50 protein-coding genes and 1 pseudogene (1 of these 51 cut by a window edge) are annotated in these 56,468 nt (G+C 73.1%); 26 read left to right on the forward strand and 25 right to left on the reverse strand.

Annotation, left to right across the window (positions count from 1 at the left end):
* Positions 1 to 125: 125 nt before the first annotated feature.
* Together ACIOGZ_RS16350 and disA are read left to right on the forward strand one after the other, a co-directional pair.
* Positions 126 to 1,274: pseudogene (locus ACIOGZ_RS16350) on the forward strand (DNA repair protein RadA); the annotation flags it as partial.
* Positions 1,275 to 1,475: 201 nt separating this feature from the next.
* Complete coding sequence (gene disA / locus ACIOGZ_RS16355) at positions 1,476 to 2,534, forward strand: DNA integrity scanning diadenylate cyclase DisA (RefSeq protein ID WP_063351299.1); 1,059 nt, start codon at positions 1,476 to 1,478, stop codon at positions 2,532 to 2,534.
* A gap of 219 nt (positions 2,535 to 2,753) precedes the next feature.
* Here disA and ACIOGZ_RS16360 read toward each other — a convergent pair whose 3' ends face one another.
* A complete protein-coding gene (locus ACIOGZ_RS16360; protein WP_363589023.1) occupies positions 2,754 to 3,626 on the reverse strand; it encodes a hypothetical protein in 873 nt (290 codons plus the stop codon).
* A 194-nt stretch (positions 3,627 to 3,820) separates the two neighbouring features.
* Here ACIOGZ_RS16360 and ACIOGZ_RS16365 point away from each other — a divergent pair, with 194 nt between their 5' ends.
* Positions 3,821 to 4,768 carry an A/G-specific adenine glycosylase gene (locus ACIOGZ_RS16365; RefSeq protein WP_400809970.1) on the forward strand — a complete coding sequence of 316 codons (948 nt, stop codon included), beginning with the start codon at positions 3,821 to 3,823 and terminating at the stop codon, positions 4,766 to 4,768.
* Between the two features lie 71 nt (positions 4,769 to 4,839).
* Here the strand turns inward: ACIOGZ_RS16365 and ACIOGZ_RS16370 are convergent, their stop codons facing one another.
* Positions 4,840 to 6,441: an MDR family MFS transporter gene (locus tag ACIOGZ_RS16370; protein WP_363589021.1), complete on the reverse strand. Its 1,602-nt coding sequence runs from the start codon at positions 6,439 to 6,441 to the stop codon at positions 4,840 to 4,842.
* A 219-nt stretch (positions 6,442 to 6,660) separates the two neighbouring features.
* Between ACIOGZ_RS16370 and ACIOGZ_RS16375 the strand changes: the two genes are divergently transcribed.
* A complete protein-coding gene (locus tag ACIOGZ_RS16375) occupies positions 6,661 to 7,296 on the forward strand; it encodes a helix-turn-helix domain-containing protein (protein WP_363589019.1) in 636 nt (211 codons plus the stop codon).
* A gap of 36 nt (positions 7,297 to 7,332) precedes the next feature.
* On the opposite strand, the gene ACIOGZ_RS16380 is transcribed toward ACIOGZ_RS16375, so the two are convergent.
* Positions 7,333 to 8,253, reverse strand: coding sequence for a M23 family metallopeptidase (locus ACIOGZ_RS16380; RefSeq protein WP_363589017.1), 921 nt, complete (start codon positions 8,251 to 8,253; stop codon positions 7,333 to 7,335).
* A gap of 373 nt (positions 8,254 to 8,626) precedes the next feature.
* Here ACIOGZ_RS16380 and ACIOGZ_RS16385 point away from each other — a divergent pair, with 373 nt between their 5' ends.
* On the forward strand, positions 8,627 to 9,820 hold the full coding sequence (locus ACIOGZ_RS16385) for a beta-eliminating lyase-related protein (protein ID WP_363632233.1): 1,194 nt from the start codon (positions 8,627 to 8,629) through the stop codon (positions 9,818 to 9,820).
* 99 nt (positions 9,821 to 9,919) lie between these two features.
* On the opposite strand, the gene ACIOGZ_RS16390 is transcribed toward ACIOGZ_RS16385, so the two are convergent.
* The 15 genes from ACIOGZ_RS16390 to ACIOGZ_RS16460 form a co-directional block, all read right to left on the reverse strand.
* The gene (locus ACIOGZ_RS16390) at positions 9,920 to 12,277 is read right to left on the reverse strand and encodes an immune inhibitor A domain-containing protein (RefSeq protein ID WP_400809974.1); all 2,358 of its coding nucleotides are present in this window, start codon (positions 12,275 to 12,277) and stop codon (positions 9,920 to 9,922) included.
* Positions 12,278 to 12,618: 341 nt separating this feature from the next.
* The gene (locus ACIOGZ_RS16395; protein ID WP_350878400.1) at positions 12,619 to 15,138 is read right to left on the reverse strand and encodes an ATP-dependent Clp protease ATP-binding subunit; all 2,520 of its coding nucleotides are present in this window, start codon (positions 15,136 to 15,138) and stop codon (positions 12,619 to 12,621) included.
* 650 nt (positions 15,139 to 15,788) lie between these two features.
* Positions 15,789 to 16,139, reverse strand: coding sequence for an Lsr2 family protein (locus tag ACIOGZ_RS16400; RefSeq protein WP_350878401.1), 351 nt, complete (start codon positions 16,137 to 16,139; stop codon positions 15,789 to 15,791).
* Between the two features lie 91 nt (positions 16,140 to 16,230).
* The gene (locus tag ACIOGZ_RS16405; protein WP_350878402.1) at positions 16,231 to 16,767 is read right to left on the reverse strand and encodes an amino-acid N-acetyltransferase; all 537 of its coding nucleotides are present in this window, start codon (positions 16,765 to 16,767) and stop codon (positions 16,231 to 16,233) included.
* Between the two features lie 10 nt (positions 16,768 to 16,777).
* Positions 16,778 to 17,215 carry a BlaI/MecI/CopY family transcriptional regulator gene (locus ACIOGZ_RS16410; protein ID WP_363589010.1) on the reverse strand — a complete coding sequence of 146 codons (438 nt, stop codon included), beginning with the start codon at positions 17,213 to 17,215 and terminating at the stop codon, positions 16,778 to 16,780.
* A 262-nt stretch (positions 17,216 to 17,477) separates the two neighbouring features.
* Positions 17,478 to 19,034: a bifunctional lysylphosphatidylglycerol synthetase/lysine--tRNA ligase LysX gene (gene lysX / locus ACIOGZ_RS16415; RefSeq protein ID WP_079135798.1), complete on the reverse strand. Its 1,557-nt coding sequence runs from the start codon at positions 19,032 to 19,034 to the stop codon at positions 17,478 to 17,480.
* Positions 19,035 to 19,128: 94 nt separating this feature from the next.
* Positions 19,129 to 19,869, reverse strand: a complete 741-nt coding sequence (locus ACIOGZ_RS16420; protein WP_363589008.1) for a hypothetical protein — start codon at positions 19,867 to 19,869, stop codon at positions 19,129 to 19,131.
* A gap of 156 nt (positions 19,870 to 20,025) precedes the next feature.
* A complete protein-coding gene (locus ACIOGZ_RS16425; RefSeq protein WP_363589006.1) occupies positions 20,026 to 20,811 on the reverse strand; it encodes a type III pantothenate kinase in 786 nt (261 codons plus the stop codon).
* A 30-nt stretch (positions 20,812 to 20,841) separates the two neighbouring features.
* Positions 20,842 to 21,813 (reverse strand): carboxylating nicotinate-nucleotide diphosphorylase, encoded by a 972-nt coding sequence (nadC, locus tag ACIOGZ_RS16430; RefSeq protein WP_063348830.1) that lies wholly within the window; start codon positions 21,811 to 21,813, stop codon positions 20,842 to 20,844.
* A 4-nt stretch (positions 21,814 to 21,817) separates the two neighbouring features.
* A complete protein-coding gene (locus tag ACIOGZ_RS16435) occupies positions 21,818 to 23,491 on the reverse strand; it encodes an L-aspartate oxidase (RefSeq protein ID WP_363617793.1) in 1,674 nt (557 codons plus the stop codon).
* A gap of 16 nt (positions 23,492 to 23,507) precedes the next feature.
* Positions 23,508 to 23,957: an aspartate 1-decarboxylase gene (gene panD, locus ACIOGZ_RS16440; RefSeq protein WP_363587738.1), complete on the reverse strand. Its 450-nt coding sequence runs from the start codon at positions 23,955 to 23,957 to the stop codon at positions 23,508 to 23,510.
* A gap of 78 nt (positions 23,958 to 24,035) precedes the next feature.
* Entirely contained in the window at positions 24,036 to 24,941 is a 906-nt protein-coding gene (gene panC, locus ACIOGZ_RS16445) for a pantoate--beta-alanine ligase (protein ID WP_363587740.1), read from the reverse strand.
* A complete protein-coding gene (locus ACIOGZ_RS16450) occupies positions 24,941 to 25,870 on the reverse strand; it encodes a DUF2520 domain-containing protein (RefSeq protein ID WP_363587795.1) in 930 nt (309 codons plus the stop codon). Before ACIOGZ_RS16450 ends, panC begins: the two co-directional genes overlap by 1 nt.
* 211 nt (positions 25,871 to 26,081) lie before the next feature.
* Complete coding sequence (locus tag ACIOGZ_RS16455; RefSeq protein WP_350878413.1) at positions 26,082 to 26,771, reverse strand: response regulator transcription factor; 690 nt, start codon at positions 26,769 to 26,771, stop codon at positions 26,082 to 26,084.
* Between the two features lie 37 nt (positions 26,772 to 26,808).
* Complete coding sequence (locus tag ACIOGZ_RS16460) at positions 26,809 to 28,035, reverse strand: sensor histidine kinase (RefSeq protein ID WP_363587743.1); 1,227 nt, start codon at positions 28,033 to 28,035, stop codon at positions 26,809 to 26,811.
* A gap of 128 nt (positions 28,036 to 28,163) precedes the next feature.
* On the opposite strand from ACIOGZ_RS16460, the gene ACIOGZ_RS16465 reads away from it, so the two are divergent.
* Positions 28,164 to 29,180, forward strand: a complete 1,017-nt coding sequence (locus ACIOGZ_RS16465; protein WP_363587745.1) for an SAM-dependent methyltransferase — start codon at positions 28,164 to 28,166, stop codon at positions 29,178 to 29,180.
* The gene (locus tag ACIOGZ_RS16470; RefSeq protein ID WP_363587747.1) at positions 29,177 to 30,346 is read left to right on the forward strand and encodes an NADH-quinone oxidoreductase subunit D; all 1,170 of its coding nucleotides are present in this window, start codon (positions 29,177 to 29,179) and stop codon (positions 30,344 to 30,346) included. Before ACIOGZ_RS16465 ends, ACIOGZ_RS16470 begins: the two co-directional genes overlap by 4 nt.
* A 50-nt stretch (positions 30,347 to 30,396) precedes the next feature.
* Here ACIOGZ_RS16470 and ACIOGZ_RS16475 read toward each other — a convergent pair whose 3' ends face one another.
* On the reverse strand, positions 30,397 to 31,233 hold the full coding sequence (locus tag ACIOGZ_RS16475) for a hypothetical protein (protein WP_363632237.1): 837 nt from the start codon (positions 31,231 to 31,233) through the stop codon (positions 30,397 to 30,399).
* Between the two features lie 267 nt (positions 31,234 to 31,500).
* On the opposite strand from ACIOGZ_RS16475, the gene ACIOGZ_RS16480 reads away from it, so the two are divergent.
* From ACIOGZ_RS16480 to ACIOGZ_RS16505, 6 genes are all read left to right on the forward strand, one after another.
* Entirely contained in the window at positions 31,501 to 32,352 is an 852-nt protein-coding gene (locus ACIOGZ_RS16480) for a glycerophosphodiester phosphodiesterase (protein ID WP_363587749.1), read from the forward strand.
* A 96-nt stretch (positions 32,353 to 32,448) separates the two neighbouring features.
* On the forward strand, positions 32,449 to 33,411 hold the full coding sequence (locus ACIOGZ_RS16485; protein ID WP_363587751.1) for a Ppx/GppA phosphatase family protein: 963 nt from the start codon (positions 32,449 to 32,451) through the stop codon (positions 33,409 to 33,411).
* A gap of 608 nt (positions 33,412 to 34,019) precedes the next feature.
* Complete coding sequence (locus tag ACIOGZ_RS16490; RefSeq protein WP_363587799.1) at positions 34,020 to 34,847, forward strand: sugar phosphate isomerase/epimerase; 828 nt, start codon at positions 34,020 to 34,022, stop codon at positions 34,845 to 34,847.
* Positions 34,848 to 34,893: 46 nt separating this feature from the next.
* Complete coding sequence (locus ACIOGZ_RS16495) at positions 34,894 to 35,661, forward strand: class I SAM-dependent methyltransferase (protein WP_400809982.1); 768 nt, start codon at positions 34,894 to 34,896, stop codon at positions 35,659 to 35,661.
* Between the two features lie 211 nt (positions 35,662 to 35,872).
* Positions 35,873 to 37,717, forward strand: a complete 1,845-nt coding sequence (ilvD, locus tag ACIOGZ_RS16500) for a dihydroxy-acid dehydratase (protein ID WP_363587755.1) — start codon at positions 35,873 to 35,875, stop codon at positions 37,715 to 37,717.
* A gap of 71 nt (positions 37,718 to 37,788) precedes the next feature.
* A complete protein-coding gene (locus ACIOGZ_RS16505; protein ID WP_363587757.1) occupies positions 37,789 to 38,319 on the forward strand; it encodes a hypothetical protein in 531 nt (176 codons plus the stop codon).
* Between the two features lie 3 nt (positions 38,320 to 38,322).
* Here ACIOGZ_RS16505 and ACIOGZ_RS16510 read toward each other — a convergent pair whose 3' ends face one another.
* Positions 38,323 to 39,687: a hypothetical protein gene (locus tag ACIOGZ_RS16510; protein ID WP_363587759.1), complete on the reverse strand. Its 1,365-nt coding sequence runs from the start codon at positions 39,685 to 39,687 to the stop codon at positions 38,323 to 38,325.
* 132 nt (positions 39,688 to 39,819) lie between these two features.
* Positions 39,820 to 40,269, reverse strand: coding sequence for a hypothetical protein (locus ACIOGZ_RS16515; RefSeq protein WP_159398487.1), 450 nt, complete (start codon positions 40,267 to 40,269; stop codon positions 39,820 to 39,822).
* Between the two features lie 165 nt (positions 40,270 to 40,434).
* On the opposite strand from ACIOGZ_RS16515, the gene proC reads away from it, so the two are divergent.
* From proC to ACIOGZ_RS16530, 3 genes are all read left to right on the forward strand, one after another.
* Positions 40,435 to 41,262 (forward strand): pyrroline-5-carboxylate reductase, encoded by an 828-nt coding sequence (gene proC / locus ACIOGZ_RS16520; protein WP_063348845.1) that lies wholly within the window; start codon positions 40,435 to 40,437, stop codon positions 41,260 to 41,262.
* A 22-nt stretch (positions 41,263 to 41,284) separates the two neighbouring features.
* Complete coding sequence (locus tag ACIOGZ_RS16525; RefSeq protein ID WP_363587761.1) at positions 41,285 to 41,935, forward strand: HAD family hydrolase; 651 nt, start codon at positions 41,285 to 41,287, stop codon at positions 41,933 to 41,935.
* Positions 41,936 to 42,116: 181 nt separating this feature from the next.
* On the forward strand, positions 42,117 to 43,313 hold the full coding sequence (locus ACIOGZ_RS16530; RefSeq protein ID WP_363587763.1) for an MFS transporter: 1,197 nt from the start codon (positions 42,117 to 42,119) through the stop codon (positions 43,311 to 43,313).
* Positions 43,314 to 43,353: 40 nt separating this feature from the next.
* Here the strand turns inward: ACIOGZ_RS16530 and ACIOGZ_RS16535 are convergent, their stop codons facing one another.
* Positions 43,354 to 43,869 carry a hypothetical protein gene (locus ACIOGZ_RS16535; RefSeq protein ID WP_363587765.1) on the reverse strand — a complete coding sequence of 172 codons (516 nt, stop codon included), beginning with the start codon at positions 43,867 to 43,869 and terminating at the stop codon, positions 43,354 to 43,356.
* A gap of 120 nt (positions 43,870 to 43,989) precedes the next feature.
* Between ACIOGZ_RS16535 and ACIOGZ_RS16540 the strand changes: the two genes are divergently transcribed.
* The 5 genes from ACIOGZ_RS16540 (at position 43,990) to ACIOGZ_RS16560 (ending at position 48,184) form a co-directional block, all read left to right on the forward strand.
* The gene (locus tag ACIOGZ_RS16540) at positions 43,990 to 45,186 is read left to right on the forward strand and encodes an acetoin utilization protein AcuC (RefSeq protein WP_363587767.1); all 1,197 of its coding nucleotides are present in this window, start codon (positions 43,990 to 43,992) and stop codon (positions 45,184 to 45,186) included.
* A 226-nt stretch (positions 45,187 to 45,412) separates the two neighbouring features.
* A complete protein-coding gene (locus tag ACIOGZ_RS16545; protein WP_063351305.1) occupies positions 45,413 to 45,622 on the forward strand; it encodes a helix-turn-helix domain-containing protein in 210 nt (69 codons plus the stop codon).
* Between the two features lie 189 nt (positions 45,623 to 45,811).
* On the forward strand, positions 45,812 to 45,910 hold the full coding sequence (locus tag ACIOGZ_RS16550) for a 30S ribosomal protein bS22 (RefSeq protein WP_003948845.1): 99 nt from the start codon (positions 45,812 to 45,814) through the stop codon (positions 45,908 to 45,910).
* Between the two features lie 146 nt (positions 45,911 to 46,056).
* Complete coding sequence (locus tag ACIOGZ_RS16555) at positions 46,057 to 47,169, forward strand: NAD-dependent epimerase/dehydratase family protein (protein ID WP_363587801.1); 1,113 nt, start codon at positions 46,057 to 46,059, stop codon at positions 47,167 to 47,169.
* A 7-nt stretch (positions 47,170 to 47,176) separates the two neighbouring features.
* A complete protein-coding gene (locus ACIOGZ_RS16560; RefSeq protein ID WP_363587769.1) occupies positions 47,177 to 48,184 on the forward strand; it encodes a lysophospholipid acyltransferase family protein in 1,008 nt (335 codons plus the stop codon).
* 103 nt (positions 48,185 to 48,287) lie between these two features.
* Here the strand turns inward: ACIOGZ_RS16560 and ACIOGZ_RS16565 are convergent, their stop codons facing one another.
* From ACIOGZ_RS16565 to ACIOGZ_RS16575, 3 genes are all read right to left on the reverse strand, one after another.
* Complete coding sequence (locus ACIOGZ_RS16565) at positions 48,288 to 49,610, reverse strand: DUF5667 domain-containing protein (RefSeq protein ID WP_363632227.1); 1,323 nt, start codon at positions 49,608 to 49,610, stop codon at positions 48,288 to 48,290.
* A 270-nt stretch (positions 49,611 to 49,880) separates the two neighbouring features.
* Positions 49,881 to 50,702 carry an ECF subfamily RNA polymerase sigma factor, BldN family gene (locus ACIOGZ_RS16570; RefSeq protein WP_363587803.1) on the reverse strand — a complete coding sequence of 274 codons (822 nt, stop codon included), beginning with the start codon at positions 50,700 to 50,702 and terminating at the stop codon, positions 49,881 to 49,883.
* A 570-nt stretch (positions 50,703 to 51,272) separates the two neighbouring features.
* Positions 51,273 to 52,325, reverse strand: a complete 1,053-nt coding sequence (locus ACIOGZ_RS16575) for an HAD-IB family hydrolase (RefSeq protein ID WP_400986262.1) — start codon at positions 52,323 to 52,325, stop codon at positions 51,273 to 51,275.
* 119 nt (positions 52,326 to 52,444) lie between these two features.
* Between ACIOGZ_RS16575 and ACIOGZ_RS16580 the strand changes: the two genes are divergently transcribed.
* From ACIOGZ_RS16580 to hemC, 5 genes are all read left to right on the forward strand, one after another.
* Positions 52,445 to 52,729, forward strand: coding sequence for a glutaredoxin family protein (locus ACIOGZ_RS16580; protein WP_063348853.1), 285 nt, complete (start codon positions 52,445 to 52,447; stop codon positions 52,727 to 52,729).
* Positions 52,730 to 52,891: 162 nt separating this feature from the next.
* The gene (locus ACIOGZ_RS16585) at positions 52,892 to 53,638 is read left to right on the forward strand and encodes an exonuclease domain-containing protein (protein ID WP_400986264.1); all 747 of its coding nucleotides are present in this window, start codon (positions 52,892 to 52,894) and stop codon (positions 53,636 to 53,638) included.
* A gap of 107 nt (positions 53,639 to 53,745) precedes the next feature.
* Complete coding sequence (locus tag ACIOGZ_RS16590; RefSeq protein ID WP_363587805.1) at positions 53,746 to 54,633, forward strand: redox-sensing transcriptional repressor Rex; 888 nt, start codon at positions 53,746 to 53,748, stop codon at positions 54,631 to 54,633.
* A 97-nt stretch (positions 54,634 to 54,730) separates the two neighbouring features.
* Entirely contained in the window at positions 54,731 to 56,068 is a 1,338-nt protein-coding gene (locus tag ACIOGZ_RS16595) for a glutamyl-tRNA reductase (protein ID WP_063348855.1), read from the forward strand.
* A gap of 41 nt (positions 56,069 to 56,109) precedes the next feature.
* A protein-coding gene (hemC, locus tag ACIOGZ_RS16600; RefSeq protein ID WP_363587777.1) for a hydroxymethylbilane synthase crosses the window boundary here: on the forward strand, positions 56,110 to 56,468 show its start. The gene runs 652 nt beyond the window's last position; 359 of the gene's 1,011 nt are visible here — the first part of the coding sequence; it begins with the start codon at positions 56,110 to 56,112; the stop codon falls past the right edge of the window.

Raw genomic sequence — 56,468 nt, forward strand, 5'->3', positions numbered from 1 at the left:
GGGGGGCCCCGTAAGGGGCCGGGGGGGGGGGGGGGGGGGGGGCCCCCGGGGCGGGCGGCGGGGGGGGGGGCGCCGCCGGCGGCCCCCCCCCCCCCCGGGGGGGGGCGGGGGCCCCCCCCCCCCCCCCCGACCGGCACCGCACGCTCTACGTCACCGGCGAGGAGTCGGCCGGTCAGGTCCGGCTGCGCGCCGACCGGATCAACGCGCTCTCCGAGCACCTCTACCTCGCCGCCGAGTCCGACCTCGGTGCGGTGCTCGGGCACATCGACGCGGTCAACCCCGGTCTGCTGATCCTGGACTCGGTGCAGACCATCGCCTCCGCCGAGCTGGACGGCGCCCCCGGCGGTCCGGCCCAGGTCCGCGAGGTGGCGGGCGCGCTGATCCGGGTGTCCAAGGAGCGCGGCATGGCGACGCTGCTGGTCGGCCACGTCACCAAGGACGGCCAGATCGCCGGCCCGCGCCTGCTGGAGCACCTGGTGGACGTGGTGCTCAGCTTCGAGGGGGACCGGCACGCCCGGCTGCGGCTCATCCGCGGGATCAAGAACCGCTACGGCGCCACCGACGAGGTGGGCTGCTTCGAGCTGCACGACGAGGGCATCGTCGGCCTGGCCGATCCGTCCGGCCTCTTCCTGACCAGGCGTGACAAGCCCGTCCCGGGCACCTGCCTCACCGTCACCCTGGAGGGCAAGCGCCCGCTGGTGGCGGAGGTGCAGGCGCTGATGGTGGATTCGCAGATCCCGTCCCCGCGGCGCACCACCTCGGGCCTGGAGTCGCCCCGGATCGCGATGATCCTGGCCGTGGTGGAGCGGCACGGCGGGGTGAAGCTCGGCAAGCAGGACATCTACACCGCGACGGTGGGCGGGGTGAAGCTGAGCGAGCCGTCCGCCGACCTCGCGATCGCGCTCGCGGTGGCCAGCTCCTCCTCGGACACCCCGCTGCCCAGCAACCTGGTGGCGATCGGTGAGGTCGGCCTGGCGGGCGAGGTACGGCGGGTGACGGGGGTGCAGCGGCGGCTGGCCGAGGCGCACCGGCTGGGCTTCACGCACGCCCTCGTCCCGCCGGATCCGGGCAAGGTGCCGCCGGGCATGAAGGTGGTCGAGGTGGCCGACATCGGCGAGGCGCTGCGGGCCATCCCGGGCCGCCGCCGGGCCGCCGCCAAGCCGCGTGCTGAGGCACCGTCGGCGCCGCCGGCCCCGCGCGCGGCCCGGGTCGTCGCGCACCCGGAGGAGCTGATGGAGGGCTGGGAGCCGCTCGACTCCGACGAACTGCGCTGACCCAAGCCCTGTCGATGCCGCACGCAGTTAGACTTTCCCCAGTCTCATTGGCCAGAAGGCAGTACCGAGCGGTACTGAGCGACAGAGCAACAGACCGCGGACCGGCGCACGGCGCGAGGCGCGCGGCACGGGGTCGACCGGAGGAGTCACGTGGCAGCCAGCGACCGGGGGGCGGACAAGGCCTCCCGTGAGGAGGCCCTGCTGCGGGCCTCCCTCAGTGCCATCGCACCCGGCACGGGGCTGCGCGACGGCCTGGAGCGGGTGCTCCGGGCCAACACCGGCGGCCTGATCGTGCTCGGTTTCGACAAGACGGTCGAGTCGATCTGCACCGGCGGCTTCGTCCTGGACGTCGAGTTCACCGCGACCCGGCTGCGCGAGCTGTGCAAGCTGGACGGCGCGGTGGTGCTGGACAAGGACATCACCAAGATCGTCCGGGCCGGCGTGCACCTGATGCCGGACTCCACCATCCCCACCGACGAGACCGGCACCCGCCACCGCACCGCGGAGCGGGTCAACCGGCAGACCGGCTTCCCGGTGGTGGCGGTCTCGCACTCGATGCGGCTGATCGCGATGTACGTCAACGGCACCCGCCGGGTGCTGGAGGACTCCACCACCGTCCTGTCCCGCGCCAACCAGGCGCTGGCCACCCTGGAGCGCTACAAGCTGCGGCTGGACGAGGTGGCCGGCACGCTGTCCGCGCTGGAGATCGAGGACCTGGTGACGGTCCGGGACGTCACCGCCGTCGCCCAGCGGCTGGAGATGGTCCGGCTGATCGCCACCGAGATCGCCGGCTACGTGCTGGAGCTCGGCATCGACGGCCGGCTGCTCTCGCTCCAGCTGGACGAGCTGATCGCGGGCGTGGAGCCGGAGCGCGAACTGGTCGCCCGGGACTACTTCCCGGAGCGGGCCGCCAAGAAGGGCCGGACGGTCAACGAGGTGCTGGCCGACCTGGAGGCGCTCACCCACGCCGAGCTGCTGGACCTTCAGACGGTCGCCAAGGCGCTCGGCTACTCGGGCTCCCCGGAGTCGCTGGACTCGGCGGTCTCGCCGCGCGGCTACCGGCTGCTGGCGAAGATCCCGCGCCTGCCCAACACAGTGATAGAGCGCCTGGTCGAGCACTTCGGCGGCCTGCAGAAGCTGCTCGCCGCCAGCATCGACGACCTGCAGACGGTCGAGGGCGTCGGCGAGACCCGGGCCCGCTCGGTCCGCGAGGGCCTGTCCCGGCTCGCCGAATCGTCCATCCTGGAGCGCTACGTCTGACCCGGCGCCACGTCCGGCCTGACGCACCGCCGCGCACGGCCCCCGGGGAACGCCCCGGGGGCCGTCGCGCACCCCCGCCGAGTCCACCCCCGCCGAGCCATCCCGACCGACGCACCTCGACCAGCGCACCTCGACCAGCGCACGCTGGCCGGTCCGTGAGACGCCGAAGCCCCCGGCCGCGTCGGCCGGGGGCTTCGAGTCGAGTCGAGTCGAGGGGGCTCAGCTGTCCAGGCGGATCGAGGAGCGCGCCGAGACCTGGCCGCCGGAGAGCCCGGTGAGGTCGGCGACCACCAGGTAGGTGCCCGCCGCGGGGGGCGCCGGGTCGGCGGTGGCGCACTGCGGCTTGCTGCGGCTGCGGTCCCAGGTGAAGGTCTCGGTCAGGCCGTTGTTGGCCGGGATCTGCACCCAGCTGCTGCCGCGGTCGGACGGGCAGTCGCCGGAGGACCAGACCCGGTCGCCGTTGCTGGCGGTCACGGTGATCGCGGAGGCCGTCCGGCCCAGGTCCACCCGGCAGTTGGCGCCGGAGGCGTTCTTCACGGTGAGCGAGAGCCGCGGCTTGTCCTTGGGCTGGTACGAGTTCTGCGCGCTGGCCAGCTCCAGGGTGACCTGCGAGGAGACGCAGACCGGAAGCGCCATCACCTCGGGCGTGTTCACCACCGGGGCGCCGCCGCCCGAGCCGCCGGAACCGCCGGCCGCGGCGCCGCCCGCCGCCGCACCGCCACCCGTGCCCCCGCCGGTGGCAGGAGCCGGGTTGGCGCCGCCGCCGGTGCCGCCGGTGCTGAGGCTGACCTCGCCGCCGCCGGAGCCGGCCACCGGGCCGCCGCTCGCGTTGCCGCCGCTGCCGCCGCCGGGGCGCGCCGCGGGGCCGCTCGGGGACGCGCCGGGTGTGATGGACTGGGCGGGGGTCTGGCTCTGGGACGGAACGGCCTGCGCGGCCTTGCTCGATGAGCCGCCGTCACCGCCCCCGTCCTGATCGATCATCAGCCAGGCGATCAGGGCGGCGACCGCCGCGACGGCGACGAGCACGACGACGCGCCGACGCCAGTAGATCGAGGCCGGCAGCGGTCCCACGGGTTGACGCAGAGAGGGCACGCCCAAACTCTACGAGACTGTGTGTGCCGCTTGACGCACCAACACCGCACAGTCGCCCCTTCCTTCACATGATCCGCCATTTGCGCCGTTCGAGGGAGCTTCGAAGCGGTGGTTCTCCGGGAGATCCGCAGGGATATCCGGAGTTCTTTTCTCCGCTTCGGTCGCGCCCGTCGACATGGGAGGATCGAAGGGCCATGGCTGCCATCACTGTCACCCCCGCCCCCGTCCCCCCGGCAGGCGCCGCGCCGGACGCCGTCCGGCTTTCGATGCCCCTGCCGCTGCTGCACGCGACCGTCCTCGACTGGTACGAGGCCGACAAGCGCGACCTCCCCTGGCGGACGCCCGAGGCGACGCCCTGGGCGATCATGGTGAGCGAGTTCATGCTCCAGCAGACTCCGGTGAAGCGGGTGCTGCCCGCCTGGGAGGCGTGGCTGACCCGCTGGCCCACCCCGGCCGACCTCGCGGCCGAGGCGCCCGGCGAGGCGGTCCGGATGTGGGGCCGGCTCGGCTACCCGCGCCGCGCGCTGCGGCTGCACGCGGCCGCGGTGGCGATCACCGAGGAGCACGGCGGCGAGGTGCCGGACGACCACGCCACCCTGCTCTCGCTGCCCGGGGTGGGGGAGTACACGGCCGCCGCGGTCGCCTCCTTCGCCTTCCGCCAGCGGCATGTGGTGCTGGACACCAACGTCCGCCGGGTGTTCGCCCGCGCGGTGTCCGGTGTCGAGTACCCGGCCCAGGCCACCACGGCCGCCGAGCGCCGGACGGCGACGGCGCTGCTGCCCGACGACGCCGAGACCGCGGCCACCTGGGCGGTCGGCGTGATGGAGCTGGGCGCGCTGGTCTGCACCGCGCGCGGCCCGGAGTGCGGGGGCTGCCCGCTGTTCGCCCACTGCGCCTGGCAGCGGGCCGGCCGCCCGCCGTACGAGGGCCCGGCCCGGCGCGGCCAGACCTACGAGGGGACGGACCGGCAGGTGCGCGGCAAGCTGCTCGCGGTGCTGCGGGAGTCGCACGGCTCGGTGCCGCAGGCCCGGCTGGACGCGGTCTGGCCGGACGCGGTGCAGCGGGCCCGGGCGCTGGACGGCCTGGTCGCGGACGGCCTGGTGGAGCCCGTCGAGCAGGGCGTCTACCGGCTTCCCCAGTAGTCGGCCACGAACGCGGGACGGCGCCCCCGGAGGAGTCCTCCGGGGGCGCCGTCGTGTCGGCGGGAGGGCGGTCAGACGGCCGCCGCCTCCAGCGAGGCCTCGGCGGACTTGTCCGCCTTGCCCGTGCCGGTGCCGCGCAGCGGCACCTCGCGCATGAACACCGCGGCGGCGATCGCGACCACGGCCACCCCGGCACCCCACAGGAAGACGGTGTGCATGCCGTTGGATACCGCGTGGTGGTAGGCGTCCTGGATGTTCTCGGGGAGCTTGCGCAGGTCCGCCGGGCTCATCTGGCCCGGGTCCTTCACGCCGCCGCCGGCCGCCGCGTGGTCGCCCAACCGCTCCTTCATGGTGTCGGTGACCCGGTTGTTGAACAGGGCGCCGAACAGCGCGACACCGAAGGAACCGCCGATGGTGCGGAACAGGGTGGCGGTGGAGCTGGCCACGCCCATGTCCTTGAGCTCGACGCTGTTCTGCGCGACCAGCATGGTGATCTGCATCAGGAAGCCCATGCCGGCGCCGAGCACGACCATCCAGCAGGCGGAGGTGAAGCTGCTGGTCGTGGTGCCCATGGTGGAGAGCAGCACCATGCCGACGGTCATCACGATGGTGCCGATGATCGGGAATATCCGGTACTTGCCGGTCTTGGTGACGGCCTGGCCGACCACCAGCGAGACGACCAGCATGCCGAACATCATCGGCATCAGCAGCAGGCCGGAGTTGGTGGCCGAGGCGCCCTGGACGATCTGCTGGTAGAGCGGCAGGAAGACGGTCGAGCCGAACATCACGAAGCCGACGATGAAGCCGATGATCGAGACCAGGGTGAAGTTCAGGTTCTTGAACAGGCTCAGCGGCAGCATCGGCTCCTGCACCCGCTGCTCGACGTAGCAGAAGGCGATCAGCGTCGCGGCGGCGAGCGCGGCGAGGCCCAGGATCTGCTTGGAGCCCCAGTCGTACTGCTGGCCGCCCCAGGTGGTGATCAGGACGAGCGAGGTGATGCCCGTCGTGAGCAGGATGGCGCCCCAGTAGTCGATCCGGGCGTTGTTGCGGACCTTCGGCAGCTTCAGGGTGACGACGACCACGGCGAGTGCGATCACGCCGAGCGGCAGGTTGATGTAGAAGGTCCAGTGCCAGCTCAGGTGGTCGGTGATGAAGCCGCCGACCAGCGGGCCGCCGATGGTGGCGAGGGCCATGACCGCGGCGAACATGCCCTGGTACTTGCCGCGGTCACGCGGCGCGACCAGCGCACCCATGATCGACATGACGCCGACCATCAGACCGCCGGCGCCCAGGCCCTGGAGGGCGCGGAAGCCGATCAGCTCGTTCATGTTCTGCGACAGGCCGGACAGCGCCGAGCCCACCAGGAAGATCACGATCGAGGTGAGGAAGGTGCCCTTGCGGCCGTAGAGGTCGCCGAGCTTGCCCCAGATCGGGGTGGAGGCGGCGGTGGCCAGGGTGTACGAGGTGACGACCCAGGACAGGTGCTCGGCGCCGCCGAGGTCGCCGACGATGGTCGGCATCGCGGTGCCGACGATCAGGTTGTCGAGCATGGCCAGCAGCATGGTGACGACCAGGCCGACCATGACGAGGCGGATCTCGCGGGGCGACCGCGGCTGCTCCTCCTCGGCTGACTTCTCCTCCGGTACCGGGCCGGTGGTCTTGGACTGTGACATGAGGTGGTGTCTCCCGGAGGGGTTTTTCGGACGGGCGGAGGCCGCGCAGTGATTCACTTACTTGACGCCCGGCTAGTTTGTGGACCGTCGGCACGGTAAGTTGTTTACTAGCCGGTCGTCAAGCCAGTTTCCCGCCCGGCTGCCTGGGCAGGGAGAATGGGCCCGGGGCGGACGCCACCGGGGTCCGCAGCAGTCACCGACGCACTCATGAGGCAGGCCATGGGCACTCCGCACAGCCCCCGCAGCGACACGCGGTCCCGCATCATCGAGGTGTCCCTGGAGCTCTTCTCCGAGCAGGGCTACGAGCAGACCTCGCTGCGCGAGATCGCCGACCGCCTCGGTGTCACCAAGGCCGCGCTCTACTACCACTTCAAGACCAAGGACGACATCGTCCTGGGCATCGTGGAGCGGATGGCCGCGCCGATCGACGAGACCATCGCGTGGGGCCGGCAGCAGTCCTGGAGCCCGGAGATGCGCGACGAGCTGATCCGCCGCTTCGCCGACGGGATGGCCGAGCGGGCGCCGCTGCTGCGCTTCTTCCACGAGAACCAGCCCGCGCTGCGCGAGTCCGCGGCCGGGCTGGCGTTCAAGGACCGCATGATCACGATGATCCAGCTGGTGCACGGGCCGGACGCCGACTTCCGGGAGCGGCTGCGCGCCACGATGTCGCTGTTCACCGTCCACTCGGCGATGTTCCTGCTCAAGCAGGACGCCGCGGACTGCGACCACGGCGACAACGTGTGGGGCGAGTCCTCGCCGCCGGCGGCCACCCTGGAGGAGGCGATCGGGGCGGCCCGGGAGGTCGCGCTGGAGATCGGCGGCCGGATCGGCCACCCGGCCCCCGCCCACTCCTGAGCGGACGGGCGGGCGGACCGGTGGCTGGGGCCGGGCTCAGAACGCGGTGACGCCGTGCCCCGCGAGGTACGCGATCGGGTTCACCACCGCGCCGTAGCGGTTGCTGGTGCGGATCTCGAAGTGCAGGTGGGGTCCGGTCGAGTTGCCGGTGCTCCCGGACCGCCCGATCTGCTCGCCCGCCGACACCTGCTCCCCCGGCGAGACCCCGAGCGAGGACAGGTGCGCGTACTGCGCGTAGTGCCCGTCCTCCAGCCGCAGCACGACCTCCTTGCCGTACGAGCCGTCCCAGCCGGCCGACACCACGGTCGCGTTCCCGACCGCCAGCAGCGGCGTGCCCGGGTCGACCGCGAAGTCCACCCCGGTGTGGTACCCGGCGGCGTACTCGGAGTTGGCCACCCCGTACGGGTTGCTGGTCGGCGCGTCCGGCACCGGGGCCGACCACTCCGGAGCCGGAGCGGGCTCCGGTGCGGGCGCGGCCTCGGGCTCCGTCGCGGGGGCCTCGGCCGGCGCGTCGGCGACGGGCGGCTCCACCGGCAGCAGGTTGGCGGCCACCGCCACGAACTCCTGCGCCGAGTCGCCGTCGTTCGGCAGCCGGTACGGGCTCGGCCCGGCCACCTGGACCAGCCCCGGGCTGGGCACGGCGGCCTGCGGCGCGGTGAAGGCCGAGCTGCCGGGCGTGGTGGGCCGGACGGTCTGCGCCGAGGCGCTGCCGGGCGCGGCCACCAGCAGTGCGCCGGCGAGCAGCACCGCGGCCGCCCCGGCGGCGACCACCGCGCGCTCCCGTTCGGCCTGCGGGTGCCCGCCGGGCAGCGGGTGCCGGGGCGCGGCGAGCGCGCGCAGCGGCGCGGCATGGGTGCGGGCGGCATGGCCGAGCCGGGGCTGCCAGGCCGCCGCCTGGGCCGCCGTTCGGGCGGCGAGCCGGCGCAGGACCGGCCCCACGGGCGGGACAGAGGACATCGGTAGCCGTACCTCACGGTGGACGAGGGCAGCACGAAGTGCCCGTTCGGGCGCGTGCTGAGCGGGGGACCACTCAGGTGTAACGGTCACCGAGCGGAGTCCCAAACGGCGTGACGTACTACGGCGTGTAGTCAGCGTCGCGCCGGAGATTCAAGCTGACGGAGTAATGATCATGAGATCCGATCGTCTACCACCGGCCTGTGGCGGGCCGCCCGCGCCCGCGGCCGGGCTACTACCGCCGGTCGTACCGCGCCCGACGGGAGCCCGGCCGGTGTGACCAGCGCCATGCCCGTCCGGGGTTTGGGTCGGCCGCGCACCCCTTTCCGCCGTCCGCCCCGCTGACCTGGCGGGCCCGCTGGGGGACCATCGACGCATGTATGGCAACAGGAGCGAAGACCTCGACGGCAATGACCGCCCGAGCCTGCCGGACCGCCGCTTCGCCGCCCTGCGCGGCTGCGAGCGGATCCTGTCCGGCGACCGGCCGCAGAGCATGCGCGAACGCCTCGCCGCCCTCGCGGGGGAGGGCGGCGGCCATGACCTGGACCACCGCCCGGACCAGTACGGCGACGGCGTGGTCCGCACCCTCGAACGCACGGTCGCCGACCTGCTCGGCACCGAGGACGCGGCCTTCTTCCCCACCGGCACCATGGCCCAGCAGGTCGCCCTGCGGATCCACGCCGAGGCGGCCGGGCTGCGCACCGTCGCGACCCACCCGCTGGCCCACACCGACCAGCACGAGCGGCACGCGCTCGGCGTGCTGACCGGCCTGCGCAGCGTCTGGCCGACCATGGCCCCGCGCCAGCCCACCGTCGAGGAACTGCGCTCCTTCGACGAGCCGTACGCCGCGCTCAGCCTGGAGCTGCCGCTGCGCGAGGCCGGCTTCGTGCTGCCCGACTGGGCGGCGCTGGCGGCGCTGGCCGGGGTCGTCCGGGAGGAGTGCGGCGCGGCCCTGCACCTGGACGGTGCCCGGATCTGGGAGTCGGTGTTCCACCTCGGGCACCCGCTGCCGGAGATCGTCGCGCTGGCCGACTCGGTCTACGTGTCCTTCTACAAGACGCTCGGCGGCATCAGCGGCGCCGCGCTGGCCGGTTCGCGGGGCTTCGTCCGCACCGCCAGGGCCTGGCGGCACCGGTACGGCGGCCAGCTCTACCAGCAGTGGCCGGCGGCTCTCGCCGCGCTGGCCGGGCTGGACGCCCGACTCCCGCTGCTGGAGCGGTACGTGACGCACGCCAAGGTGGTCGCCGAGGCGCTGGACGCGGCCTTCGCGGCGGTCCCGGGCGCCCGGGTGCACCCGGCCCCGCCGCACACCCACCAGTTCCAGTTCTGGCTGCCGTACGCCGCCGGGGAGTTGGACGAGGCCGGGCTGGGGCTGGCCGAGGAGACCGGGGTCGCCCTGTTCGGCGGCTGGCGCGAGCGGGACCTGCCGGGCCTGGCGATGACCGAGGTCACGGTGTCGGCGTCCGCGCTCGACTGGACGGCGGCGGACGTCGCCGAGGCGGCCGCCGCCTTCCTGGACCGGCTGCCGGCCCGGGGCGCCGGGGCCGGTGGGAGCCGCAGCGGGGCCTGACCGGAAAGCGTCCGGCCCGCCCCCGCGCGATGCGGGGACGGGCCGGACGTGGTGGGTCAGAACCGCCTGGTCACAGGCTGATCGCTACTGCTCGACCGATCAGTTGTCGACCGGGCGGACCCGGATCCAGGTCTCCAGGTAGTTCGAGGACTCGTTCTCGACCTCGATGCTGGTACCGGTCTTCGGGACGTCCACGCCGCTGTACGGGTTGTCCTTGGACCACCACGACTTCAGGTCCGAGAACTCGTCGACGCCCTTGGCCTTCGGGACGACCGTCTCGACGCCGTTCTTGTGCAGGGTCAGCTGGCTGGTCTTGCGCGAGCCGAAGGTCGAGTCGTAACCCTGCATGCGCGGACGCAGCAGGGCGCCGTCGCTCCACTTGAGCGGGGTCGGGTGCGAGTCGATCGGCAGGATCAGACCGTGGCCCGGGTGGGCGCTGACGTTGTTGTTGGGCTGCGACTCGTCCCAGAACCAGATCAGCAGACCGGGCTGGTACGGGTAGTACTCGACCCACTTCGGCCGGCTGTTGCCCCAGCCGAAGTTGTACGGGCCGGTCTTCAGGGTCTGGTCGAAGGAGACGTACTGGCGGTTCTCCGCGATGTAGTACTGCCCGTAGTCCTTGGTGTAGCTGCCGGCGAAGCGGGTGAAGCCCTTGGCCACCCAGCCGTTGTCACCGTTCTCGACGTCGTCGCTGAAGACCGTCGAACCGTCGGCGGTCACCGAGATGTCGTCGACGGCGAAGCCGCGGTAGTGCAGGCCACCGTCGGTGGTGTTGTGGAAGCGGACCTTGACGGCCTTGCCGGCGTAGGCGTCCAGCGAGAAGGACACGTCGCCCCAGGCGGCGGTGAGACCGGTGAGGGCCGCGCGGCCGCCGGCGTCCTTCGTGATCGGCTTGCCGTTCCAGGTGCCGTCCAGGGCGGTCCAGTTGGTGCCGCCGTCGGTGGAGACCTCGGCGAAGGCGTAGTCGAAGTTCGCCTCCAGCTCGTACCAGGCCTTGGCGTTCAGGCTGGCCTTGGTCTTGCCGGTCAGGTCGATGTCACGGGTGAGCGTGACGTTCAGGTTGTCGTCGCTGCCGCTCCACCACTCGCTCTTGCCCGAAGCGGGCTTGTTGATGTCGGTGGGGATGGTCTTCTTCGGCAGCTCGACGACCAGGGCCTGCGGGAGGCTGCTGTTGTACTCGACCGGGCCGATGTGGTGGGTCGACTCGGTGCCGGCCTTGGCCTTGTCGAACTTCAGCCAGCCGAGCTTGAGCTTGCTCCAGGCGTCGAGGTCGTTCGGCATGTCGCCGATGGCGCCCTTGCCCTCGCCGAGCCAGGAACCGGAGGACATCAGCGACCAGAAGCCGACCGAGTTGTCGATGCCGGTGCCGGCGGTGTCGTAGAGGTCCGGCAGACCGAGGTCGTGGCCGTACTCGTGGGCGAAGACGCCGAGGCCGCCGTTCTCCGGCTGCATCGTGTAGTCGCCGATCCAGAAGCCGGAGTCGCCGACCTGGACGCCGCCGAGCTTGTTGTCGGCCGGGCCCGCCTGGCCGTTCAGGTTGCCGTAGGCGTACGCGCGGTGGGCCCACAGGGCCTTGCTGCCCTGCTTGCCGCCGCCGGCCGACTTGTCCTCGCCGGCGTGCACGATCTGGAAGTGGTCGATGTACCCGTCGGGCTGGTTGAAGTTCCCGTCGTTGTGGGAGCCGTAGCGGTCCCACTGGTCGTACGACGCCAGGGTGGCCTTGAGCTGCTCCTTGGTCTGCCCCTTGGCCAGCTGGTCCTTGTACCAGATGTCCACGGCGTCGCGGATCAGGTCCTGGGCGCTGTCGCAGACGTTGGAGCCGCAGTAGTCCGAGCCGTACCGGGCCTCGTTCCACGGCACCCGCACCCAGTCCGAGACCACGCCGTCGACCGAGTAGCGGCCCGAGGACTGCTTCTCGTAGAAGGTCTTCAGCGAGGGCTTGTCCTTGGAGAAGTACAGCTCCTGGAAGTGCTGCTGGTTGTAGTCGGCCTGCCAGGCGGTCGAGTTGTCGTTGGCGCGGTCCGGCTTCTCGATCTCGTTGTGCTTCGGGCCGGGCTCACCGCCGTACATGACCTTGCCGTCTTCGGTCTTGGTGGTGTTGTCCACCTGGTCGCCGAAGTCGACGAGGATGGTGAAGATCTTGTCCGTGCGCTCGCGACCGAGCTCCACGTACTTGTCCTTGCCCAGCTTGATGCTGCTGCTGCCGTTGTGCTGCTCGACCTGGGCGGTGCCCGCGATCAGCTGCTCGGTGGCGGCCTTCTGCTCGGCCTCGACCTTCTCGGTCAGCGGGCCCGGCAGGTTGTGCTCGATGTTGGCGGACTGGACGGCGTCGGCCGGGTCCCTGGGTGCGGGAGCCGAGCCCGCGGCGACGGCGGTGGCCGGGAACAGGCCCGCGCCGAGCGCGACTATGACCGCTGCGGCCGTGGCAGCCGCAGCGGATCTCCTGATGTTCTTCAAAGTTGTGACGTCCTCCCCGACCGGGGCCAGCTCTTGGCCAAAGCCCGGCAAACCAAAATGAAAGACAGGTGGACGTCATTTGATACAAGCGTGGACAGAAAAGATAGCCCTTGACCATGACATGGCCACGGCGCTATCCTGCGCAACTTCCGATCAGCTGACCATATGTCAACCGTATGTCCGTTAAAGCTTACTGAGAAATCGGACGCACCCGCACCAGCCCGCCGCGAGGCCATCCGCCCTCGCCCACGGGCGCCCCCGGTCCGGCCGGCCGGAACGCGCCGAGCCCCCGGCGCGGACGCCGGGGGCTCGGTAGCTGTGAAGTTGTCTGTTAAATGTTGCTACTTCGTCAGGTCCGGGCCGGACGAGGCGACCGCGGCCGGGGTGTCCGCGACGGCCGACTTCTCCTCACCGCGGAAGGTGAACTTGGCCTCCTTGCCCTCACCCTCGACACCGACGACCACGATGTGGCCGGCCCGCAGCTCGCCGAAGAGGATCTTCTCGGAGAGGTGGTCCTCGATCTCGCGCTGGATGGTGCGGCGCAGCGGCCGGGCGCCCAGGATCGGGTCGTAGCCGCGCTTGGCCAGCAGCTTCTTGGCCTCGACACTGAGCTCCAGGCCCATGTCCTTGTCCTTGAGGCGGCCGTCCACCTTCTCGATCATCAGGTCGACGATCTGGATGATGTCTTCCTCGGACAGCTGGTGGAACACCACGATGTCGTCGACGCGGTTCAGGAACTCGGGGCGGAAGTGCTGCTTGAGCTCCTCGCCGACCTTCGCCTTCATCCGCTCGTACCCGGTCGTGGAGTCACCCGTGGCCGCGAAGCCCAGGTTGAAGCCCTTGGAGATGTCCCGGGTGCCGAGGTTGGTCGTCATGATGATGACGGTGTTCTTGAAGTCGACCACGCGGCCCTGGGAGTCGGTCAGGCGACCGTCCTCCAGGATCTGCAGCAGCGAGTTGAAGATGTCCGGGTGGGCCTTCTCGACCTCGTCGAAGAGGACGACGGAGAACGGCTTGCGGCGGACCTTCTCGGTCAGCTGGCCGCCCTCCTCGTAGCCCACGTACCCGGGGGGCGAACCGAAGAGCCGGGAGACGGTGTGCTTCTCGGAGAACTCGGACATGTCGAGCGCGATCAGCGCGTCCTCGTCGCCGAAGAGGAACTCGGCGAGCGTCTTGGACAGCTCGGTCTTACCGACGCCGGACGGGCCGGCGAAGATGAACGAGCCGCCGGGGCGCTTCGGGTCCTTGAGGCCCGCACGGGTGCGCCGGATGGCCTGGGAGAGCGCCTTGATGGCGTCCTTCTGGCCGATGACGCGCTTGTGCAGCTCGTCCTCCATGCGCAGCAGCCGCGAGGTCTCCTCCTCGGTCAGCTTGAAGACCGGGATGCCGGTGGCGGTGGCCAGGACCTCGGCGATGAGCTCCTCGTTGACCTCCGCGACGACGTCCATGTCGCCGGCCTTCCACTCCTTCTCGCGCTTGGCCTTGGCCTGAAGGAGCTGCTTCTCGTCGTCGCGCAGGGACGCGGCCTTCTCGAAGTCCTGCGCGTCGATCGCGCTCTCCTTCTCGCGGCGCACGTCGGCGATCTTCTCGTCGAACTCGCGCAGGTCCGGCGGCGCGGTCATCCGGCGGATGCGCATTCGGGAGCCGGCCTCGTCGATCAGGTCGATCGCCTTGTCCGGCAGGAAGCGGTCCGAGATGTAGCGGTCGGCCAGGGTGGCGGCGGCGACCAGCGCGGAGTCCGTGATGGAGACCCGGTGGTGGGCCTCGTAGCGGTCGCGCAGACCCTTGAGGATCTCGATGGTGTGCGGCAGCGACGGCTCGGCGACCTGGATCGGCTGGAAGCGGCGCTCCAGCGCGGCGTCCTTCTCCAGGTGCTTGCGGTACTCGTCCAGGGTGGTCGCACCGATGGTCTGCAGCTCGCCGCGGGCCAGCATCGGCTTGAGGATGCTGGCGGCGTCGATGGCGCCCTCGGCGGCGCCCGCGCCGACCAGGGTGTGCAGCTCGTCGATGAACAGGATGATGTCGCCGCGGGTGCGGATCTCCTTGAGCACCTTCTTCAGGCGCTCCTCGAAGTCACCGCGGTAGCGCGAGCCGGCCACCAGGGCGCCCAGGTCCAGCGTGTAGAGCTGCTTGTCCTTGAGCGTCTCCGGGACCTCGCCCTTGACGATCGCCTGCGCCAGGCCCTCGACCACGGCGGTCTTGCCCACGCCGGGCTCGCCGATCAGGACCGGGTTGTTCTTGGTGCGGCGGGACAGCACCTGCATGACCCGCTCGATCTCCTTCTCGCGCCCGATGACCGGGTCGAGCTTGGCCTCGCGGGCGGCCTGGGTGAGGTTGCGGCCGAACTGGTCCAGGACCAGCGAGGTCGACGGGGTGCCCTCGGCGGGCCCGCCGGCCGTGGCCGACTCCTTGCCGCCGCCGGTCTGGTAGCCGGAGAGCAGCTGGATGACCTGCTGGCGCACCCGGTTGAGGTCGGCGCCCAGCTTGACCAGGACCTGGGCGGCGACGCCCTCGCCCTCGCGGATCAGACCGAGCAGGATGTGCTCGGTGCCGATGTAGTTGTGGCCGAGCTGCAGCGCCTCCCGGAGCGACAGCTCCAGGACCTTCTTCGCCCGCGGGGTGAAGGGAATGTGGCCGGACGGGGCCTGCTGCCCCTGGCCGATGATCTCCTCGACCTGCTGGCGCACGGCCTCAAGGGAAATCCCGAGGCTCTCCAGGGCCTTGGCGGCGACGCCCTCGCCCTCGTGGATCAGACCCAGGAGGATGTGCTCGGTGCCGATGTAGTTGTGGTTGAGCATCCGGGCTTCTTCCTGAGCCAGGACGACAACCCGCCGCGCGCGGTCGGTGAACCTCTCGAACATCGTTTATCGCTCCTCAGAGCGGTCGGGCAGTTCGGGGTCGGTCCCCGCCCTGTCCTTCCGCATGCTAGTCCCGCTCAGCGGCGCGGCCCACGGATTCACTCCCCGGTACGGGAGCGAGATGCTGCGCGACCAGCCGACACCAATCCCAACCTGATGCTGGGAAACGGTGTTCCCACAGGTGGCCCGGATGCACCGGATACCGCTACGCCATCGGCGAACAAGAGCCGCCGGGGCGGAGCCGGGCCGTCTCCGGCCGGTCACGCATACTGCCCCTGGACGGGTCGAAGAACCCGTCCACCTGCATTCATACCCGGTATCGGGGCGCTTCTCGCGCAGTTTCCGCGGTGGCGGTGTTCGCCTGGCGAGAAGTCGCGTCGCGGCGACGGCGGTTCGGCACGGCCGGTGCGGCAGGCACGCCGCCCGGTGGTGCCGGCGTTACCGCTTCGCCCTTACAGCGTTGCACAGCTCGTGATTGTTCCGCCGCCCGAGCCCGCGCCCCGGACGCCCCCCGGTACCGGTGGCCCTGCGGCCCCCGGGGTGCGCGCCGCGGGGCGCGGAGGAGAGTCCTCCGCGCCCCGCGCGTGTGTCGTCGGCGCCGTGTGCGGCCGCCGGGGCCCCGCATCCGCTCCGGCGTTCCGGTGGCGCCGGGGTCAGGACGCGTTGGCCTTGTCGTAGGCCTCGCGGACGGTGCTCGGCACCCGGCCGCGGTCGTTGACCTCCATGCCCTGCTCCTTGGCCCACGCGCGGATCTTCGCGGTGTCCGGCGCGCTGCCGGAGGGGCGCGGCGCGGTGCCGCGACCCGGGCGCCGCGGGCCGGCGAGCCGGCCGCTCTGCTTGCGGCCCTTCTCCACGTACGGCGCCAGCAGACCGCGCAGCTTGTCCGCGTTGACGCTCTTCAGGTCGATCTCGTAGGCAACGCCGTCGAGCGCGAACGTCACCGTCTCGTCCGCCGAACCACCGTCGAGATCGTCTTCAAGAATGACCTGCACCCTCTGTGCCACGGGCTTCCCTTTCCGCTAAACGACCCATTGCCTAAGGAAAGGAAAGCGCCTTTCTCCGGAAAACACAAACCCTTGACCGGCGCGGAGCCGCTCAGAGGTGCAGCAGCATGCGCGAGTTGCCCAGTGTGTTGGGCTTCACCCGCTCCAGGTCAAGGAACTCCGCGACACCTTCATCGTACGAGCGGAGAAGTTCTTCATAGACATCCGTAGCGATCGCCGCCGGGTCTGTCGTACCATCATCGGTTTCCTGAAGCTCTCCGATCTCGACGAAACCGTGTTTCGCGAAGAACGGAACCTCGAACGTCAAGCAGAAAATCCGACGGACGCCGAGCCAGCGCGCGGTCTGCAGCAGCTTCTCCAGCAGCAGATGTCCGACCCCGAAGCCCCGGCAGGACGGATCGACGGCGAGCGTGCGGACCTCGGCCAGGTCCTCCCACATCACGTGCAGGGCGCCGCAGGCCACCACCGCACCGGTGTCGTCGCGTTCGGCGACCCAGAACTCCTGGACGGATTCGAACAGTGTGACTGTGGGCTTGTCGAGCAGAATGCCGTCGCGCGAGTAGGCGTCGATGAGCCCGCGTACGGTCCGCACGTCCGTGGTCCGCGCACGGCGGATGGTGACCTCCATGGCCGGGACGTTATCGTGTCGCGCCCGGCGGGGTCTCCCCGGTATCCGGTCCCGGCTCCGCGGATTCGGCGGGGGGCGGATCCGGCGGGAACAGAGCGGTGACCCGCAAGGCGTCCCGCAGCGCCTCGCGCTGCCCGGGCGACATCAGGCCGAAGAAGTGCACCAGGGCCGCGGCCGGATTGTCACTGGTGGCCCACGCGTCGTTCATCAGCGCCGCGGTGTACGCCTCGCGGGACGAGACCGGTTCATATCGATAGGCCCGGCCGACCCGCTCGCGGCGCAGCCAGCCCTTTCTGTGGAGCTTGTCCAGGACGGTCATCACCGTGGTGTACGCGATTTCGCGTTCCGACTGCAGATCCAGGAGAACCTCGCGAACCGTCACCGGCCGGTTCCACTGCCACACCCGGGTCATGATGGCGTTCTCAAGTTCACCGAGTTGCCGGACCATAGTGCGGCCAGGATAGGGAGTGAATGGGGCAAATCTTGTGAAGTGCGCCAAACCGGCGCGCCGCCACCCCCGGAATCGGGAATGGCGGCGCGCCGGTGGTTCGGCGGCTGACGGTGTCAGTCGCGGGTTCGCTCGCGGGTCAGTCGAGGTCTTCCTTGGCCTTCTGGGCTCCGCCCTGGCTGCGGATGATGGCCCGCACCAGGAATCCGAAGCCGATCGCCATGACCAGCGGCGGCACGATCGCGCTGACGTAGTCCATCAGTCACTCCTCCTCGGTCTTCTCCGCCGTCGCGGCGGAAGCCTTCGCCTCCGGCTTCACCAACGGGAAGAGCACGGTCTCCCGGATGTTCTTGCCGGTCAGCAGCATGATCAGGCGGTCCACCCCGAGGCCGAGGCCGCCGGTCGGCGGCATCGCGTACTCCAGGGCCCGCAGGAAGTCCTCGTCGATCTGCATCGCCTCGACGTCGCCGCCGGCCGCCAGCAGGGACTGCGCGGTCAGGCGGGCGCGCTGCTCGACCGGGTCGACCAGCTCGGAGTAGGCGGTGCCGATCTCGGTACCGAAGATCACCAGGTCCCACTTCTCGGCCACGCCCGGCACCGAGCGGTGCTGGCGGGTCAGCGGGGAGACCTCGGTCGGGTAGTCCTTGATGAAGGTCGGCCGGACGGCGTTCTCCTCCAGCAGGCGCTCGACCATCTCCAGCACGATCTGACCGTGGCCCCAGTCCTTGTCGAACGGGATGCCGTGGTCGAAGGCCAGCTTGCGCAGCTCCTCGACGCCGGTCTCCGGGGTGACCTCGACGCCCAGGCGGGCGGAGATGCCCGGGTAGACGGAGACCTCCTCCCACGGCTCGGCCAGGTCGATCTCGTGCTCCACGCCGTGCGCGTCCAGGCCCTTGATCACCGTGGTGCCCAGCGCGTCCCGGGCCGCGTTGACGATCGTCTCGCGGATCAGCTCGGCCTGGGTGTCGTAGTCGCCGTACGCCTCGTACGACTCCAGCGAGGTGAACTCCGGGTTGTGGGTGGAGTCCGCGCCCTCGTTGCGGAAGTTGCGGTTGATCTCGAAGACCTTCTCGGCGCCGCCGACCACCAGCCGCTTGAGGTACAGCTCGGGGGCGATGCGCATGTAGAGGTCGATGTCGTACGCGTTGATGTGCGTCTTGAACGGGCGGGCGTTGGCGCCGCCGTGCACCGGCTGCAGCATCGGGGTCTCGACCTCGATGTAGCCGCGGTCCTCGTAGGTGCGGCGGATCGAGCGGACCACCTTGCTGCGCAGGTGCAGGATCTCGCGGGCCTCGGGGTTGACGATCAGGTCGACGTACCGCTGGCGGACCCGGGCCTCCGGGTCGGTCAGGCCCTTGTGCTTGTCCGGCAGCGGGCGCAGGCACTTGGCGGTGAGCTCCCAGCGGTCCACCATCACGGACAGCTCGCCGCGCTTGGAGGTGATCACCTCGCCCTCGACGCCGACCTGGTCGCCCAGGTCGATGTCCGTCTTCCAGGCCGCCAGCCGCTCCGCTCCCAGCTTGTCCAGGGAGAACATCACCTGGAGGTCGCCGGTGCCGTCGCGCAGCGTGGCGAAGCAGAGCTTGCCGCCGGTGCGGGAGAGGATCACCCGGCCGGTGACGCCGGCCCGCTCACCGGTCGCGGTGTCGGGTTCCAGGTCCGGATGCTTGGCGCGCAGGTCCGCGATGGTGCTGGTGCGGGGGAAGCCGACCGGGTAGGGGTCGACACCGGCCGCCCGGAGCCGGTCCAGCTTCTCGCGCCGGACGCGCATCTGCTCGGGAAGGTCGTCGGTCGCGGGGATGGGGCTCTGATCGCTCACCCCACAAGGGTAGCCAGCCACACACCGTGCTCCGCCACGGGATAACGCAGGAGGGGGGCCGCGTCGGCGGTCCCCCTCCTCGGGTGCGGGCGGCTCAGCCGGTGCCGGTGGCGAGTTCGATCTCGTCGGGGTCCGGCGCGGCCGGGGGCGCGGGGTGGGCGGGGGGCTTGGGGCGGCGCCCGAAGAGTTCGGCCGGGGTGGGCATCCGGTGCGGGCGGGGCGGGTTCTGGGGGGCGGTGGGCCGCTCGGCGGGGGAGTCGGTGCTGCTCATCGTGATCCGTCCTCCAACAGGGGTGGGGAGACTGCTCGGGGGTGCGGCGGGGCTCGGTACGACGACGAGGTGGCGGGGCTGCCCGGTGGTGAGGGCGAGCCGCTCGCGGACGGCGGCCTCGGCCAGCGCGTGGCAGCGGCCGGCCAGCCGGGAGCGGCGGGCGCGTTCGCCGTGGCCGCACGGCTGGCGGGTCAGCCCGCGCAGCGCGGTGAGGTCCTCCGGGCCGGGCAGGTAGCCGTCGGTCACGGCTTCCTCCAGGCGTTCCAGGTAGCCGGGGGCGCTGCCGGGCAGGGCCGCCCGGTAGCGCCCGAGGTCGGCGAGCAGGAAGGCGCGCAGCCGGCCGCCCTCCTGGACGGCCTCGTCGATCGCCTCGGTCAGACGCAGCGCGTCCTGGACGTCCTCCGCCCACAGCTCGGCGCCCGGGCCGGCGAACACCGGACGGTCGGGGAGCTGGAGGTGGACGGGGACGGCGGGGTGCAGGGCTTGGGCGAGGGCGCGGCGCAGCACGCGGACTTCGTCGGCGCTGAAGGCCATGCCGCCGCGCGATCCGTGTGGCGTAGGCATGGGCTGACACTACGTGAGGAATATCCGATTTGTCGGTAGCGTCGCGCCGACGCCCCACGTTCGGCCCGGCGGAATCGGCCGCGGGAGTGGGGGAGGACGCGCGTCGGCGCCCCCCGGACGGACCGGGGGGCGCCGACGGTGGGCCCCGGGGGCCGGTCAGGCCGGGCGGTTGCGCTCGAAGACCAGGCGCAGGCCGATCAGGGTGAGCCAGGGCTCGTGGACGTCGATGGTGGAGGCCTCGCCGAGGACCAGGGGGGCCAGGCCGCCGGTGGCGATCACCTGGACGTCGTCCGGGTCCTTGGACAGCTCCTTGGCCATCCGGTCGACCAGGCCGTCGACCTGGCCCGCGAAGCCGTACAGGATGCCGGACTGCATGCCCTCGACGGTGTTCTTGCCGATCACGTTGCGGGGCCGGGCCAACTCGATCTTGCGCAGCTGGGCGCCGCGGACACCGAGCGCCTCCACCGAGATCTCGATGCCGGGGGCGATCGCGCCGCCCACGTAGTCGCCGCGGGCGTTGACGGCGTCGAAGGTGGTGGCGGTGCCGAAGTCGACCACGATGCACGGGCCGCCGTACAGGTGGTTGGCGGCCAGGGCGTTGACGATCCGGTCGGCGCCGACCTCCTTGGGGTTGTCCATCAGGACGTGCACCCCGGTCTTCACGCCGGGCTCCACGATCACCGCGGGGACGTCGCCGTAGTAGCGGCGGGTCACCTCACGGAGCTCGTGGAGCACGGCGGGAACGGACGAGCAGATCGCCAGGCCCTCCACCGTGGCCTCCCGGACTGCGGTGTGGTTGCCCATCAACCCCTGTAGCAGCACTGCCAGTTCATCGGCCGTGCGGCGCGAATCGGTCGAGATCCGCCAATGTTCCACCACGTCCTCGCCGTCGAACAGGCCGAGCGTGGTCTGGGTGTTGCCGACGTCGATGGTGAGGAGCATGGGGCGCTTTCTGCGAGTCGGGACGAGAGGTCAGGCGCGCAGGTCGAGGCCGATGTCCAGGATCGGCGAGGAGTGGGTGAGCGCGCCCACCGCCAGGTAGTCGACACCAGTCTGGGCGACCTCGCGCGCGGTGGCCAGGGTCAGGCCGCCGGAGGCCTCCAGCTTCGCCCGGCCGGCCACCAGCTCGACGGCCTCCTTCAGCTGCGGGACGGTGAAGTTGTCCAGCAGGATCAGGTCGGCCCCGGCCGCCAGTACCGGCGGGATCTGCTCCAGGGTGTCGACCTCGATCTCGACCGGCAGGTCGGGGTAGGCGGCCTTGACGGCCCGGAAGGCCTCGGCGACGCCGCCGGCCGCGACCACGTGGTTGTCCTTGACCAGGGCGGCGTCGGACAGGGCCATCCGGTGGTTGGCGCCGCCGCCGCAGCGCACCGCGAACTTCTCCAGCGCGCGCAGGCCCGGGGTGGTCTTGCGGGTGTCCCGGACGACGGCGCCGGTGCCCTCCAGGGCGTCGGCCCAGGCGCGGGTCGCGGTGGCGATGCCGGACAGGTGGCAGAGCAGGTTGAGCGCGCTGCGCTCGGCGGTGAGCAGGTCGCGGGTGCGGGAGCGGACCGACAGCAGGACCTGGCCGGCCTCGACCCGGTCGCCGTCCTGGACGTGCCGCTCGACCTCGAACTCCTCCTCGCAGATCAGCGAGACGACCGCCTCGGCGATCCGCAGGCCGGCCACCACGCCGGCCTGGCGGGCGGTGAAGTCGGCGGTGGCGACGGCCTCGGCGGGCACGGTGGCCACCGAGGTGACGTCCTCGCCGCCGGCCAGGTCCTCGGCCAGTGCCAGGGTGGCGATGTCCTCGACCTCGATCGGGTCCAGTCCGGCCTGCTCCAGGAGCTCGGCCAGCTGCGGGTCCAGGCCGGTCTCGTAGCCCTCGCCGTCCCCGCAGGCGCAGCCGTCGCCGCAGCCGCCCTGGGCGTCGGCCAGGGGGAGTTCCTCGTGGGAGTGGGTCATGGTTCTACTGCTCCTCAGGGGTGCTGACGGGGCCGCCGGAGGCGGTGAGGGTGGTGATCAGGTGGCGCCGCCAGTGGGCGTCGTCGCGCTCGGGGAAGTCCTCGCGCCAGTGGCAGCCGCGGGTCTCCTCGCGCTGCGCGGCGGCCGCGACCAGCGCGGTGGCGACCAGCAGCAGGTTGGCGGCCTCCCAGGTCTCCACCCGCGGGTCGGCGGGCTTCTCCTCGGCGACGTGCGCGTGGGCCTGCTCGGTGAGCAGGGCCAGCCCGGCGGCGGTGCCGGCCATCGTGGCGGCCGAGCGCAGCACGCCCGCGCCGCGCGACATCAGCCGCTGGATCTCGGCGCGCGACTCGGGGGCGGGCAGCGGCACCGGCCGTGCGGCGCGGGCGGCGGCGACGTCCACGGCGCGCTCGGGCAGTGCGCCGCGGCGGTGGCGGTCGGCGAGGTCGGCGGCGATCCGCTCGGCGAAGACCAGGCCCTCCAGCAGCGAGTTGGAGGCCAGCCGGTTGGCGCCGTGCACCCCGGTGCAGGCGACCTCGCCGCAGGCGTACAGGCCGGGGACGCTGGTGCGGCCGTGCCGGTCGGTGCGGATGCCGCCGGAGGCGTAGTGCGCGGCCGGGGCGACCGGGATCGGCTCGGTGACCGGGTCGATGCCGTGCGCGCGGCAGGAGGCGAAGATGGTCGGGAAGCGCTGCTGCCACATCTCGGCGCCGAAGTGCCGCCCGTCCAGGTACATGTGCTCGGCGCCCTGCTCCTGCATGCGCCGGGTGATCGCCTTGGCGACGATGTCGCGCGGGGCCAGTTCGGCCAGCTCGTGCTGCCCGAGCATGAAGCGGGTGCCGTGCGCGTCCACCAGGTGGGCGCCCTCGCCGCGGACCGCCTCGGAGACCAGCGGCTGCTGGCCCTCGGCCTCCGGGCCGAGCCAGAGCACGGTCGGGTGGAACTGGACGAACTCCAGGTCGGTGACGGCGGCGCCGGCCCGCAGGGCGAGCGCCACGCCGTCACCGGTGGAGACCGCCGGGTTGGTGGTGGCGGAGAAGACCTGGCCCATGCCGCCGGTGGCGAGGACCACCGCGCGGGCCCGGACGGCGCCGACGCCGTCGCGCTGGCCCTCGCCCATCACGTGCAGGGTGAGGCCGGCGGCGTGCCCGTCGGCGTCGGTGAGCAGGTCGAGGACGAGGGCGTGCTCGATCAGCTCGACGCCGGGGTCGTTGCGGACGGCTTCCACCAGGGCGCGCGATATCTCGGCGCCGGTGGCGTCCCCGCCGGCGTGCGCGATCCGGCGGCGGTGGTGGCCGCCCTCGCGGGTGAGCAGGATCTCGCCGTCGGCGCCGCGGTCGAAGGCGGCGCCGACGGCGATCAGCCGGCGGACGGCGTCCGGGCCCTCGGTGACCAGGGTGCGCACGGCCTCCTCGTCACAGATCCCGGCGCCGGCCACCAGGGTGTCGTCCAGGTGCTGCTCGGGGGTGTCGCCCTCGCCCAGGGCGGCCGCGATGCCGCCCTGGGCCCAGCGGGTGGAGCCGTCGTCCAGCATCGCCTTGGTGACCACCATGGTCCGCAGGCCGGCCTTGCGGGCGTTGAGGGCGACGGTGAGGCCGGCCACCCCGGAGCCGACCACGACCACGTCGGTGGTGGCGGTCCAGCCGGGAGCCGGGGCGGTGAGGCGGTGCGTGGCGGACATGGCGTCAGTGGCTCCTTCAGCGCGCGGCGGTCGGGGCCGCGCCGTTGCCGTCACCGTACGCCCCGTCGCCGCGGAGCAGTCCGGTGCCCTCCGGGGCCTCGGCGGGGTCGCCGCCCAGGCCGGTGATCCGGTTCCGCTCGTCCACGAAGACGATGCTCGGTTCGTAGCCCTTGGCCTCGGCCGTGTCCATCTGCCCGTAGGCGATGAGTATGACCAGGTCGCCGGGGTGGACCAGGCGAGCGGCGGCGCCGTTGATGCCGATCACGCCGGAGCCGCGCGGGCCGGCGATGGTGTAGGTCTCCAGCCGGGCCCCGTTGTCGATGTCGACGATGTGGACCAGCTCGCCGGGGAGCAGGTCGGCGGCGTCGAGCAGGTCCTCGTCCACCGTGACGGAGCCGACGTAGTGCAGGTCGGCCTGGGTCACGGTGGCCCGGTGGATCTTGGACTTGAGCATGGTGCGGAGCATTGCGGGTCACGCCTCCTGTGAGTGCATGCCTGAAAGGGGAGCTCTTGCCGAACGGTTCCGTGCCGGGTGGCCGGTTGCCTAGCGGCAGATGACGTGGACGTTGTCGATCAGGCGGGTGGAACCCACCTTCGCGGCGACGGCCAGCACCGCCGCGCCCTGGAAGTCGTCCGCCGCTTCGCTGAAGTCGTGCGGGTCGATCAGGGCGAGGTAGTCGAGGGTGATGCCTTCGGCCGCGTCCAGGACGGCCGAGGCGGCCTCGCGGACGGCCTTCGGGCCCTGGGCGGCGGCGTCCCGGCCGGCGAACAGCGCCTTGGAGAGGGCGAGGGCCTGCTCGCGCTCGTCGGTGGAGAGGTAGCGGTTGCGCGAGGAGCGCGCCAGCCCGTCCTCCTCGCGGGCGGTCGGCACCCCGACCACCTCGACGTCGAAGTCCAGGTCGGCGACCATCCGCTGGATGATCGCGAGCTGCTGCGCGTCCTTCTCGCCGAAGAACGCGAAGTCCGGGTCGGTGATGTGCAGCAGCTTGGCGACGACGGTCAGCACGCCGTCGAAGTGGCCGGGGCGGGTGGCGCCCTCGAAGCGCTCGCCCATCGGGCCGGCCGACAGGCGCACCTGCGGCCGGCCGTTCGGGTACACCTCGTCGACGGAGGGCGCGAACACCACGTCGGCGCCGTTCTCCTCGGCCAGCTTCACGTCCTCGTCCAGGCTGCGCGGGTAGCGCTCCAGGTCCTCGGCCGGGCCGAACTGCAGCGGGTTGACGAAGACCGTCACCGCCACCCGGCCCTCCTGGCCGACCTGCTTGCGGGCGGCCCGGATCAGCGCGGCGTGGCCCTCGTGCAGCGCGCCCATGGTCATCACGACGGCGTTGTCGACCGGGCGCTCGTCCGGCCAGAACGCGGCCTCGAAGTCGTCCACGGTGCGGGTGACGACGGCCCGGTGGACCTTCGGCGCCCGCTGGGTCCTGACCGGCTGCTTTCCGCGTGCCATTAGCGATTCTCCTCGTTCAGTACGTCCAGCAGCGCCGCCGCCGACGCTTCGTCGATCGTCCCGTTGGCGAGCGCCCGCTGCGCGGTGGCGCGGGCCATCGCCCGGTAGGCCGCCGGGATGTCCGGGGACACCGTACTGAGCTGCGCCAGGTGGCGCCGCACGGTGCCCGCGTCGCCCCGGGCGACCGGGCCGGTGAGGGCCGCGTCGCCGGAGCGCAGGCTGTTGTCCAGGGCGGCGCCGAGCAGCGGGCCGAGCAGCCGGCCGGGCTCGGCGACGCCGGCCGTGCGCAGCAGGTCCATCGCCTGCGCGACCAGGGTGACCAGGTGGTTCGCGCCGTGCGCGAGGGCCGTGTGGTAGAGCGGGCGGACCTGCTCCGGCACCCACTCCGGCTCGCCGCCCATCTCCACCACCAGCGCCTCGGCGACCGGCCGCAGCTCCTCGGGGGCGGTCACCCCGAACGGGCAGCCGGCCAGCCGGTCCAGGTCGACGGAGGTGCCGGTGAAGGTCATCGCCGGGTGCAGCGCCAGCGGCAGTGCCCCGGCCAGGGTGGCGGGCTCCAGGATGCCGACGCCGTGCGCGCCGGAGGTGTGCACCAGCAGCTGCCCGGGGCGGACGGCGCCGGTCGCGACGAGGCCGGCCACCAGGTCGGCCAGCGTGTCGTCCGGCACGGTGAGCAGCACCAGGTCGGCGGCGGCCAGCACCTGCGGCGGGGTGACGATCCGCACCCCCGGCAGCAGCGCCTCGGCGCGGCGGCGGGAGGTGGCGGACACCCCGGAGGCGGCGACCACGGTGTGCCCGGCGAGTTGCAGGGCGGCGCCCAGCGCCGGGCCGACCCGGCCGGTGCCGACCACGCCGACGGCCAGCCGGGCCGGGCGGTTGCCGGGGTCGGTCGGGTCGTCGGCGTAGCCCGGGTAGCTCGGGTCGTTCAGGTGGCTCGGATCGCCGAAGCCGTCGGCGAGCGGGGCGAACCCGCCGTCGGCGGCGTGGTCGGCACTGTCGGACGTGTTCACGGCCCGGCCCTCGTCCTTAGCTCCTCGTTCCGGTCCTCTTCGGGTACCGGACGTACCGGCCCATTCTACGGGCGCTCAGCCGGTCCTCCACGGGGTGCTCCACGGGATGCCCGGGGATGCCCGGGGGCGCTCAGTCCGTCGCCCCGGCCCGGATCAGCCCGGCCTCGTAGGCGAGCACCACGGCCTGGACCCGGTCGCGCAGGCCGAGCTTGGCGAGGATCCGGCCGACGTGGGTCTTCACGGTGGCCTCGGAGAGCACCAGCCGGGCCGCGATCTCGCCGTTCGACAGCCCCTGGGCGACCAGCAGGAACACCTCCCGCTCCCGCTCGGTCAGCGGCCCGAGGGCGTCCGCGCCGGGCGCGCTCTGCGGAGTCGGCAGCACCTCGGCGAAGCGGTCGATCATGCGGCGGGTGGTGGTCGGCGCGACCACCGCGTCCCCGCCGTGCACCGCGCGGATCGCGGCCACCAGCTCGGTCGGCGGGACGTCCTTGAGCAGGAAGCCGCTGGCGCCGGCCTTGAGCGCGGCGAAGGCGTACTCGTCCAGGTCGAAGGTGGTCAGGATGAGCACGTGCGGGGCGTTGGGCACGGGGCTGCCGTCCTCGGCCAGGCAGATCCGGCGGGTGGTCTGCACCCCGTCCAGGCGCGGCATCCGCACGTCCATCAGGATCACGTCCACCTCGGTGTGCCGCAGCTGCTCCAGGGCCCGGGCGCCGTCGCCGGCCTCGGCGACGATCTCGATGTCGCCCTGCGACTGCAGGATCATCCGGAAACCGGTGCGCAGCAGTTCCTGGTCGTCGACCAGCATCACGCGGATGGTCAAGGTGGCTCCTTCGGGGGGCGTCGGGGGGACCGGGGGGTTAGTGGGCCGCCTTGAGCGGCAGGATGGCGCGGATCCGGAAGCCGCCGCCGGGGCGGGGGCCCACGTCGAGGCTGCCGCTGACCATGCCGACCCGCTCGCGCATGCCGATCAGGCCGTGGCCGAGGCCGTCCGTGCCGCCGGTGGCCAGTTGCTCGTCGGTGCTGCCGCGGCCGTCGTCCTCGACGAGGACGGCCAGCTCGCGCTCGCCGAAGTCGACCGCGACCCGGGCGTGCACGTCGGGGCCGCCGTGCTTGCGGACGTTGGTCAGCGCCTCCTGGACGATCCGGTAGACCGTCAGCTCGACGCCGCGCGGCAGCTCGCGCGGATGCCCGGAGGTCGCGTAGTCCACCTGAAGCCCGGCCGTGCGGACCTGCTCCAGCAGCTCCGGCAGTTCCTCGACGCCCGGCTGCGGCACGTACTCCTCGGCGGTGTCGGCGGTGCGCAGCACGCCCAGCAGGCGGCGCATCTCGACCAGCGCCTGCCGGCCGGTGGACGCGATCGTGCCGAGCGCCTCCTTCGCCTGCTGCGGCGAGTTGTCGAGCACGTACGCGGCGCCGTCGGCCTGGACGATCATCACCGAGACGTTGTGCGCGACCACGTCGTGCAGCTCGCGGGCGATCCGGGCGCGCTCGGCGGCCACCGCCACCTTGGACTGGGCGTCCCGCTCGCGCTCCAGCCGGGCGGCGCGGTCCTCCAGCTCGGTCAGGTAGGCCCGGCGCACCCTGGTCAGCCGCCCCCACGCCCAGCACAGGATGAACGGGGTGCTCATCAGCAGCGTGATCAGCGCCGCCTCGCCGAAGGAGTACGGGCGGGTGTGGAAGTCCCCGGCGCCGTTGGAGACCGTCTTCAGCGGGTGGAGCTGCCAGAACACCAGGGGCCCGGCGGCCAGCCCGGCGACCAGCGCCAGCCGGGACGTCCACTTCTGGCCGAAGGCGGCGCCGGTGTACGCGAACACCAGGTAGGCGATGGAGGAGGCGGCCGGGAGGACGTCGGCGGCCACCTGGCCGAGGCCCAGGCCGGTGGCGGCGGCCACGGTGACGTCGGGGAAGCGTCGGCGGAAGACCATGAGCGCGGGCAGCAGCACCGCGATCAGGATCTGTGCGTCGAAGCGCCAGCCGTCGCTGGAACTGTCGTTCGGCAGCAGGCTGGCGAAGAGCACCATCGCAGCCCAGGCGGCGTCGACCACCACGGGGTGACGGCGGAGCCAGGCGTTGAGTCGATGCACGTCTCCAGCCTAGGCAGTCACCTGGCGTGTTCAGGTCCGCCGGTAGGGCGATCCGTCCTACTCCGTAGGTCGGAGACGCACCGTACCGGTGGGGAGGGCGCGCCCGGCTCCGGGTAGCGTCCCGCGCTATGACTTGGATGCGGTGGGCGCCCGCCATGGAGCAGGCCCTGTACGACCCGGACGGCGGCTTCTACCGCAGGCCGGAGGGCCCCGCCGGGCACTTCCGCACCTCGGTGCACGCCTCGCCGAGGTTCGCCCGCGCGGTGGCCCGGCTGCTACTGGAGGTTGACGCCGCCCTGGGCCGTCCGGAGGAGCTGGCCCTCGTCGACGTCGGGGCCGGACGCGGCGAACTGCTCACCGGGGTGCTGGCCGAACTGCCCGGCGAGGTGCTGGCGCGGCTGCGCCCGTACGGCGTGGAGATCGCGCGGCGCCCGGCGGGCCTGCCGTCCACAGCCCTGTGGACGGACGAGGTGCCGCGCGGCCTCACCGGGCTGCTGTTCGCCAACGAATGGCTGGACAACGTGCCGCTGGACGTCGGCGAGGTCGACGAGGACGGGGTGCTGCGCTACTGGGAGGTGGACACCGCGACCGGCGGGGAACGGCTCGGCGGGCCCGCCTCGGCGGCCGACGCGGCCTGGGCCGAGCGCTGGTGGCCGGTCGGGCACCCCGGGGACTTCGTGGAGTTCGGCGGCCCCCGGGACGCCGCCTGGGCGCGGGCCGTCGCCGGGCTGGAGCGCGGCCTGGCCGTCGCCGTCGACTACGGGCACACCGCCGACCGGCGCCCGCTGTTCGGCACCCTCACCGGCTTCCGGGGCGGCCGCGAGGTGTCGCCGGTGCCGGACGGCTCCTGCGACGTCACCGCGCACGTCGCCCTGGACTCCGCGGCGGCGCCCGGCCTCCACAGCCTGTGGACAACCCAGCGGGACGCCCTGCGCGCCCTCGGCGTGAGCGGCGCCCGGCCGCCGCTCGCGCTCGCCTCCACCGACCCGGCCGGCTACCTGCGGGCGCTCGGCGGGGCCGGCGAGGGCGCCGAACTGACCGACCCGGCCGGGCTCGGCGCCTTCGGCTGGCTCGCCCAGGCCGTCCGCATGCCGGTACCGGAGGCCCTGGCCGCCCTGCCGGGGTGGCAGACTCTGACCTCATGAGGGAGACCACGGTCGGCATCGGGGCGGGAGCCGAGAACTTCACCGGCGAGGCGGGCACCACCGACATGGTGCTCAACATCGGCCCGCAGCACCCCGCCACGCACGGCGTGCTGCGACTGCGGCTGGTGCTCGACGGCGAGCGGATCATCACCGCCGAGCCGGTGATCGGCTACATGCACCGGGGCGCGGAGAAGCTGTTCGAGGCCCGCGACTACCGGCAGATCATCATGCTGGCCAACCGGCACGACTGGCTCTCCGCCTTCGGCAACGAGCTCGGCGTCGTCCTCGGCGTCGAGCGGATGCTCGGCATGGAGGTGCCCGAGCGGGCGGTGTGGATCCGCACCCTGCTCGCCGAACTCAACCGGGTGCTCAATCACCTGATGTTCCTCGGCTCCTACCCGCTGGAACTCGGCGGCATCACCCCGATCTTCCACGCCTTCACCGCCCGCGAGGACCTCCAGCACGTCCTGGAGGAGGCCTCCGGCGGGCGCATGCACTACATGTTCAACCGGGTCGGCGGCCTCAAGGAGGACATCCCGGCCGGCTGGCTCGGCCGCGTCCGCACCGCCGTCGCCACCGTCCGCTCCCAGCTGCCGGTCTTCGAGGACCTCGTCCTCGGCAACGAGATCTTCCGTGCCCGCACCGCCGGCGTCGGCGCCCTCACCCGGGCCCAGGCCGAGGCGTACGGCGTCAGCGGGCCGATCGCCCGCGCCAGCGGCCTCGATTTCGACCTGCGCCGCGACGAGCCCTACCTCGCGTACGGCTCCGACGAACTGCGGCAGGTGCTCACCGTGGTCACCCGCGAGGAGGGCGACTGCCTGGCCCGGTTCGAGTGCCTGCTGGAGCAGACCCTCAACTCGCTGGACCTCGCCGACGCCTGCCTCGACAAGATCGCCACCCTGCCGCCCGGCCCGGTCAACCAGCGGCTGCCCAAGGTGCTCAAGGCCCCCGAGGGCAGCACCTACTCCTGGACCGAGAACCCGCTCGGCATCAACGGCTACTACCTGGTCTCGCGCGGCGACAAGACGCCGTGGCGGCTCAAGCTGCGCTCGGCGTCCTTCAACAACGTCCAGGCGCTGACCGAGCTGCTGCCCGGGACGCTGGTCGCGGACATGGTGGCGATCCTCGGGTCGATGTTCTTCGTCGTCGGGGACATCGACAAGTAGGGCCCGGCCCTTCGCGGGCCGGGCCCGCGCGGGCCCGGTGCTTCCCGGGCTCAGCCCTTCTTCGGCCGCTTGGCCGGGTCGGCCGGGTGCGGGGCCACCTTGCGGTCGCCCTTGGTGGCGATCCGCTCCGCGCACAGGCCGGCCAGCACGTCGTACGCCGCCCTGCCCATCAGCTCGGTCAGCTCGGGGCGGTAGCTGACGTACACCGGGTCCGGCCCCTGGTGCGCCGCCGGGCTGCCCGTGCACCACCAGTGCAGGTCGTGGCCGCCCGGGCCCCAGCCGCGGCGGTCGTACTCGCCGATCGAGACCTGGAGGTAGCGGGTGTCGTCCGGCCGGTCGATCCAGTCGTAGGTGCGGCGGACCGGCAGCTGCCAGCAGACGTCCGGCTTCGTCTCCAGCGGCTCCCGGCCCTCCTTGAGCGCCAGCGCGTGCAGCGCGCAGCCGGCGCCGCCCGCGAAGCCGGGGCTGTTCACGAAGATGCAGGCCCCGTTCACCCGGCGGGTCTGGCGGTCGCCGTCCTCGTCGAGCATGGTGACGCCGCCGTCGGACGTGATCCGGCCCGCGGCGTCGGTGCCGTGCGCGAAGTTCTCCCACAGCTCGGGCGTCAGCCGCTTCGCGTGGCCGAGGACGCGCTTCTCGTCGTCCTCGTCCGAGTAGTGCGCGCCCAGCGTGCAGCAGCCGTCCGACTCGCCGCGGCCCTCGCGGATGCCGTGGCAGCCCTGGCCGAAGACGCAACCCCAGCGGGAGGTCAGCCAGGTGAGGTCGCAGCGGAACACCTGCTCCTCGTCGTCGGGGTCGGCGAACTCGACCCAGGCGCGCGGGAAGTCGAGCGGGACCTCGTCACGGGGGATCCCGCCGAGCGGGGCCTCGCCGCGCAGGGTCGGCATCGCCAGGTCGACGGGGGCGGGGGAGGCCTTGGACTTCTTCTTGGACGTTTCTGCTGGTGCCACCCGGCAAGGGTAGAGCCTTCGGGGCGGCCTGCCCGGACCCGTCCGGGTGATCCGGGGTGCGCCGCGGCGCCGGTGGCGGCCGGCCGACCGCAGGCTGGAGGGAACCGGGCGGCACTGTCGGGTTGTCAGATCAGTTTGATGATCTCGCGTTGACCCGTATTGGATGCCCTGGAACACCCCGGATCACCACTGGAGCACCGAGCCGTGACCGCCTCGCCCCGCGCCGCCCAGACGGCCGTCCTCGCCGCCCTCGCGGTCCTGGCCGCCGGGTGCGCCTCCGCGCCCGCGCTGCGGGCCCGGTCGGCCGCCGCCGCTCCGCTGTGCGACGCCCCGGTGGTGATCGGCCACCGGGGCGCCCCGCGCAACGCCCCCGAGAACACCATGGCCTCCTTCGAGACCGCCCTCGACCAGGGCGCCGACTGGCTGGAGACCGACGTCCAGACCACCAGGGACGGCGTCCCGGTGCTGATGCACGACCCCACGGTGGACCGCACCACCAACGGCAAGGGCGCCATCGCCGACCTGACCGCCGCCCAGATCGCCGCCCTGCGGGTGACCGTCGGCCCCGGCCCCACCGAGCCCGTCCCCACCCTCCAGGAACTGCTCAAGCGCCTCTCCGACAGCAACGCCACCCTGCTGATGGAGATCAAGTGGCAGCGCGCCGAGGACGTCACCCGGATCGCCCGGATCGCCGCCGCCAGCGGTGCCCGGGTCGTCCTCTACTCGTTCTCGGCGGAGCACCTGCGCCAGGCCCACGCCGCCGCGCCCGCCCTGCCGGTCGTGCTGATCCAGGGCTCCGCCATCGCCGAGGACCCGGGTGACCTGCCGCTGCGCGGCATCGCTCTGGACGCGGCGCTGGCCAGCGCCTCCCGGATCGCCGCCGAGCGCAAGGCGGGCCGCGAGGTGTACGTCTGGACGCTCGACGACGAGGAGTCCTGGCAGCTGATGTCGGCCCGGGACGCCGACGGCCTGATCACCGACACCCCGGGCCGGGCCCGCCGCTGGGTGGACACCAACTGCCGCCCCGAGCGCCGGGCCGGACCGCGCGGCCACTGACGCGTCCGGTCGCCGGAGGCGGGGTACGGCCGGGACCGGTGTGAAGACGGTCGAGACCGGTTTCGCCCGGGGCCGGATCGCGTAGCGTGGAGAGTTATGCGACTCGGTGTACTCGACGTAGGTTCCAACACCGTCCACTTCCTCGTGGTGGACGCCCATCCGGGTGCCGCCCCGCTGCCCGCGTACTCGCACAAGGCCGAACTGCGGCTGGCCGAACTGCTCGACGGCGACGGCGCGATAAGCGAGGCAGGCGTCGAGCGGCTGGTCGGCCACATCGCCTCGTCGCTGCGGGTCGCGGAGGACAAGGGGGTCGTCGACATCCTGCCGTTCGCCACCTCCGCCGTCCGGGAGGCCGCCAACGGCGAGGAGGTGCTGCGCCGGGTCGCCACGGAGACCGGGGTGGAGCTGCGGGTGCTGTCCGGGCAGGACGAGGCCCGGCTCACGTTCCTGGCCGTCCGGCGCTGGTTCGGCTGGTCCTCGGGCCGACTGCTCAACCTGGACATCGGCGGCGGCTCGCTGGAGATCGCCTGCGGCCTGGACGAGCAGCCCGACGTCGCCTGCTCGCTGCCGCTGGGCGCCGGCCGGCTCACCGCCCGCTGGCTGCCCGGCGACGTCGCCGACCCGGACGGGCTGCGCGGGCTGAGACGCCACATCCGGGCCGAGATGGCCACCGTCGCGGGCGAGGTCGCCCGGCTCGGCGCGCCGCAGCACGCCGTCGCCACCTCCAAGACCTTCAAGCAGCTGGCCCGGATGACCGGCGCCGCCCCCGCCGACGCCGGCCCGTACGCCGACCGTCGGCTCACCCGCAGCGGGCTGTCCGCCTGGCTGCCGCGACTGTCCTCGATGACCGTCGAGGAGCGGGCGCGGATCCCCGGCGTCTCCGAGGGCCGCGCCAAGCAGTTGCTGGCCGGGGCGCTGGTCGCGGACGCCGCGATGGACCTGTTCGGCCTCGACGAGCTGGACGTCTGCCCGTGGGCGCTGCGCGAGGGCATCATCCTGCGCCGCCTGGACGCCATGGACGGCTCCGCCGACCGCCGCCGCCCGGCCCTCACCCCGTAGGGCCCCCGCGCCGCAGGGCTCCACACCGTCGGCCCCATGGCCCGTCCGGCGGCTCCCGCCGGGGCCGGCCGGGGATCCGGTCCCGTTCGGAGCGCGGTCCGCTTACGCTGTCTCCCGTGGCGCAACCAGCGGGCGAGGACGGGACGCGGGAGGGCCGCGCTCCCGGGGACGGGCAGCCGCGGCCGGACGGCCCGCGCCGCAAACTCGGCAAGGCCGTCAAGGGCGCCACCGGGGCGCAGGCCGCGAAGGCCGTCGAGGCGGCCCGGCGCACCGGGCGCAAGAGCGCCGCGCGCAAGGCCACCGAGAAGCCGTCCGCGCCCGAGGCGAAGCAGCCCGCGGGAGGCGCGTCCGAGGCGAAGACGCCCGCCGGGACGAAGTCTGTCGGGACGAAGTCCGAAGTGAGCAAGCCCGCCGGGACGAAGCCCGCGGGGACGAAGCCCGAAGCGAGGAAGTCCGGAACGCGGAAGGCCGCCGCGACCGCTGCCCCCCGGGAGACCCGCACCGCCCGGGCCGCCGGCGCCGCCAAGGCCGCCGTCCAGTCGGTGCGCTCGGTCAAGGCCGCCCGCCGCGACGCCGCCCGCCCGCCGCTGCTGCGGACCACCGACCGGCTGGTGCTGCCCTCGCACCCGGCCCTGCACATTCCCGACACCAAGGTGGTCCTGTCCACCGCGTCGGTGTACCCGGCGGGCACCGCCGTCGCCTTCGAGCTGGCCGCCAAGCTCGGCTACGACGGGGTCGAGGTGATGGTCTGGAACGACCCGGTCAGCCAGGACATCGAGGCCCTGCGCCGTCTCTCCGACGCCCACCAACTGCCGATCCTGGCCGTGCACGCGCCGTGTCTGCTGATCACCCAGCGGGTGTGGACCACCGACCCGTGGACCAAGCTGGTCCGGGCCCGGGCGGCGGCCGAGAAGCTCGGTGCGAGCGCCGTCGTGGTCCACCCGCCGTTCCGCTGGCAGCGCCAGTACGCCCGGGACTTCGTGACGGGCATCAACCGGATGGCGGGCGAGACCGACGTCCGCTTCGCGGTGGAGAACATGTACCCGTGGCGCTACCGCGACCGCGAGGTGCTGGCCTACGCCCCGGGCTGGGACGTCACCGACGAGGAGTACCGGCACTTCACCATCGACCTCTCGCACGTCGCCACCTCCCGGATCGACGCGTTCGCCATGGTCGAGCGGATGGGCGACCGGCTCGCCCACATCCACCTCGCCGACGGCAGCGGCTCCGGCAAGGACGAGCACCTGATCCCGGGCCGTGGCAAGCAGCCCTGCGCCGAACTGCTGGAGCACCTGGCCCGTACCGGTTTCGACGGCCACGTGGTGCTGGAGGTCAACACCCGCCGCTCCGCGTCCCCCGCCGAACGCGAGGCCGACCTGGCCGAGGCGCTCGCCTTCACCCGCTTGCACCTGGCCACCCCCTCGCGCGTACGCTGAGGAACCGCGCCCGGCTGGGTGCGAACTTCCTTGCTTAAGGGGAGAGATGACGGACCAACAGGACTTCCGGGAGATCGCCGAGAGCTTCGGCGGAGTCGCCGCCGAGTACGACCGGGCCCGCCCCGGCTACCCGGACGGGCTGTTCGAGGCGCTGGAGCGGTTGTCCGGTCGCAGCCTCAAGGGGGCCCGGGTGCTGGACGTCGGCGCCGGCACCGGCATCGCCACCCGGCTGCTGGCCGCGCGCGGCGCCGACGTCGTCGCGGTGGAGCCCAACGCGGGCATGGCCGCCCAGTTCCTGGCCTCCTCGGCGGGCCTGCCGCTGGTCAGGGCCGGCGGTGACGAACTGCCGTTCCACGACGACTCCGCGGATCTGATCAGCTACGCCCAGTCCTTCCACTGGACCCGCACCGAACGGGCCATCCCCGAGGCGATCCGGGTGCTGCGGCCCGGCGGCGCCCTCGCCGTCTGGTGGAACGTGCACGACGAGACCGTGCCCTGGGTCCGGGCCCGGGTGGAGCGGCTGAGCGCCGCGCTGCCCAGCTACCACGGCTACGGCCGGATCGCCGAGTTCACCGCCCTGCTGGCCCCGGCCGGGCTGAGGGTCGAACGCGCGGTGCTGCGCTGGGAGCGGCGGATCACCGTCGACCACGTGCTCGACGACCTGGTCTCCCGCTCGTTCATGGCAGCGCTCTCCCCCGCCGAGCGCGAACCGGTGCTGGCCGTCGAGCGGCAGGCGATGATCGCCGAGTTCCCGGACGGCCGGGTGGTCGAGCCCTACGTCCTGGAACTGGCGGTGGGGATCACCCCGGCCTGACCCGCGCCCGGACGGCCCGCGCCCCGCCTGACCCGCACCCCGCCTGACCCGCACCTCGGCCCGACCCGCGCCCGGACGGCCCGCCCGCGTGACCGCATCGCGGACGGACCGTCCGCCGCCTGGACGGCGGGCGTAGGCTCGGTAGCCACAGCGGCCCCCGCATCCTCCTACCGGCGGGGCGCCGGCGAGAGCCCCGAAGGAGTGGAGCACAGTGCCCGAGCTGAGGTCCCGTACGGTCACCCACGGTCGCAACATGGCAGGCGCCCGGGCGCTTCTCCGGGCCGCCGGCGTAGCCCGCGAGGACTTCGGCAAGCCGATCATCGCGGTCGCCAACTCCTTCACCGAGTTCGTCCCGGGCCACACCCACCTCCAGCCGGTCGGCCGGATCGTCTCCGAGGCGATCAAGCAGGCGGGCGGCATTCCGCGCGAGTTCAACACCATCGCCGTGGACGACGGCATCGCGATGGGCCACGGCGGCATGCTCTACTCGCTGCCCTCGCGCGACCTGATCGCCGACTCGGTCGAGTACATGGTCAACGCGCACTGCGCCGACGCGCTGATCTGCATCTCCAACTGCGACAAGATCACCCCGGGCATGCTGATGGCCGCGCTGCGCCTGAACATCCCGACCGTCTTCGTCTCCGGCGGCCCGATGGAGGCCGGCAAGGCCACCCTCGTCGACGGCACCGTGCGCAGGCTCGACCTGATCGACGCGATCTCCCAGGCGGCCAACGAGAACGTCTCCGACGAGGACATCGCGATCATCGAGGAGAACGCCTGCCCCACCTGCGGCTCGTGCTCCGGCATGTTCACCGCCAACTCGATGAACTGCCTCACCGAGGCCATCGGCCTCTCGCTGCCCGGCAACGGCTCCGTCCTCGCCACCCACACCGCCCGCAAGGCCCTGTACGAGCGGGCCGGGCGGACGGTCGTCGAGATCGCCGACCGCCACTACGGCCAGGACGACGCCTCGGTGCTGCCCCGCGCGATCGCCACCCGCGCCGCCTTCGAGAACGCCATGGCCCTGGACATCGCCATGGGCGGCTCGACCAACACCATCCTGCACCTGCTCGCCGCCGCCCAGGAGGCCGAGCTGGACTTCGACCTGCGGGCCATCGACGCCGTCTCCCGCCGGGTCCCCTGCCTGTCCAAGGTCGCGCCCAACGGCTCGTACTACATGGAGGACGTGCACCGGGCCGGCGGCATCCCCGCCATCCTCGGCGAGCTGTACCGCGGCGGAATGCTCAACGAGGACGTCCACACCGTCCACTCCGACTCGCTCGCCGAGTGGCTCAAGACCTGGGACGTGCGCGGCGGTTCGCCCTCCGCCGAGGCCGTCGAACTGTGGCACGCCGCCCCCGGCTGCGTCCGCTCCGCCGAGGCCTTCTCCCAGTCGGAGCGCTGGGAGTCGCTGGACACCGACGCCGCCGGGGGCTGCATCCGCAGCGTCGAGCACGCCTACTCGATCGAGGGCGGCCTCGCCGTCCTGCACGGCAACCTCGCCGAGGACGGCTGCATCGTGAAGACCGCCGGCGTCGACGAGTCGATCTGGACCTTCAGCGGCCCGGCCGTGGTCGTCGAGTCCCAGGACGACGCCGTCGAGGCGATCCTCGCCAAGCGGGTCAAGGAGGGCGACGTCGTCGTCATCCGCTACGAGGGCCCCAAGGGCGGCCCGGGCATGCAGGAGATGCTCTACCCGACGTCCTTCCTCAAGGGCCGCGGCCTCGGCAAGGCCTGCGCGCTGGTCACCGACGGCCGCTTCTCCGGCGGCACCTCCGGCCTGTCCATCGGCCACGCCTCCCCGGAGGCCGCCTCCGGCGGCACCATCGCCCTGGTCGAGGACGGCGACACCATCGCCATCGACATCCCGGGCCGGAGCATCTCCCTGGAGGTGCCCGACGAGGTCCTGGCCGAGCGCCGCCGCGCCCTGGAGGCCGCGGGCGGCTACCGCCCGAAGAACCGCGACCGCCAGGTCAGCCAGGCCCTGCGCGCGTACGCCGCGATGGCCACCTCCGCCGACAAGGGCGCCGTCCGCGACGTCACCAAGCTCGGCTGAGTCCCGCAGCACCGCAGGAGCCGTCCCGCAGGCCGGGGCGGCTCCTCGCGCGTTGGGTGATAATCGACCCCGTGAGCGAGCAGCCCCCCACCCCCGCACCCAAGCCCGCCGGCGCCCCCGAGCCGGAGCCGATCCGCTGGTTCGGCACCAGCTGGGTGAACCGGGACAACGGCTACTGGCTGCGCCGCGTCGCCGTGTCGGCCGGCGCGCTGGTCACGACCGCCGCCGCCGTCCTGCTGCTGCGCTTCGGCGTCGAGGGCGTCGCCCTCTCCGACGGCGGCGGCTTCCTGAACGGGCTGCTGACGGCCGCGATCGCGGTCTGCTCGATGATGTGCGTCATGCGCACCTGGAAGGTCCTCACCGAGGGCAAGGACCAGTTGAGCGGCTGGATGGCCGAGGACAAGTCGCTCGGCGCGGTCTGGCTTATCGGCGGCGCCGGCAGCCTGGCCGCCTACTTCGCCCGCAGCCTGGTCGAGGCCCCCGGTGAGGCGGTCAGGCGCTCCTCGTACGAGCGGGCCGTCGCCCAGTACGAGAAGCGCCAGGCGGGCCGCAGCGGCCGGCCCGGCGCCAAGGCGCCGGGCCGGGGCAAGCGCCGGGGCTGAGCCTCAGAGGCGGCTGGCCGCGCCGCACTCGTCGGCGGTCGACAGGTCCTTGCGGCGGTCGTACGGGTCCGTGGTGGGGCCGGTCGGACGGCTGCCCGGGGCGTCCGGCGACTGCGCCGCGAACTGGTCGAACTGCGGGTGGTAGTAGCCGTCGTAGACGTCGCAGGACGAGTTGGCGGACTCCGAACCGCCGCCCTCGCCGAACACGAGCTTCTTCGGGTTGGTCCGGTAGCGGGCCGGGTCGTAGAAGCGGAAGTTCTCGACCCGGCGCACGATCGTGCGCGTGGTCCAGGTGTCCCCGGTCACGTCGGCCGCTGGCACCAGCAGACCCACCGGCTTGGCCGTGCCGTCCTTCGGCGCGGCCGGCTTCGTCGGCGGTTGTCCGCCCGTCGGCGGCTGGGGTGACGCGGCGCGCTTGGTGGCGTCCGGGCCGGGGCGCATCGCGTACACGTAGCTGAAGTCGGCGTGGACGAGGAGGCCCTTGTCCCCGTCGCCCTCGAAGGTGATCCGGCCCTGCACCTTGACCGCGTCGCCCACCTGGACGGCCTCGCGCTGGTCGAAGCGGCTGAACCAGGTGGTCGGGTCGGTGTCCTTGGAGGGTTTCGCCAGCGCGTTGATCGCGCGGTCCCGGTCCTCCCGGTCCAGCAGCGCCAGGGCGGCTTCCGGCCGGCCGCCCGCGATCACCTGCGGGTCCAGGTTGGCGGCGGTCAGGTAGTCCTTGACCAACTGCAGCTGGGCGCCCACCTGTTCGGCGGAGAACACGCCGGTGGCCCGGGCGTCGGGCAGGACGAAGGCCTCGGCGCCGTTCGGCCAGCCCTCGGCGATGGAACCGGCCCACGGGTGGTCCACGGTCGGCTGCTGCTCGTCGACCTTCGGCGGTGCGGCGGTCGGCTTGGCCGTCTCCGGGGCGACGGTGGGCGCGGGGGCGTGGGCCGTCGAGGAGTCGCCGCCGTAGTGGTCGGAGTACCAGCTGCGCAGCCCGTCGAGGTTCAGGGCCGCGAGCAGCACCGCGATGGTCAGCACGACGTACAGCGGCGCGCGCCAGTCCAGCCGGCGGCGGCGCGGGCGCGGGTTGCCCCACGGGTCGGTCACCGGGGGCTTCGGCGTGCGGCCGAACCGGCGGCCGGCCTTGGCCGGGCCGTCGTCGACCGAGCGGCGGCCGCCCGGGTCGACCGGCGGGGTGTGCTTCCACCGGGCGGCCAGCATCCGGGTGCGCCCGGACTGCTCGGTGACGGCGGCCCCCTTGACGAACTCCTCGTCCAGGACGAGGTCTGCGAACGGGTCCTTCCCGCCCGCTCCGGACGGGTCGGACCCGCCCGGCTCGCGGCCCTCGGCGGGGCGCGGTTGTGGATCTTCGGCTGTCGGCATCGCGCCAGTATGCCGACGGGGTGTGACGATTCGTCGATCGGGGGCACACCTTGTGGTGAACTCGTGCGCGGGCGCGGTGATCCGTCCCGGTCTGTTCCGTTCCGGCCGTTTCCGGCGCGCTCTGCGGGGGCGTCAGTCCTTGGTGCGGGCCTGCTTCACCGATCCCACGATCCCGGCGACGGCCAGCAGGATGCCGGCCGGCAGCAGCGCCAGGAAGAACGCGCCGAACAGGCCCGCGTCCCCGAGCAGCAGCTGCGCCAGCATGTCCAGCACCAGCAGCCCGCCGGCCGCCGGGAGGGCCGACTGCCACGGGTGGTCGTTCGCCCAGCGGCGCAGCCGCCGTTCGGAGGTGTCGCGGCGCAGCTGCCCGCCGACGGTGCCGACCAGGAAGAAGAAGAACAGGGCCCAGCCGGCCGGCCCGGCCAGCATGCCCAGGGACCAGTGCCCGGAGATCGCGTCGATCCCCAGGGCGGTCGCACCCACCACCGCACCGACCCCCGCGGCCGTCCGCCACGGTCCCACGGTCGCCGAGGCGACGGCGAGTTGCCGGTTCTCACGTCGGGACATTTCGTCGTGTGCCATGACTCCACGGTGCTCCCGTGCGGCGCCGGAGGCCATAGGGGAAACCCCCGAGATTCTCCCTAGGGACGAGGTGGGGCAACCCGTCGCCGACCACGGGCTGGACGGTCCCTGCGGGTGCCCCCGTGCGGTGCGAGGATGGCCGCAGTACCGAGGTAAGGAGCGGCCATGGGCGCCAGCGCAGCACACGGACAGAAGATCGCCTTCCTGGGCACGGGCAAGATCGGCGAGGCCCTGCTCTCCGGCCTGCTGCGGGCCGGCAAGGACCCGGCGGACGTCCTGGTGACCGCCCGCCGCCCCGAGCGCGCCGCCGAACTCGCCGCCCGCTACGGCGTGGTGGCCGCTTCCAACGCCGAGGCCGCCAAACTCGCCGACACCCTGATCCTCGCCGTCAAGCCGCAGGACATGGGCACCCTGCTGGAGGAGCTGGCCCCGCACGTCGGCGCGGACCGGCTGGTGATCTCGGCCGCGGCCGGCATCCCCACCGCCTGGTTCGAGGAGCGGCTGGCGGCCGGCACCCCGGTGGTCCGGGTGATGCCCAACACGCCGGTCCTGGTGGACGAGGGGATGAGCGTCATCTCCGGCGGCTCGCACGCCACCGAGGAGCACCTGGAGCGGGCCGAGGAGATCTTCAGCTCGGTCGGCAAGGCGCTGCGGCTGCCCGAGGCCCAGCAGGACGCGGCCACCGCGCTCTCCGGCTCCGGCCCGGCCTACTTCTACTTCCTGGTCGAGGCGATGACGGACGCGGGCATCCTGCTCGGCCTGCCCCGGCAGGTGGCGCACGACCTGATCGTGCAGTCCGCGATCGGCGCCTCGGTGATGCTGCGCGACTCCGGCGAGCACCCGGTGAAACTGCGCGAGGCCGTCACCTCCCCGGCCGGCACCACCATCGCGGCCATCCGCGAGCTGGAGAACCACGGGGTGCGGGCCGCGCTGCTGGGCGCCCTGGAGGCGGCGCGGGACCGCTCCCGGGAGCTCGCCTCCGGGGGGAAGTAGCCGGCTGGGTAGGCTCGACGGCATGGCCTACGACCTGGTGATCTTCGACAACGACGGTGTCCTGGTGGACAGCGAGCCGCTCTCCAACCGGGTGCTGGCCGCGTACCTGACCGAACTCGGCTACCCGACCACGGTCGAGGACTCCTACCGGGACTTCATGGGCTGCGCCGCCCACCGCATCCACGACGTGATCGCCGAGCGGTACGACGGCGCGACGCTGCCGGAGGGCTTCGACGAGCTGTTCCACGGCCGGGTCTTCGACGCGTTCGGCACCGAGCTGACGGCCGTCCGGGGTGCGGAGCAGCTGCTGAAGGAACTGCGGCAGCGCTCCGTCCCCTACTGCCTGGCCTCCTCGGCGCACCACGTGTGGATCCGCACCGCGCTGGACGTCACCGGCCTGCGCGGGTACGTCGCCGAGGAGCGGATCTTCAGCGCCCAGGACGTCGGCGTGGGCAAGCCCGCGCCGGACCTCTTCCTGCACGCCGCCCGCACCCTCGGCGTCGACCCGGCCCGCTGCCTGGTCGTCGAGGACAGCCCCAACGGCGTGCTGGCGGCCCGGGCCGCGGGCATGGACGTGTACGGCTACACCGCGCTCACCGACCCGGCGAAGCTGACCGCCGCCGGGGCCACCGGGCTGATCGCCGACCTCTCCGAGGTCACCGCCCTGCTCTGACCCGCCCTGCTCTGACCCGCCCTGCTCCGACCCGCCCTGCTCCGACCCGCCCTGCTCCGACCGGTTCCGCCCGGCCCTTCCGTCCGGCTGCGGAAAGTCCCTGCGCGACCCCTCCCGCAATCGCGGTCCACCGCCTACGCTCTCGCCAACATCGTCGTACCGGCCAGTAGCGAGGTTCGCCATGAGTGCCGCGTCACCCGCGATCCCGCCCGGCCTGCGCGCCGGGCGGGCCGCGCTCGCCGTCAGCTTCCTGCTCCAGGGCACCACCTTCGCGCTGCTGGTCACCTGCATTCCGGAGATCCAGCACCGGTACGGGCTGAGCGACGCGCTGCTGCCGCTGTTCCTGGCCGCGGTGCCGATCCTCGCCGGGGTCGGCTCGATCACCTCCGAACAGCTGGTGAAGCGCACCGGCGCGCGGGCCGTGCTGCGGGTCGTCCAGCCGCTGGTCTGCCTCAGCCTCGCGGGCGCCGGCCTCGGCGACACGCTCTGGCAACTCGCCGTCGCGCTCGGGGCGTTCGGCCTGCTGGTGGGCGCGCTCGACGCGAGCATGAACATGCTGGGGGTGGGCCTGCAACACCGCTACGGCCGCTCGATCATGATCGGCTTCCACGCCGCGTTCAGCCTCGGCGGCATCCTCGGGGCGGCCCTCGCCGGCCTCGGCTCGCACTACGGGCTCGGCCTGCCGGTGCTGTTCGGCACGGTCGCGGCGGTGATCGCCCCGCTGGCCCTGCTGACCGGCACCCGATTCGCCGGACCGGCCGAACTCGGGGACGCCGTCCGGGAGGCCGCCGAGGCCGCCGCGCGGTCCATCCCCTGGCGGCCGCTGCTGCCGCTGTGCCTGGCGATGGCCTTCGCGTACATCGCGGACGCCTCGGTCTCCAACTACAGCGTCAAGTACCTCACCGACGGCCTGGGCAGCGCCGCGGACGTCGCCAAGCTGTCCTACCTCGGCTACATGGTCGCGATGCTGCTGGGCCGCGCGCTGGGCGACCGCGCGGTGCAGCGCTGGGGCGCCGTCCCGGTGGTCCGGGCCGGTGCCGGGCTGGCCGCGCTCGGCTTCGCGCTGGCCGCCGCCGCGCCCGCCGCCTGGGTGGGGATCGCCGGGTTCACCGTGCTCGGCTTCGGCATCTGCGCCATCATCCCGCAGGTGTTCGCGGCCGGGGGCCGGCTGTTCCCGGCCGACTCGGACGCCGCGGTGGCCCGGCTGAACCTCTTCAACTACGTGGGCTTCCTAGTCGGTTCGCCGCTGGTCGGGACGATCGCCGACGCGAGTTCGTACCGCTGGGCGCTGCTCGCCCCGATGCTGCTGGTGCTCGCCGTCCTGCCGCTGGCCGAGCGCTTCGCCCCGGCCCCGGCGCTCGCCCCCGCCACGGTGTGACGGGGGCGGGGGCGGGGGCGAGCGGGGGCGGGAAGGGAGGTCAGCCGATCACGGTGGCCAGCTCGGGCAGGCCGTTGGCCCACAGCTGGTCCTTGATGCCACCACCCGACTGGTAGTACTCGTAGTAGACGTACGGTGCCCAGTTCAGGGTGTACGGCCCGGTCCAGGTCGGGGCCGAGGTGATCTGGACGGTGACCGCGACGGTGCGGGTCTCGCCCGGGGCGATCGGCGCCCGGAAGTGGAAGTTCGCGTTGTTCCCGTTGACGGCGCAGTCGGTGGAGTCGCCGGAACACCCGGTGACCGTGAACGCGCCGGCCTCCTGGTTGGCCGGCCAGATCGGCTGGATGAACTCGTAGGCGAAGTAGATGTCGGTGGTCTCGGTGTTGGTGAGCGAGAGCGTCAGGGTCAGCTGGTCGCCCGCCGCCGCCGTCTTCTTGTCGACGGCGAACGAGCTGCCGCTGACCGCGGCGGAGGCCGGCTGGGCGGCAAAGAGCAGGCCAAGTCCCAGTAATGCAGCGAGAATTACCCCAAGGCGTTGCGCGCTGAATGGCTTCATGGCGGAGAGGATATGAAGTCGTGAAGGTTTTGTCTGTAGGGCCTCCGCGGGGGCCCTGAGCCCCGCCCCCGGCGCGCCCTGGACAAGGCCCGGCCACCCCCACCCGCTACGGTGGAGGCCATGCCCGACGCCGAGCGTGACACCCCCTGCGGCCTGCACCTCTTCTGGGACGAGGCCGTCACCGCCTACGACTTCGGCCCCGGCCACCCGATGGACCCGACCCGGCTGGCGCTCACCATGCGCCTGGTCGAGGCCCTCGGACTGGACGCCGGGCCCGGGGTGACGGTGCGGGCCGCACCGCCCGCCGGCGAGTCCACCCTGCGGCTGGTGCACACCCGGGAGTACGTCGAGGCGGTCAAATACGCCGCCGCCCACCCCGACGAGTCGGATCCCCGGCACGGGCTCGGCACCGACGACAACTGGTCCTTTCCCGCCGTGCATTCGGCCTCCGCGCTGATCGCCGGTCAGTCCGTGGCCGCCGCCGAGGCGGTCTGGCGCGGGGAGACCCCGCACGCCGTGAACTTCGCCGGCGGGCTGCACCACGCGATGCCCGCCAAGGCCTCCGGCTTCTGCGTCTACAACGACCCGGCGCTGGCCGTCGCCCGGCTGCTCGAACTCGGCGCCGAGCGGGTCGCCTACGTCGACGTGGACGTCCACCACGGCGACGGCGTCCAGCAGGCCTTCTGGAACGACCCCCGGGTGCTCACGATCTCGCTCCACGAGCACCCCGCCACGCTCTTCCCGCAGACCGGCTGGCCCACCGAGACCGGCGGCCCGGACGCCCCCGGCTCCGCCGCCAACCTGCCGCTGCCGGCCGGCACCGGCGACGCCGGCTGGCTGCGCGCCTTCCACGCCGTGGTGCCCGAACTGCTCACCGCCTTCCGCCCGCAGGTCCTGGTCACCCAGCACGGTGCCGACACCCACCTGGAGGACCCGCTCGCCCACCTCGCCGTCACGCTGGACGCCCAGCGGATGATCGCCGAGGAACTGCACGACCTCGCCCACCGGCTCACCGGCGGCCGCTGGATCGCCACCGGCGGGGGCGGCTACGCCGTCGTGGACGTCGTCCCGCGCACCTGGACCCACCTGGTCGCCACCGCCGCCGGACGGCCCGTCGACCCGGCCACCGAGACCCCCGAGTCCTGGCGCGCCGAGGTCTACCGCCGCACCCGCCGGCCCGCCCCGCTGCGGATGACCGACGGCGCCCGACCGGTCTGGCGCGACTTCGACGCGGGTTACGATCCGGCCGACCGACTCGATCAGGCCATCCTCGCCAGCCGCCGCGCGGTGTTCCCCCACCTCGGCCTCCTGGCCTGAGGTCGGCCTCCCGGCCCAGGTGCGGGTGGGCCGTGCGTACGCCCACTCCCGCGTTCCGCCGAGTGACTACGTACTGCAACAGTCCTATCTCTCACCGTACGAGGACCGCACCTCCCCTCTTCCCACTGGTACCACCCATAACTACTCTGGGGATACACGTGTGCCGGTGGAGTCACCGGAGGGGAAGCCGGTGCCTTGCACACGGGTGAAGGGTCGGGTGATGGTCATGAGTTCCGGCGAACGCCCCTTGCAGGAAGTCGTCTTCCTGACCGTGGCGGAGGTTGCCTCGGTCATGCGGGTGTCGAAGATGACGGTGTACCGGTTGGTGCACAGCGGAGAGCTGCCGGCCATCAGGGTCGGGCGGTCCTTCCGGGTGCCCCAGCAGGCGGTGCACGAGTACCTCAAGGAGTCCTACGTGAGGCTTGAGAGCGCGTAGTTCCGGGTGGGCGGGGGTGGGGCCGCAGCTGCGGATCCCACCCCCGTTCGCCGGGGATTCCCCGCGAGTTTCCCGGTCACCGGGAGCACGATTACGGCCCTGGGCCCGTGGACGGTAGGCTAGGCCGTCCGTCAGTCGTATGGACTCCGTCTCTCACGGGCGAGAGTCTCAGTGAGCGAGGGTTGTTCCGTGGGCTCTGTCATCAAGAAGCGTCGCAAGCGTATGGCCAAGAAGAAGCACCGCAAGCTTCTGAAGAGGACCCGCGTTCAGCGTCGCAACAAGAAGTAAGCGCCCCCGGCCGCGCTCAGCGCGCCCGGCGCTTCCACCGCCCGCCCAGGCCTCGGCCTGGGCGGGCGGTGTCGTTTCACGGCCCGGCAGGGCGGCACGGTACGGTGCACGCAGGCCGCTCGGGCCGAGGGAATGGGGTGCACACCGTGGGCGTGGTCGTGCTCGTCACCGGCGTGGCACGCCATCTCGGTGCCCGCTTCGCCGCCGAGGTCCGCCGTCGTCCGGGTGTGGACCTGGTGGTCGGCGTGGACGTGCAGCCGCCCCGGCTGCCGGTCGAGGAGCCGGAGGGACCGGCCGCCGAGTACCGCTTCCACCAGCTCGACCTGCGCCGCCCGGCGGTCTCCCGGGTGATCGCCGAGCACCGGGTCGACACCGTGGTCCACCTCAGCGTCAGCGCCACCGGCCTGGGCTCCACCAACCGCTCCGCGGTGAAGGAGTCCAACGTCATCGGCACCATGCAACTGCTCGGCGCCTGCCAGAAGGCGCCCGGGGTGCGCCGGTTGGTGGTGAAGTCGACCACCGGCGTCTACGGCTCCGCGCCCCGCGACCCGGCGGTGTTCACCGAGCGGATCCAGCCGAAGAACCCGCCCGGCGGCGGCTTCGCCAAGGACGCGGCGGAGGTCGAGGGCTACGTCCGCGGCTTCGCCCGGCGCCGCCCGGACGTCGCGGTGACGGTCCTGCGCTTCGCCAACATCGTCGGCCCCGGCGCGGACACCCCGCTCAGCGAGTACTTCGCGCTGCCCGTGCTGCCGACCGTCCTCGGCTACGACCCCCGGCTCCAGTTCGTGCACGAGGACGACGCCGTCGCGGTGCTCTGCCGGGCCGCCGCCGAGGCCGAGCCGGGCACCGTCAACACCGGGACCTTCAACGTGGCCGGGGAGGGCGTCCTGCTGCTCTCCCAGTGCGCCCGCCGGCTCGGCCGGCCGACCGTGCCGCTGCTGCTGCCCGCGGTCAGCTGGATGGCCGGGCTGGCCCGGCAGACCCGGCTGCTGGACGTCTCGCCGGAGCAGCTGCGGCTGCTCACCCACGGCCGGGTGGTGGACACCGCGCGACTGCGCGAGACGCTCGGCTACCGCCCGGCGTTCACCACCCCGGAGGCCTTCGCCGACTTCGCCGCCGCGCAGGGGCCCGGCCTGCTGCCGCCCGAGCGGCTGGCCGCCGTCACCGACCGGCTGGCCGCCCTGCTCGGCCCGGTGCGGGCCCCGGCCGCCGGCGTCCCCACCGTCCGTACCGACCGCCCCCGCCGACCCAGGAGCTGAACCCGCGATGAGTGCCGCAGCCGAGAACGCGCCGGGCGAGGCCAGGGTCATCCCGATCGAGTCCGCCCCCAGCTGGACCTCGCCCGACGACCCCGGGCCCGCCGACCGGCTCGCCGACGCCGTCGGCGGGGCGTTGTCCGGGCAGCTCGGTTCGGCGGCCACCAGACTGTTCGGCAAGGGCTGGGAGGGCCGGGCCGCGGACGGGCTGGCCTTCCTGCGCCGCCGGATCACCGGCGACTACGAGGTGGACGAGTTCGGCTTCGACCGGGAGCTCACCGAGGAGGTGCTGCTCGCCCTGCTGCGCCCGCTGGCCGAGAAGTACTTCCGGATCGAGGTCCAGGGAGTCGAGAACATCCCGGCCGAGGGCGGCGCGCTGATCGTCGCCAACCACTCCGGGACGATCCCGCTGGACGCCCTGATGACCCAGGTCGCCATCCACGACCACCACCCGCACCACCGGCACCTGCGGATGCTCGCCGCCGACCTGGTGTTCGTGCTGCCGGGCGTCAACGAGCTGGCCCGCAAGGCCGGCCACACGCTGGCCTGCAACGAGGACGCCCAGGCGCTGCTGGAGCGCGGCGAGGTGGTCGGGGTCTGGCCGGAGGGCTTCAAGGGCATCGGCAAGCCGTTCGCCGAGCGGTACAAGCTCCAGCGCTTCGGGCGCGGCGGCTTCGTCTCCTCGGCGCTGCGCGCGAAGGTGCCGATCGTGCCGTGCTCGATCGTCGGCGCCGAGGAGACCTACCCGATGATCGGCAACGTGAAGACGCTGGCCCGGCTGCTGGGCCTGCCGTACGTGCCGATCACGCCGACCTTCCCGTGGCTGGGGCCGCTGGGCGTGCTGCCGCTGCCGACCAAGTGGACCATCCGGTTCGGGGAGCCGATCGCCACCGACGGGTACCCGGCGGAGGCGGCGGACGACCCGATGCTGGTCTTCGACCTGGCCGACGAGGTGCGCGAGACGATCCAGCACACGCTCTACAAGCTGCTGGTGCAGCGGCGGTCGGTGTTCTTCTAGGTTTCCCGCGACCTTCGGGGGCCTCCCGTGGCCTCCGAGGCACGGCCGAGGGCCCCGGCGATCCCTGGAACTCCAGGGATCGCCGGGGCCCCGCGTCGTCCGGTCAGCCGCCGAGGAGCCGCAGCCCGGGCAGCAGGCCCGGGATCAGCGGGGGCACCTCGACGCCCTGCGGCTGGCCGGCGGCCGGGGCGCTGGGCGTGCCGGAGGGCGGCTGCGGTGCCTGCGGCGGGGCCGGGGCGGCGCTCGGCGAGGTCCTGCCGCCGGTGAGCCCGCTGGTGAGGTCCCCGACGAGCCCGTTGACGGCGTCCGGCGCGCTGCTGGGCAGGGTGCTCGGCAGGCCGCCGCCCTTGGCGCCGGTGCCGCCGGGCGTGCTGGCGCCGGTGCTGGCGGGGGCCCGCTCGGTGCCGCCGGGGCGGTTGTTGCCGCCGCTGGTCGCGCCGGTGGCACCGCCCTGGGCCGGGCCGTCGCCGGGCGCGGGGCCGGAGCCGTTCGCCGGGGTGTCGGCGGGGGCGCCGCCGGTGGCCGGGCCGGCCGTGTCGCCGCCCGCTCCGGTGCCGGCCGGGCCACCGCTCTTGGCGGCGGGCTGGGCCAGGCGCAGGGGCGCGACGTCCTCGCTTATGTCGTCGAAGAGCTGGTCGACCAGGTGGGCCTGCTGGGTGAGCTGGACGGGCAGCTGGCCCGCCAGTTCGGTCCAGCGGCCGTCCTCGCCCTGGGCGAAGCCGGCCAGGGCGCGCATCGGGCCGAGCGAGCCGTTGCTGCGGTAGACCGAGCGGAGCAGCTCGCGGCCCTTGATGGCGTCGGCGTGCATGTCGTCCAGCGCGCGGCGGACCCGTTCGACGGTGCCCGGGCTGAGCCCGGTGGCCGGGCCGGGGTGGCCGACCAGGGTCTTGGCCTCGCCTAGCCTGGTGGCGGCGTTGTCGAGCAGCAGTTCGCCGCGCTCGGAGTCGGTGTCCGCCAGGTCGAGCCTGAGCCCTTCGAGGCCGCGCTTCATGCCGTACAGCGTGTCCCCGGGGAGGGCGTTGGAGCTGGCGGCGGCGGCGCCGGCGAGGCTGCCGACGGCCAGTCCGGCGACCAGCCCGCCGATCGCGAACCGGCGGCTCCAGCGGCCGCGCGGCGCCGTCCGGATGGCCCGGTGCCGGCGTTGGCGGGGCACCGTGGCGCCCGGCCCGCCGGCGAAGGCCTGCTCGAACGCGGCCATCAGCTGGGCGCGTTGGACGGTCCGTACCTCCGGGTCCAGCGCCGGTCCGGGCATCGCGCCCAGTGCGTCGGTCAGGCCGACCAGTTGGGCCATCGCGACCGGACCGGCGCCGGTGGCAGCGGTGTTCGCCGATTCGGCGTCCGCTGCGCCGCGCTGCTCCGCCCGGTGGGCCTCCAGCGCCTCGGCGAAGGCCTTCGCCCGTCGGTGCTCCAGCACGTTTGCCGTCACGGGCCACACCTCCCTTCGTCGTTGTCGACACCCCGGCCTGCCGGACGGTTGCCTCGGCGGGCCAAAGCCACTCCATCGGGTGACAGGTCGCAATTCGGCTTGACCGTACGCCTGGTGGGGACTTGCATGCTGGCCAACGAGTGGTGCGGGCGGTGGGTTACGCACGGCTGATCATCGGATCGACCGTTCACCCGGACGTGTCGGTCGGGTGCGGACGGTGACGGCCCGTCGGGCCGCCCGCCGGCTATGCCGCCCCCGGTCACCGCGGCCTCACCGGGCGTCCGGCGGCAGCAGTCGGGCCAGGGTGCGGACGGCGCGGTACTGGAGGGTCTTGATGGCACCCTCGTTCTTGCCCATGATCCGCGCGGTCTCGGCCACCGAGAGCCCCTGGAGGAAGCGGAGCGTCACGCACTCCTGCTGCTGCGGGTTGAGCCGGTGCACCGCGTCCAGCAGGGCGGCGTTGGAGAGCGACTCCAGCACCGACTCCTCCGGGCTGCGCTCGCACTCGTTGGAGTCGAGCATCTCGCCGGTGGTCACCTCCAGCCGGAAGCGGCTGGACTTGAAGTGGTCGGCGACCAGGTTGCGGGCGATGGTCACCAGCCAGGCGCCGAAGTCCCGGCCCTGCCAGGTGAAGGTGCCGATCCGGCGCAGCGCGCGCAGGAACGTCTCGCTGGTGAGGTCCTCGGCGGTGGCCCGGCTGCCGACCCGGTAGTAGATGTAGCGGTAGACGGTGTCCGAGTAGTGGTCGTAGAGCCGGCCGAAGGCCTCGCTCTCGCCGGCCTGGGCCCGCTCGACCAGCTCCATGATCGGGTTGTGCTCGGTCTCGTAGCCGGGGCTCGGCGCGGTCCGGGCGCGGCCGCGGCCGACGCCGGTGCTGCCGGTGCGGCCGCGCGAGCCGGTGCCGGTGGAGCCGGCGGCGGTGGTGCGCAGCGCCAGGCCGGAGCCGTGCGGGTGTCCGAACGGGGCTCCGGCGGGCACGAGTTGGGGCGAGGCGGCGAGCTGGCTGCGGAGCAGGTTGCGCAGCAGGTCCAGGCCGGTGGAGATCTGCCGGTCGGCGACGGGGCGGCCGCGGAGGCCGGTGCGGGGGCGCAGGGGCGCGGACGACGGGCGGGAGGGTGCAGGCGCGTCGTTCCGGACGGGTGGGTACACGGGACTCCCAGAGGCAGAACTGTGGACGGATCACCTCCGCCTGCGCGGAGAGCACTCCCGCGCCGCCCGTTCGAGCGGGGCGCGTGGGTGACGTGCATCCAGGAGAGAATAACGCTTTGTGCAATGACAGCTACACCGTGTGGTCGAAGTGGTCGTTTGGGATCCATTTATCGCGCATATTCGGCTGACACTGACCGGACCTGTCATCGTTCATCCGGCTCAACGTGACCGTTCGGGCGCCCAGGGTGACCAATTCGGCGGTCAGGCCGGTGGTTTCCCAGTCTTGAGGCCCGGCAACCCCCGACTTTCCCGGTCTGGCGAACGATCAGAACCAGTCACCGGGTGACAGGTTCGTTCATTGGGCCGGAAAGCCGTACCGGAAACGGGAGTTCGCCCGTACGAGGGGCCAGGTCAGAGGCCTGGTTGACGGCCGGTCGCCCGCGTGGGGAGGCCGTGGGGAGGCCGCGGGCAGGCTTGTCGGCTGGGGGCGCGACCGGGGGTGGCGGAAGCCCGTCAGGCGCAGCGGCGGCGGCGGTTCAGGGCCACCCCGGCGGCCGCCGCACCCGCGAGCACCCCGAGCGCGGCCGCGGCCGGCAGTCCCACCCGGGCCGCCTTCCGGCCGGTCCGGAAGTCCCGCACCCGCCAGCCCTGGGCCCGGGCGTGGCGGCGCAGCGCGCCGTCCGGGTTCACCACGTACGGGTGGCCGACCAGCGAGAGCATCGGGATGTCGTTGGCCGAGTCGCTGTACGCGGCGCAGCGGTCGAGGTCCAGCCGCTCGTGCCGGGCCAGCGCGTGCACCGCGGCCGCCTTGGCCGGGCCGTGCAGCAGCTCGCCGACCAGCCGGCCGGTGTACCGGCCGCCGTCGGCCTCGGCGACGGTGCCCAGGGCGCCGGTCATGCCGAGCCGGCGGGCGATCACCCGGGCCACCTCCAGCGGGGCGGCGGTGACCAGCCAGACCCGCTGGCCGGCGTCCAGGTGCATCTGGACCAGGGCGCGGGTGCCGGGCCAGATCTTGTCGGCCACGACCTGCTCGAAGACCTCCTCGCAGATCGCCTCCAGGTCGGCGGTGCTCTTCCCGGCGACCAGGCCGAGCGCGGTGTGCTGGGCGTCCGAGATGTGCTCCGGGTCCTCGGCGCCGTTCAGCCGGAACCAGGCCTGCTGCCAGGCGAACCGGGCGATGTCGCGGCGGGTGAGGAAGCCGCGCCGGTAGAGGCCGACCCCGAGGTAGAAGATCGCGGCTCCGCGCAGGATGGTGTTGTCGCAGTCGAAGAACGCGGCGGCGCGCGGGTCGCCCGGCTCGGGGGTGTGGTTCTCGGCCGGGGCCTTGGGCGCCTTGCCGGGCCTGCCCGCGGCGGGCGCGGCGCTCCCGGAGCTCTCGGCGCTCTCGGCGGCGACCTCGGCCGGAGCGGTGCTCCCGGCGGGCGCGGTGCTCTCCGCGGGGGCGGTGGCCGACTCCGGCTCGGCCTGCAGCGCAGCTGCCGCCGCCTCGGCGGCAGCCTCGCCCGCCAGGGCGCTCCGCTCGGTGGTGGAACGCTTCGCCTGGGTGAGCCTTCGGAGCACGGCCATGTCATCGAGCATAGCCAGCCGGGCGCGCGGCGGCCGTGACGGCGGCGTGCCCGCGCGGTGAACACCGGGCGGTTCCGGGCCCCGGCGGGGCGGCCGCCGGGCGGGCGGACAATGGCCGGGTGAGCCCACTGCTGCGACGTGACAAGAGCCCGAAGCCCGCGCCGGCCGACCGCACCGTGACCCTGGTCGGCAAGCCCGGCTGCCACCTGTGCGACGACGCCCGGGAGGTGATCGTCCGGGTGGCGGGCGAGCTGGGCGCGACCTTCGAGGAGAAGGACATCACCCAGGACGAGGAGTTGTACCGGCGCTACTGGGAGCAGATCCCGGTGACCCTGATCGACGGGCGCCAGCACGACTTCTGGCGGGTCGACGAGCGCCGCCTGCGCGCCGCCCTCGGCGGCTGACCGCTCCCGCGCACCGCCGCTGCCGCCCCGCCACTCGGCGGGGGCGGTTCGCCGAATCGTTGTCAAAGACACCCCGGTCCGGCTTGGGCCGGGGCCGGTTGGTCGGCTTACGATCGAACGCGTTTGCGCCCGAGGGGGGCTGAGCACGCGAGGAGTGCCGCCATGCTTCCCGGCCCGACCCCTGGGACGCCCGAAGCCCCGCCGGGCGCCAGGGGCTTCGCCGTGGTGGACGTGGAGGCGACCGGCCGCAGCCCGTGGCGGCACCGGGTGGTCGAGATCGCGGTGGTCCTGCTGGACGAGCGGCTGCGCCCGGAGGGGGAGTTCGCCACCCTGCTCGACCCGCTGGGCCCGGTCGGTCCGACCCACGTGCACCGGATACACCAGGCGGACGTCGAGGGCGCCCCGCGTTTCCGGGAGATCGCCCCGCGGCTGCTGGAGCTGCTGGCCGGCCGGGTGCTGGTGGGTCACCACGTCAGCTGCGACCACAAATTCCTGGATCGCGAGTTCGCCCGGATCGGGGTCGGGCTGCCGCCCGTGCCGCTGCTGTGCACGATGCGGCTGGCCCGCGCCCACCTGCCGCAGGCCCGCGGCCACGGCCTGGCGGCCTGCGTGGAGGCGGCGGGCCTGGGCTGGTACCCGGCGCACACCGCGCTGGGTGACGCCCGGGTGACCGCCGAGCTGCTGCGGCACTGCGTCGGCGTCCCGTCCTGCCCGCCGGACGACTGGGCGGGCCCGCTGCGCGAGGCGGCCCGGGTGCCCTGGCCGCGGCTGGGCCGGGCCCGCTCCCGCCCGTTCGGCACGCCCGTCCCGCTGGTGCGCCGGGAGGCGCCGTACGGCCCGTGGCTGCCCGGGGTGCCCGCCCCGGCCGTCCTCCTGGCGGAGCGCGGTGCTATGGGCTCGACGGCGTGATGCGCATCACTGTGTGGGGACAAAACGGACACCATCTTTGTGCACACGTTCACAAACGCATAGCCTGGCTGCCAAAGCCCAGCTTCACCCACAGGAGCACCGTGGCAATCGGCCGATCACCACAGAGCAGTTCGCAGACGCCCGACCAGGGCGCCGCGCGCCGACCCTCGCGTGCCCGGGGCATCCCGGAGGCGACCGTCGCCCGCCTCCCCCTCTACCTGCGCGCGCTCACCGCGCTCTCCGAGCGTTCGGTGCCGACGGTCTCCTCCGAGGAGCTGGCCGCCGCCGCCGGCGTGAACTCGGCGAAGCTGCGCAAGGACTTCTCCTACCTGGGCTCCTACGGCACCCGCGGCGTCGGCTACGACGTCGAGTACCTCGTCTACCAGATCTCCCGCGAGCTGGGCCTGACCCAGGACTGGCCGGTCGTCATCGTCGGCATCGGGAACCTCGGCCACGCCCTCGCCAACTACGGCGGCTTCGCCTCCCGCGGTTTCCGGGTGGCCGCCCTGCTGGACGCCGACCCGAACGTGGTCGGCGGCAGCGCGGCCGGCCTGCCGGTGCGGCACATGGACGAGCTGGAGTCGATCGTCGAGAGCCAGCACGTCTCGATCGGTGTGATCACCACCCCGCCCGGCGCCGCCCAGCAGGTCTGCGACCGGCTGGTGGAGGCCGGCGTCACCAGCATCCTCAACTTCGCCCCGACCGTGCTGACCGTCCCGGACGGCGTGGACGTGCGCAAGGTCGACCTCTCCATCGAGCTGCAGATCCTGGCCTTCCACGAGCAGCGCAAGGCCGGCGAGGAGCCGGACCGCACCGAGTCGGTGCTGGACCGCGCCCCGGGCCCGGTCCGGGCGGCGGCGGCCAAGCTGCGCCGCGCGGCGGGCGGCAGCGGCAAGGGCCGCGGCACCGCCGAGACCGCGGCCAAGGACCAGGCCGAGCAGGGCCAGTCCGGCAAGGGCGGGGAGGGCGATCTCCCCGCGGTGATGCCCGCATGAGCGAGCGAGTCAGCCGCAGGACGCAGGTCGTGCGAAGCGCCCGCCGAGCGGTGCGGGGCGGCATGAGTACGGACAACCGTGGGACCTGGGGGCGGGCGTGAGTCTTCTCGTCGTTGGACTGAGCCATCGCACGGCGCCGGTCGGCGTGCTGGAGCGCGCCGCGCTGACCGGTGAGGTGCCGACCCGGCTGCTGCACGACGCGGCCGCCACCGCGACCGTCGCCGAGGCCGCGCTGCTCAACACCTGCAACCGGATCGAGCTGTACGCGGACGTGGACAAGTTCCACGCCGGCGTCGCCGAGCTGTCGCTGCTGCTCGCCCATCACAGCGGGGTGGACCTGGAGGAGCTGACCTCCCACCTCTACGTCCACTACGAGGACCGCGCCGTCCACCACCTGTTCTCGGTGGCCTGCGGCCTGGACTCGATGGTGGTCGGCGAGGGCCAGATCCTCGGCCAGCTGCGCGACGCGCTGGCCACCGCGCAGGAGGAGCACACCGCCGGGCGCGGCCTGAACGAGCTGTTCCAGCAGGCGCTGCGGGTCGGCAAGCGGGCGCACAGCGAGACCGGCATCGACAAGGCCGGACAGTCGCTGGTGACCTTCGGCCTGGAGCAGGTCGCGGCGGGCGCGGGCGAGATCGCCGGCAAGCGGGCGCTGGTGGTCGGCGCGGGCTCGATGAGCTCGCTGGCCGCCGCCACCCTGGTCCGCTCCGGCGTCACCGACGTGCTGATCGCCAACCGGACGCCGGCCCGCGCCGAGCGCCTGGTCGAGATCCTCGGCTCCGGCGTGGCCCGCACCCTGGACCTGGCCAAGGTGCCGGAGGCGCTGGCCGACGTCGACCTGGTGATCTCCTGCACCGGCGCGGCCGGCGTGGTGGTCAAGGCCGGGGACGTGGCCGCCGCGGTCGCCGCCCGCACCGCCGACCAGCCGCTCGCCCTGCTCGACCTGGCCATGCCGCGCGACGTCGACCACGCCGTGCACGAGCTGCCCGGCGCCCTGCTGGTGGACCTGGAGAGCCTCTCCCACGCGCACGCCGCCACCCCCGGCGCCGGTGACGTGGACCAGGTCGGCCGGATCGTCGCCGACGAGGTGGCCGCCTTCGGCGCCGCCCAGCGGGCCGCCCGGATCGCGCCGACCGTGGTCGCGCTACGGGCGATGGCCTCCGGCGTGGTCTCCGCCGAGCTGGGCCGGCTGGACTCCCGGCTGCCCGACCTGGACGAGCGCTCCCGCGCGGAGATCACCCAGACCGTCCGCCGCGTCGTCGACAAGCTGCTGCACGCCCCGACCGTCCGGGTGAAGCAGTTGGCCGCCGAGCCCGGCGGCGCCTCCTACGCGGACGCGCTGCGCGAGTTGTTCGACCTCGACCCGGCGGCCGTGCACGCCGTGTCGGGCACACCCGTCGGCGGCCCCCAGCCCTCGGGCGGGGGCGCCAGATGAACCGTCAGCCATCCCACGAGTACCACCGGGACGATCACCTCATGAATGGTCAACCGATCACGGAGCAGACTCCGGCCGCCACCGCGACCCTGCGGCTCGGCACCCGGCGCAGCGCGCTCGCCATGGCCCAGTCGGGCATGGTGGCCCGCGAGGTCACCCGGGTCACCGGGCGCCCCGTCGAGCTGGTCGAGATCACCACCTACGGCGACACCTCCCGGGAGGCGCTGGCGCAGATCGGCGGCACCGGCGTGTTCGTCTCCGCCCTGCGGGACGCGCTGCTGGAGGGCCGGATCGACTTCGCCGTGCACTCGCTCAAGGACCTGCCCACCGCCGCCCCGGAGGGCCTGGCGCTGGCCGCCGTCCCCGAGCGCGAGGACGCCCGGGACGCCCTGGTCGCCGC

The sequence above is a fragment of the Kitasatospora sp. NPDC088160 genome (genome assembly GCF_044741445.1).
Classification (GTDB): domain Bacteria; phylum Actinomycetota; class Actinomycetes; order Streptomycetales; family Streptomycetaceae; genus Kitasatospora.

Excerpts from the sequence above, each read along its gene's own strand:
- ACIOGZ_RS16365 (WP_400809970.1), top strand. The coding sequence starts at position 3,821 with ATGGCTGCCATCACTGTCACCCCCGCCCCCGTCCCCCCGGCAGGCGCC.
- ACIOGZ_RS16370 (WP_363589021.1), bottom strand. The coding sequence starts at position 6,441 with ATGTCACAGTCCAAGACCACCGGCCCGGTACCGGAGGAGAAGTCAGCC.
- ACIOGZ_RS16375 (WP_363589019.1), top strand. The coding sequence starts at position 6,661 with ATGGGCACTCCGCACAGCCCCCGCAGCGACACGCGGTCCCGCATCATC.
- ACIOGZ_RS16380 (WP_363589017.1), bottom strand. The coding sequence starts at position 8,253 with ATGTCCTCTGTCCCGCCCGTGGGGCCGGTCCTGCGCCGGCTCGCCGCC.
- ACIOGZ_RS16385 (WP_363632233.1), top strand. The coding sequence starts at position 8,627 with ATGTATGGCAACAGGAGCGAAGACCTCGACGGCAATGACCGCCCGAGC.
- ACIOGZ_RS16395 (WP_350878400.1), bottom strand. The coding sequence starts at position 15,138 with ATGTTCGAGAGGTTCACCGACCGCGCGCGGCGGGTTGTCGTCCTGGCT.
- ACIOGZ_RS16405 (WP_350878402.1), bottom strand. The coding sequence starts at position 16,767 with ATGGAGGTCACCATCCGCCGTGCGCGGACCACGGACGTGCGGACCGTA.
- ACIOGZ_RS16410 (WP_363589010.1), bottom strand. The coding sequence starts at position 17,215 with ATGGTCCGGCAACTCGGTGAACTTGAGAACGCCATCATGACCCGGGTG.
- ACIOGZ_RS16420 (WP_363589008.1), bottom strand. The coding sequence starts at position 19,869 with ATGCCTACGCCACACGGATCGCGCGGCGGCATGGCCTTCAGCGCCGAC.
- ACIOGZ_RS16425 (WP_363589006.1), bottom strand. The coding sequence starts at position 20,811 with ATGCTCCTCACCATCGACGTCGGCAACACCCAGACCACGCTCGGCCTG.
- nadC (WP_063348830.1), bottom strand. The coding sequence starts at position 21,813 with ATGACCCACTCCCACGAGGAACTCCCCCTGGCCGACGCCCAGGGCGGC.
- ACIOGZ_RS16435 (WP_363617793.1), bottom strand. The coding sequence starts at position 23,491 with ATGTCCGCCACGCACCGCCTCACCGCCCCGGCTCCCGGCTGGACCGCC.
- panD (WP_363587738.1), bottom strand. The coding sequence starts at position 23,957 with ATGCTCCGCACCATGCTCAAGTCCAAGATCCACCGGGCCACCGTGACC.
- panC (WP_363587740.1), bottom strand. The coding sequence starts at position 24,941 with ATGGCACGCGGAAAGCAGCCGGTCAGGACCCAGCGGGCGCCGAAGGTC.
- ACIOGZ_RS16465 (WP_363587745.1), top strand. The coding sequence starts at position 28,164 with ATGACTTGGATGCGGTGGGCGCCCGCCATGGAGCAGGCCCTGTACGAC.
- ACIOGZ_RS16470 (WP_363587747.1), top strand. The coding sequence starts at position 29,177 with ATGAGGGAGACCACGGTCGGCATCGGGGCGGGAGCCGAGAACTTCACC.
- ACIOGZ_RS16475 (WP_363632237.1), bottom strand. The coding sequence starts at position 31,233 with ATGCCGACCCTGCGCGGCGAGGCCCCGCTCGGCGGGATCCCCCGTGAC.
- ACIOGZ_RS16485 (WP_363587751.1), top strand. The coding sequence starts at position 32,449 with ATGCGACTCGGTGTACTCGACGTAGGTTCCAACACCGTCCACTTCCTC.
- ACIOGZ_RS16495 (WP_400809982.1), top strand. The coding sequence starts at position 34,894 with ATGACGGACCAACAGGACTTCCGGGAGATCGCCGAGAGCTTCGGCGGA.
- ACIOGZ_RS16510 (WP_363587759.1), bottom strand. The coding sequence starts at position 39,687 with ATGCCGACAGCCGAAGATCCACAACCGCGCCCCGCCGAGGGCCGCGAG.
- ACIOGZ_RS16515 (WP_159398487.1), bottom strand. The coding sequence starts at position 40,269 with ATGGCACACGACGAAATGTCCCGACGTGAGAACCGGCAACTCGCCGTC.
- proC (WP_063348845.1), top strand. The coding sequence starts at position 40,435 with ATGGGCGCCAGCGCAGCACACGGACAGAAGATCGCCTTCCTGGGCACG.
- ACIOGZ_RS16525 (WP_363587761.1), top strand. The coding sequence starts at position 41,285 with ATGGCCTACGACCTGGTGATCTTCGACAACGACGGTGTCCTGGTGGAC.
- ACIOGZ_RS16530 (WP_363587763.1), top strand. The coding sequence starts at position 42,117 with ATGAGTGCCGCGTCACCCGCGATCCCGCCCGGCCTGCGCGCCGGGCGG.
- ACIOGZ_RS16535 (WP_363587765.1), bottom strand. The coding sequence starts at position 43,869 with ATGAAGCCATTCAGCGCGCAACGCCTTGGGGTAATTCTCGCTGCATTA.
- ACIOGZ_RS16540 (WP_363587767.1), top strand. The coding sequence starts at position 43,990 with ATGCCCGACGCCGAGCGTGACACCCCCTGCGGCCTGCACCTCTTCTGG.
- ACIOGZ_RS16545 (WP_063351305.1), top strand. The coding sequence starts at position 45,413 with ATGAGTTCCGGCGAACGCCCCTTGCAGGAAGTCGTCTTCCTGACCGTG.
- ACIOGZ_RS16560 (WP_363587769.1), top strand. The coding sequence starts at position 47,177 with ATGAGTGCCGCAGCCGAGAACGCGCCGGGCGAGGCCAGGGTCATCCCG.
- ACIOGZ_RS16575 (WP_400986262.1), bottom strand. The coding sequence starts at position 52,325 with ATGGCCGTGCTCCGAAGGCTCACCCAGGCGAAGCGTTCCACCACCGAG.
- ACIOGZ_RS16585 (WP_400986264.1), top strand. The coding sequence starts at position 52,892 with ATGCTTCCCGGCCCGACCCCTGGGACGCCCGAAGCCCCGCCGGGCGCC.